Annotated in this window: 47 protein-coding genes and 1 pseudogene (1 of these 48 only partly in view); 24 read left to right on the forward strand and 24 right to left on the reverse strand. The window is 72.7% G+C overall.

From position 1 onward, the window contains the following. Both PV682_RS07840 and PV682_RS07845 read left to right on the forward strand, forming a co-directional pair. Positions 1-822 carry the 3' portion of an NCS1 family nucleobase:cation symporter-1 gene (locus PV682_RS07840; protein WP_319725437.1) on the forward strand. Its footprint begins 621 nt before the window's first position, so 822 of the gene's 1,443 nt are visible here — the last part of the coding sequence; its start codon lies off the left edge, out of view; it ends in the stop codon at positions 820-822. A 5-nt stretch (positions 823-827) separates the two neighbouring features. After that, complete coding sequence (locus PV682_RS07845) at positions 828-1,544, forward strand: aspartate/glutamate racemase family protein (protein WP_319725438.1); 717 nt, start codon at positions 828-830, stop codon at positions 1,542-1,544. Positions 1,545-1,609: 65 nt separating this feature from the next. Here PV682_RS07845 and PV682_RS07850 read toward each other — a convergent pair whose 3' ends face one another. Both PV682_RS07850 and PV682_RS07855 read right to left on the reverse strand, forming a co-directional pair. Beyond that, a complete protein-coding gene (locus tag PV682_RS07850; RefSeq protein WP_319725439.1) occupies positions 1,610-2,011 on the reverse strand; it encodes a RidA family protein in 402 nt (133 codons plus the stop codon). An 80-nt stretch (positions 2,012-2,091) separates the two neighbouring features. Next, positions 2,092-2,760: a hypothetical protein gene (locus tag PV682_RS07855; RefSeq protein ID WP_319725441.1), complete on the reverse strand. Its 669-nt coding sequence runs from the start codon at positions 2,758-2,760 to the stop codon at positions 2,092-2,094. A gap of 38 nt (positions 2,761-2,798) precedes the next feature. On the opposite strand from PV682_RS07855, the gene PV682_RS07860 reads away from it, so the two are divergent. The 3 genes from PV682_RS07860 to PV682_RS07870 all read left to right on the forward strand — a co-directional run bounded on the left by PV682_RS07860 (position 2,799) and on the right by PV682_RS07870 (position 7,745). Further along, on the forward strand, positions 2,799-4,694 hold the full coding sequence (locus PV682_RS07860; protein ID WP_319725443.1) for a tetratricopeptide repeat protein: 1,896 nt from the start codon (positions 2,799-2,801) through the stop codon (positions 4,692-4,694). Between the two features lie 65 nt (positions 4,695-4,759). Then, a complete protein-coding gene (locus PV682_RS07865) occupies positions 4,760-5,524 on the forward strand; it encodes a nucleotidyltransferase domain-containing protein (protein WP_319725444.1) in 765 nt (254 codons plus the stop codon). Positions 5,525-5,726: 202 nt separating this feature from the next. Next, the gene (locus PV682_RS07870) at positions 5,727-7,745 is read left to right on the forward strand and encodes an FUSC family protein (protein ID WP_319725446.1); all 2,019 of its coding nucleotides are present in this window, start codon (positions 5,727-5,729) and stop codon (positions 7,743-7,745) included. Positions 7,746-7,792: 47 nt separating this feature from the next. On the opposite strand, the gene PV682_RS07875 is transcribed toward PV682_RS07870, so the two are convergent. Beyond that, a complete protein-coding gene (locus PV682_RS07875) occupies positions 7,793-8,734 on the reverse strand; it encodes an endonuclease/exonuclease/phosphatase family protein (RefSeq protein WP_319725447.1) in 942 nt (313 codons plus the stop codon). 128 nt (positions 8,735-8,862) lie between these two features. Here PV682_RS07875 and PV682_RS07880 point away from each other — a divergent pair, with 128 nt between their 5' ends. The 3 genes from PV682_RS07880 (at position 8,863) to PV682_RS07890 (ending at position 11,255) form a co-directional block, all read left to right on the forward strand. Continuing rightward, positions 8,863-10,191 carry an amidohydrolase gene (locus PV682_RS07880; RefSeq protein ID WP_319725448.1) on the forward strand — a complete coding sequence of 443 codons (1,329 nt, stop codon included), beginning with the start codon at positions 8,863-8,865 and terminating at the stop codon, positions 10,189-10,191. Positions 10,192-10,289: 98 nt separating this feature from the next. After that, positions 10,290-10,931 (forward strand): DUF899 domain-containing protein, encoded by a 642-nt coding sequence (locus PV682_RS07885; protein ID WP_319725451.1) that lies wholly within the window; start codon positions 10,290-10,292, stop codon positions 10,929-10,931. A 150-nt stretch (positions 10,932-11,081) separates the two neighbouring features. Next, positions 11,082-11,255 (forward strand): hypothetical protein, encoded by a 174-nt coding sequence (locus PV682_RS07890; protein ID WP_319725453.1) that lies wholly within the window; start codon positions 11,082-11,084, stop codon positions 11,253-11,255. Here the strand turns inward: PV682_RS07890 and PV682_RS07895 are convergent. The 3 genes and pseudogenes from PV682_RS07895 to PV682_RS07905 all read right to left on the reverse strand — a co-directional run. After that, positions 11,240-13,111, reverse strand: a complete 1,872-nt coding sequence (locus PV682_RS07895) for an ABC transporter ATP-binding protein (RefSeq protein ID WP_319725615.1) — start codon at positions 13,109-13,111, stop codon at positions 11,240-11,242. The genes PV682_RS07890 and PV682_RS07895 overlap by 16 nt on opposite strands. Before the next feature lie 308 nt (positions 13,112-13,419). Further along, a complete protein-coding gene (locus PV682_RS07900) occupies positions 13,420-13,824 on the reverse strand; it encodes a hypothetical protein (protein ID WP_319725455.1) in 405 nt (134 codons plus the stop codon). 428 nt (positions 13,825-14,252) lie between these two features. Beyond that, positions 14,253-14,849 (reverse strand): annotated as a pseudogene (locus PV682_RS07905) (ATP-binding protein); the annotation flags it as partial. 294 nt (positions 14,850-15,143) lie between these two features. On the opposite strand from PV682_RS07905, the gene PV682_RS07910 reads away from it, so the two are divergent. Then, entirely contained in the window at positions 15,144-16,004 is an 861-nt protein-coding gene (locus PV682_RS07910) for a helix-turn-helix domain-containing protein (RefSeq protein WP_319725458.1), read from the forward strand. Next, entirely contained in the window at positions 16,005-16,265 is a 261-nt protein-coding gene (locus tag PV682_RS07915; RefSeq protein ID WP_010352518.1) for a DUF397 domain-containing protein, read from the forward strand. A gap of 131 nt (positions 16,266-16,396) precedes the next feature. On the opposite strand, the gene PV682_RS07920 is transcribed toward PV682_RS07915, so the two are convergent. Together PV682_RS07920 and pdxR are read right to left on the reverse strand one after the other, a co-directional pair. Continuing rightward, positions 16,397-17,101 (reverse strand): protein-tyrosine phosphatase family protein, encoded by a 705-nt coding sequence (locus PV682_RS07920; protein WP_319725463.1) that lies wholly within the window; start codon positions 17,099-17,101, stop codon positions 16,397-16,399. Between the two features lie 107 nt (positions 17,102-17,208). After that, entirely contained in the window at positions 17,209-18,630 is a 1,422-nt protein-coding gene (gene pdxR, locus PV682_RS07925; protein WP_319725465.1) for a MocR-like pyridoxine biosynthesis transcription factor PdxR, read from the reverse strand. Positions 18,631-18,676: 46 nt separating this feature from the next. Here pdxR and PV682_RS07930 point away from each other — a divergent pair, with 46 nt between their 5' ends. Further along, on the forward strand, positions 18,677-19,213 hold the full coding sequence (locus PV682_RS07930; RefSeq protein WP_319725467.1) for a carboxymuconolactone decarboxylase family protein: 537 nt from the start codon (positions 18,677-18,679) through the stop codon (positions 19,211-19,213). A gap of 661 nt (positions 19,214-19,874) precedes the next feature. Here PV682_RS07930 and PV682_RS07935 read toward each other — a convergent pair. Both PV682_RS07935 and PV682_RS07940 read right to left on the reverse strand, forming a co-directional pair. Continuing rightward, the gene (locus PV682_RS07935; RefSeq protein ID WP_319725469.1) at positions 19,875-21,362 is read right to left on the reverse strand and encodes a glutamate synthase subunit beta; all 1,488 of its coding nucleotides are present in this window, start codon (positions 21,360-21,362) and stop codon (positions 19,875-19,877) included. 156 nt (positions 21,363-21,518) lie between these two features. Next, on the reverse strand, positions 21,519-21,998 hold the full coding sequence (locus PV682_RS07940; RefSeq protein WP_319725617.1) for an anthrone oxygenase family protein: 480 nt from the start codon (positions 21,996-21,998) through the stop codon (positions 21,519-21,521). 220 nt (positions 21,999-22,218) lie between these two features. On the opposite strand from PV682_RS07940, the gene PV682_RS07945 reads away from it, so the two are divergent. From PV682_RS07945 to PV682_RS07955, 3 genes are all read left to right on the forward strand, one after another. Continuing rightward, positions 22,219-22,860, forward strand: a complete 642-nt coding sequence (locus tag PV682_RS07945; RefSeq protein WP_319725470.1) for a nucleoside/nucleotide kinase family protein — start codon at positions 22,219-22,221, stop codon at positions 22,858-22,860. An 86-nt stretch (positions 22,861-22,946) separates the two neighbouring features. Beyond that, positions 22,947-23,342, forward strand: a complete 396-nt coding sequence (locus tag PV682_RS07950; protein ID WP_319725473.1) for a PPOX class F420-dependent oxidoreductase — start codon at positions 22,947-22,949, stop codon at positions 23,340-23,342. A gap of 142 nt (positions 23,343-23,484) precedes the next feature. Beyond that, a complete protein-coding gene (locus tag PV682_RS07955; protein ID WP_319725475.1) occupies positions 23,485-23,904 on the forward strand; it encodes a CBS domain-containing protein in 420 nt (139 codons plus the stop codon). 134 nt (positions 23,905-24,038) lie between these two features. On the opposite strand, the gene PV682_RS07960 is transcribed toward PV682_RS07955, so the two are convergent. After that, positions 24,039-25,166 carry a magnesium and cobalt transport protein CorA gene (locus PV682_RS07960; RefSeq protein WP_109364521.1) on the reverse strand — a complete coding sequence of 376 codons (1,128 nt, stop codon included), beginning with the start codon at positions 25,164-25,166 and terminating at the stop codon, positions 24,039-24,041. A 222-nt stretch (positions 25,167-25,388) separates the two neighbouring features. Between PV682_RS07960 and PV682_RS07965 the strand changes: the two genes are divergently transcribed. Next, the gene (locus tag PV682_RS07965; protein ID WP_319725478.1) at positions 25,389-26,183 is read left to right on the forward strand and encodes a methyltransferase domain-containing protein; all 795 of its coding nucleotides are present in this window, start codon (positions 25,389-25,391) and stop codon (positions 26,181-26,183) included. Between the two features lie 278 nt (positions 26,184-26,461). Here PV682_RS07965 and PV682_RS07970 read toward each other — a convergent pair whose 3' ends face one another. Beyond that, on the reverse strand, positions 26,462-27,382 hold the full coding sequence (locus tag PV682_RS07970) for a carbohydrate kinase family protein (protein WP_319725480.1): 921 nt from the start codon (positions 27,380-27,382) through the stop codon (positions 26,462-26,464). A 272-nt stretch (positions 27,383-27,654) separates the two neighbouring features. Further along, on the reverse strand, positions 27,655-28,560 hold the full coding sequence (locus PV682_RS07975) for a pseudouridine-5'-phosphate glycosidase (protein WP_319725619.1): 906 nt from the start codon (positions 28,558-28,560) through the stop codon (positions 27,655-27,657). Positions 28,561-28,663: 103 nt separating this feature from the next. On the opposite strand from PV682_RS07975, the gene PV682_RS07980 reads away from it, so the two are divergent. Beyond that, on the forward strand, positions 28,664-29,092 hold the full coding sequence (locus tag PV682_RS07980; protein WP_193555235.1) for a VOC family protein: 429 nt from the start codon (positions 28,664-28,666) through the stop codon (positions 29,090-29,092). 37 nt (positions 29,093-29,129) lie between these two features. Here the strand turns inward: PV682_RS07980 and PV682_RS07985 are convergent, their stop codons facing one another. Both PV682_RS07985 and PV682_RS07990 read right to left on the reverse strand, forming a co-directional pair. Beyond that, positions 29,130-29,684, reverse strand: coding sequence for a methylated-DNA--[protein]-cysteine S-methyltransferase (locus PV682_RS07985; RefSeq protein ID WP_319725482.1), 555 nt, complete (start codon positions 29,682-29,684; stop codon positions 29,130-29,132). Between the two features lie 54 nt (positions 29,685-29,738). Next, positions 29,739-30,608 carry a glycerophosphodiester phosphodiesterase gene (locus PV682_RS07990; RefSeq protein ID WP_319725485.1) on the reverse strand — a complete coding sequence of 290 codons (870 nt, stop codon included), beginning with the start codon at positions 30,606-30,608 and terminating at the stop codon, positions 29,739-29,741. Positions 30,609-30,884: 276 nt separating this feature from the next. Between PV682_RS07990 and PV682_RS07995 the strand changes: the two genes are divergently transcribed. The 6 genes from PV682_RS07995 to PV682_RS08020 all read left to right on the forward strand — a co-directional run bounded on the left by PV682_RS07995 (position 30,885) and on the right by PV682_RS08020 (position 39,142). Further along, positions 30,885-31,745: an MHYT domain-containing protein gene (locus tag PV682_RS07995; protein WP_319725487.1), complete on the forward strand. Its 861-nt coding sequence runs from the start codon at positions 30,885-30,887 to the stop codon at positions 31,743-31,745. Between the two features lie 56 nt (positions 31,746-31,801). Continuing rightward, entirely contained in the window at positions 31,802-33,943 is a 2,142-nt protein-coding gene (uvrB, locus tag PV682_RS08000) for an excinuclease ABC subunit UvrB (protein ID WP_055720053.1), read from the forward strand. 154 nt (positions 33,944-34,097) lie between these two features. Continuing rightward, positions 34,098-34,676 (forward strand): TerD family protein, encoded by a 579-nt coding sequence (locus PV682_RS08005; RefSeq protein ID WP_010352498.1) that lies wholly within the window; start codon positions 34,098-34,100, stop codon positions 34,674-34,676. Positions 34,677-34,725: 49 nt separating this feature from the next. Then, positions 34,726-36,681 (forward strand): TerD family protein, encoded by a 1,956-nt coding sequence (locus PV682_RS08010; protein WP_319725491.1) that lies wholly within the window; start codon positions 34,726-34,728, stop codon positions 36,679-36,681. A 232-nt stretch (positions 36,682-36,913) separates the two neighbouring features. Then, positions 36,914-37,927, forward strand: a complete 1,014-nt coding sequence (locus PV682_RS08015; RefSeq protein ID WP_055722948.1) for a TerC family protein — start codon at positions 36,914-36,916, stop codon at positions 37,925-37,927. A gap of 114 nt (positions 37,928-38,041) precedes the next feature. Beyond that, on the forward strand, positions 38,042-39,142 hold the full coding sequence (locus PV682_RS08020) for a calcium:proton antiporter (RefSeq protein ID WP_319725494.1): 1,101 nt from the start codon (positions 38,042-38,044) through the stop codon (positions 39,140-39,142). Here PV682_RS08020 and PV682_RS08025 read toward each other — a convergent pair. Together PV682_RS08025 and PV682_RS08030 are read right to left on the reverse strand one after the other, a co-directional pair. Continuing rightward, positions 39,132-40,412: an MFS transporter gene (locus tag PV682_RS08025; protein ID WP_319725621.1), complete on the reverse strand. Its 1,281-nt coding sequence runs from the start codon at positions 40,410-40,412 to the stop codon at positions 39,132-39,134. The genes PV682_RS08020 and PV682_RS08025 overlap by 11 nt on opposite strands. A gap of 113 nt (positions 40,413-40,525) precedes the next feature. Then, entirely contained in the window at positions 40,526-41,572 is a 1,047-nt protein-coding gene (locus PV682_RS08030; RefSeq protein WP_319725496.1) for a S66 family peptidase, read from the reverse strand. A gap of 96 nt (positions 41,573-41,668) precedes the next feature. Between PV682_RS08030 and aroQ the strand changes: the two genes are divergently transcribed. After that, entirely contained in the window at positions 41,669-42,136 is a 468-nt protein-coding gene (gene aroQ / locus PV682_RS08035) for a type II 3-dehydroquinate dehydratase (RefSeq protein ID WP_319725497.1), read from the forward strand. A 59-nt stretch (positions 42,137-42,195) separates the two neighbouring features. Here the strand turns inward: aroQ and PV682_RS08040 are convergent, their stop codons facing one another. The 5 genes from PV682_RS08040 to PV682_RS08060 form a co-directional block, all read right to left on the reverse strand. Beyond that, on the reverse strand, positions 42,196-42,948 hold the full coding sequence (locus tag PV682_RS08040) for an amino acid ABC transporter ATP-binding protein (protein WP_275657936.1): 753 nt from the start codon (positions 42,946-42,948) through the stop codon (positions 42,196-42,198). Continuing rightward, a complete protein-coding gene (locus PV682_RS08045; RefSeq protein ID WP_319725502.1) occupies positions 42,945-43,820 on the reverse strand; it encodes an amino acid ABC transporter permease in 876 nt (291 codons plus the stop codon). Before PV682_RS08045 ends, PV682_RS08040 begins: the two co-directional genes overlap by 4 nt. After that, a complete protein-coding gene (locus tag PV682_RS08050) occupies positions 43,817-44,704 on the reverse strand; it encodes an ABC transporter substrate-binding protein (protein ID WP_319725504.1) in 888 nt (295 codons plus the stop codon). Before PV682_RS08050 ends, PV682_RS08045 begins: the two co-directional genes overlap by 4 nt. A gap of 327 nt (positions 44,705-45,031) precedes the next feature. Next, complete coding sequence (locus PV682_RS08055; protein ID WP_055720683.1) at positions 45,032-45,688, reverse strand: MBL fold metallo-hydrolase; 657 nt, start codon at positions 45,686-45,688, stop codon at positions 45,032-45,034. A gap of 9 nt (positions 45,689-45,697) precedes the next feature. Further along, positions 45,698-46,384 carry a maleylpyruvate isomerase family mycothiol-dependent enzyme gene (locus PV682_RS08060; protein ID WP_319725507.1) on the reverse strand — a complete coding sequence of 229 codons (687 nt, stop codon included), beginning with the start codon at positions 46,382-46,384 and terminating at the stop codon, positions 45,698-45,700. A gap of 223 nt (positions 46,385-46,607) precedes the next feature. Between PV682_RS08060 and uvrA the strand changes: the two genes are divergently transcribed. Next, positions 46,608-49,526 carry an excinuclease ABC subunit UvrA gene (gene uvrA, locus PV682_RS08065; RefSeq protein ID WP_319725509.1) on the forward strand — a complete coding sequence of 973 codons (2,919 nt, stop codon included), beginning with the start codon at positions 46,608-46,610 and terminating at the stop codon, positions 49,524-49,526. A 174-nt stretch (positions 49,527-49,700) separates the two neighbouring features. Here uvrA and PV682_RS08070 read toward each other — a convergent pair whose 3' ends face one another. Then, complete coding sequence (locus PV682_RS08070) at positions 49,701-50,612, reverse strand: carbohydrate kinase family protein (protein ID WP_319725511.1); 912 nt, start codon at positions 50,610-50,612, stop codon at positions 49,701-49,703. Then, positions 50,609-51,895: a LacI family DNA-binding transcriptional regulator gene (locus tag PV682_RS08075; protein WP_319725513.1), complete on the reverse strand. Its 1,287-nt coding sequence runs from the start codon at positions 51,893-51,895 to the stop codon at positions 50,609-50,611. Before PV682_RS08075 ends, PV682_RS08070 begins: the two co-directional genes overlap by 4 nt. Positions 51,896-52,334: the final 439 nt, after the last annotated feature.

Below are 52,334 nucleotides of genomic sequence, written 5' to 3' on the forward strand. Positions count from 1 at the left end.
GCCGGCTGGTCGATCTCCCTCACCACCACCCCGCACCCCGTCTCCGTCGGCGAGCAGTGGCGGCAGTGGTTCGGCGCGATCGGCCTGATCCTCGCGACCTACGGCACGCTGATGCTGAACTTCTGCGACTTCTCCCGCTTCGCGCCCGACTTCAAGACCGTGCGCCGCGGCAACTTCTGGGGCCTGCCGATCAACTCGACCGCCTTCGTGGTCGTCTCCGTGATCGTCACCGCCGGCTCCCTGGAGGTCTACGGCCAGGCCATCACCGACCCCGCCGAACTCGTCGCCAAGGTCGGCAACACCTGGGTCCTGGTCGTCGGCGCGCTCACCTTCGCCATCGCCACCATGGGCGTCAACATCGTCGCCAACTTCGTCTCCCCGGCGTACGACCTCGCCAACGTCTGGCCGCAGAAGATCACGTTCAAGGTCGGCGGCATGATCAGCACGGTCGCCGCGCTGCTCGTCACGCCGTGGAACCTCTTCTCCAACCCGACCGTCGTCAACTACTTCCTCGGCGGCCTCGGCGCGTTCCTCGGACCGCTGTTCGGCGTGATCATGGTCGACTACTACTGGGTCAAGCGCGGGCGCGTGAACGTCGACGAACTCTTCGACGCGACCCCCGGCTCCCGGTACTACTACCGCCACGGCGTCAACCCCAAGGCCCTGTGGGCGTTCCTGCCCTCCGCCGCCGTCGCCGCCGTCCTCGCGCTCGTCAAGACGTTCAGCGACGTCGCGCCGTACTCCTGGTTCATCGGCACGGCCCTCGCCGCCGGCCTCTACCTCGTGATCTGCCGTCGCGAGCGCGCGCAGCAGGAGGTCTGACGGACGTGCGGATCGTCGTCACCAACTGCAACACCACGCAGGAGATGACCGCCGAGATCGTACGGGGTGCCCGCGCCGCAGCGGCGCCGGGCACCCTCGTCACGGGTCTCACCCCCGCGTGGGGGCCCGCGTCGGCGGAGGGCTGGCTCGACAGCTACCTCTCCGCCGCGGCGGTCATCGACACCCTGCGCACGTACGACGGGCCCGCGTACGACGCCGTCGTCATGGCCGGGTTCGGGGAGCACGGCCGTGAGGGCGTCCGGGAACTCGTCGACGTACCCGTCGTCGACATCACGGAGGCGGCGGCGCACCTGGCCTGCCTGCTGGGACGTCGATACGGGGTCGTCACGACGCTGGAGCGCACGTGCGGGCAGATCGAGGACAGCCTGGAACTGGCGGGGGTGGCCCGCAACTGCGCGGCCGTCGTCTCCACGGGCCTCGGCGTCCTCGAACTCACCGACCCCGCGCGCACGGAGGCGGCCTTCGTCGGCGCCGCCGAGCAGGCCCTTTCCGCCGGCGCCGAGGTCCTCGTCCTCGGGTGCGCGGGGATGACGGGGCTTCAGCGGGCCGTCGCCGAGAAGCTGGGCGTGCCGGTGGTGGACGGGGTCGGCGCGGCGGTGAAGCTCGCCGAGTCCCTGGTGTCCCTGGGGCTGAACACGAGCCGGGCGGGGAGCTTCGAGAGGCCGCTGGACAAGAAGAGGGCCTGGGGGAGGGGAGGGTAGTCCGGGGGCGGGGGCGCGGTGCTTGTTGTGCGACGTACGGACGCGCGCCCCCTCGTACGCGCCCTCTACTCCGGCACCACCGCCGTCGCCGTGATCTCCACGAGCTGGCCCGGGTAGCCGAGGCTCGCGACGCCGAGGAGGGTCGAGGAGTGGGGGCCGGCGCTGAGGCCGGACGCCTCGACCACGGTCCACACCGCCGCCAGCACGGCCGGGTCGGGGCTCACGACGTACACGTCCGTGACGACGACGTGCGCCAAGTCGCTGCCGACCGACCGGAGTTGCTCCTCCAGGTTGGCGATCACCCGCTCGGCCTGCCGTACCGGGTCCCCCGGTCCCACGAGGTCGCCCGCCGCGTCGAGGGGCACCGAACCGGCGAGGAACGCGAGTTTCGTGCCGGCCTCGACGACCGAGGCGTGCGCGTAGGTGGGCGGGCGGAAGAGGCCGGGTGAGGTGACGCGGCGGATCATGGGAGCTCCTCGCTGGTGGACGACTGCCGATCATCCAGCCCGGCGCGCGCGACGGCACCCGGATTTTCCGGGGCGGGGGATCACGCGGCCCGCGTCAGCAGTGCGGGCCGCACGCCGGGCTCACGACTCCGGGCCGTCAGGATCCGCTCGAACCTGCGGGGGGGGGTGCCCCTGTCTGCCCCCAGCCCCGGGGATCGAGGGGCCGGGAGGTCGATCAGGTCGCTCACGTCGGCGACCTTCTGGAGGGTGCGGGCCAGGGAGGCGAGGGTGCGGCGGACCTCGGTGAGCTGGGTGCGCAGGGCCGGCGCGTGGTCCCAGGCGCGCTCCCAGGCGACCGGGTCGTGGCCCTCGGGGCGCCGGGACTCGTACGCGGCCAGGCGGGGGTGCCAGGAGGCCAGGAGGGGGCGCAGGACGCGGTTCAGGACGGTCACCGCGAGGACGCCGAAGCTGACGTGGCCGGGGGCCAGGGGCGGGGCGACGTCGGGGCCGTAGCGGCGCAGGATGTCGCGGGTGGTGCCGAAGAACGTGTAGAGCGAGGTCAACGCCTCCCGCAGGAAGCCCTCGTCGGGGTGCAGCTCCTCCACCGAGACCCGCGTCACCAGCTCCAGGTACAGCTCCCACGCCGCGCTGCGCTCCGCGTCGGCCGGCTGCCAGGTGCCGGAGATCTCGCCCACGAACGGTATCGACAGTGTCGCCGTGATCTGCGACGGTCCGCTCGGTCCCCGCCGCTTGCGCTGCCTGTGTCCCATGATCGCCTCCCCGGGTGCCCACAGTAGGGTAAGTCGCCGTGTGGGACGTCTTCCTCAGCTACAGCCGCGCGGACGTGGAATCGGTCCGTCCCCTCGCGCGTGCGCTGCGCGAGGAAGGGCTGCGGGTCTTCACCGACGAGACCGGGGTGGCCCCCTTCGAGGGGATCAGCGAAACGATCCGCCGCGAACTCGGCAGGTCCACGGCGCTGCTGGCGTACTACTCCACCGGCTATCCCGCGCGTGAGGCGTGCCAGTGGGAGCTGACCTGCGCCTATCTCGCCGGGCTCGCCGAAGGCGACCCCCGGCGCCGGGTCATGGTCGCCAACCCCGAGCCGGCCGCCGCCCACATCCAGCCCGTCGAACTGCGCGACGCGCGCCACGCGGACCCGGCGGATCCCGCGGGGCTCGTCGCCGACGTCGTGGCGCACCTGGCCCGTCTCGACGGTCCCATGCGGCTGCCGGAGCCCGCCGTACGGGGCCCCCACCCCGAGTTCCTCGGCCGCCTGACCGAGCTCTGGCAGGTCCACTCCGCGCTGCACGCGCACTCCGCGCCGCTCACCGCGGGACGGGCCTCGGCGCGGACCGTCCAGATCCGCGGGATGGCGGGCATCGGCAAGACCGCGCTCGCGCGCGAGTACGCGCTGCGCTTCGAGGCGGCCTACCCGGGAGGCGTCCACTGGCTGGACGGACGCTCGGACGACACCCCCGTACGGGACCCGGACCCCGGCGGGCCCTTCCTCCTGATCGTCGACGACGTCCCCCCGGGACGCCTCGCGGAGACGACCGCCCAGCACCCCTTGGGCCACACCCTCTTCACCCTCCGCGGCCACGCGTACGACGGACCGGGCGCCGTCCTCGACCTGGGGCCGCTCGACGCGCACCACGCGCGCGTGCTGCTCGGCGGCAGCCTCGACGGCTCCGGCGACCGCGACGACTCGGGCGACACGGACACCCTCGCCGAGGCGGTCGACGGCCACCCCCTCGCCCTCGCGCTTCTGGGACGCGCCGTGCGCGCGGGACACAGCCCGCGCGCCCTCTACGACCTCCTGCACACGCGCGGGAGATCACTCCTGGACACGCTGGCCGAACGGGACGTCACGACCGGTCTCGTCGCGGACGTGGCCGGGGACGAGGCCGCCGACGTCCTGCGGTGCGCCGCCGCCCTCCACCCGCTGCCGGTGACCGCGCGGGACGCGGCCGGCGTGCTGGCCGCCGTCGACCGGGTGCCGCGGGCGGTCGCCCGCAGACGCGCGGCGCAGGGCATCGCCGAACTGTCCGCACGCGGCCTGCTGGACCCGGAGAACGCTCCAGGAGGCGCTGCGGGAGCCTGGCGGCTCCATCCCGTCACTCTGCACGCCTGGCACCATCACGACCCCGCTCCGGCCCGTACAGAGGCCCTCCGGCATGCCGCCCTGCGCGCGCTGTGCGGCCACCGCGGCCCGGATACCCTGGGTCTTCCCGGCAGCCGGAGGGAGGTCCCCGTGACAGCACCCAGCGAGTCCGAGCGGATGGCCGCGTTCGACATCCAGGTCGAACTCGTCACCCGGATCGGCGTCCAGGAGCTCGCTCCCGGCGAGGGGAGCCTGCGCGAGGCCCTGAGCTCGCTCAAGTCGGTGATCGACTTCACCCGGGCGACCCTGCACACGTACAGCATCGGCCTCGCGCCGGGCACGGGCGCGCGGACCGTGCAGAGCCTGGCGTACAGCCTGGTCAACGACGTCATCCGGCCCTTCACCACCGCCTGGCACCCGCGCCTGACGGCCTACGAGGCGACCCGGCCCGCCTCCGTCAGCCCGCTCGACCACGAGGCCGGGTGGGCGCAGGGCGAGCCGATGCGCGCCGAACTCGCCGCCCTGCGCGGGCCGTTGCAGGAGATCGTGGAAGGGCTCGGCGGGATCTCCGGGGCGGGGTTCGGGCTGGCGGCGGCGGGCTGAACCCCAGGTCGCGGGCCGACGGAATCCGGTGGTGCCGGCAGGGCGGTGGTTCGTAGCCTGAGGTCATGTCCCAGCTCACCGACGCCCAGTTCCTCGACACCGTCGCCGATCGCCTCGCCGCGCTTCCCGGAGTGCGGGCCGTCGCACTCGGAGGCTCGCGCGCGCAGGGGGTGCAACGGGCCGACAGCGACTGGGATCTGGCGGTCTACTACCGGGGGGCCTTCGAACCGGAGGACCTGCGGGCGGTCGGGTGGCCGGGGGAGGTCGCCGAGATCGGCGGATGGGGCGGGGGAGTCTTCAACGGGGGCGCGTGGCTGAGCGTCGAGGGCCGGCGCGTCGACGTCCACTACCGGGACCTGGACGTCGTGGAACGGGAACTCGCCCGCGCGCGGGAGGGGCGGTACGACGTCGAGCCGCTGCTGTTCCACCTCGCGGGCATCCCCACGTACCTGGTCGTCGCCGAACTCGCGGTCAACCGCGTCCTGCGCGGGGACGCGCCCCGCCCCGACGGCTACCCCGAGAAGCTGCGCACAGCCGCGCGCACGCGCTGGTACGACGCCGCCCGCGCCACCCTCGCCTACGCGCACGCCGCGCACGCGCGCGACGGACGGTGGACCGAGGCGCTCGGGGCGATCGCCGTCGCCGCGACCCAGACGGGGCACGCCGTGCTCGCCGCGCGCGGGGAGTGGGTCACCAACGAGAAGCGGCTGCTGGAGCGCGCGGGGCTGCGGGACGTCGACGGCATCGTCGCGGGGGCGGGGGACGTCGGGGAGGCGATCGACCGCGCGGGCGCGCTGTTCGAGGAACGGGTCGGTGTTGTCCGCACGTGATCGGAACGGCGCCTCAGGGAGGCCGTTTCCGGGAATCGCCGTACCCGCGCGGGAGTTGCGTTCATAAAGAAACCGGCTGATCACACCCCGCGTCACCTCGACGAAACGCAACCGGCCCACCCGCTGCGTACCGTGGAGGGACAGCCCGAAGCCCCGGCCGACGTCGCCCGACGGCACCCGTCCCCGTCACGACAGGAGCCCCGTGTCCCCACGCGCCGGTGTCGCCCTCCCGCCCTGGCTCGCGCACGCACTGCGCGCGCAACGCGGCCCCGTCCCCTGGGCGGCGGTCGCGCGCGGGGCGCTCGCGGCGGGGCCGCTGCTGGCGCTCGCCGTGGCCACCGGACGCACCTCGCTCGGCGTCGTCGCCGCGATCGCCGCGATGCTCGCGGGGATCAACGACCGCCCGGGCAGCAGGCGTACGTCCGTGCAGCGGCTCGGGGCGCCCGCGCTGGCCGGCGCCGCGGGACTCCTCGGCGGCACCTACGCGGGCGCGCACGCGGGCCCCGTCCTCCTCACCCTCGCCCTGACCGCGCTCGGCCTCGTCGCCGGGGGCATGAGCGCCATCGGCCCCGTCGCGTCCGCGGCCGGCACCCAGGTCCTCGTCGCCTCCGCGATCGGCGCGGGCATGCCGGTCGACGAGGCGGGCTGGCAGCGCGCCCTCGCCTACCTCGCGGGCGCGGGCTGGCTCCTCCTGCTGCGCCTCGCCCTGCCCACGCCGGGCTCGCTGGCCGGGGACTTCCGCTTCGACGGCGAACGGGACGCCGTCGCGGGCGTGTACGACGCGATCGCCGCCCTCCTCGACGCCGCCGGCGGCCCCGACGCGGGCGCGCGCCGGGCCGCCCTCACCGCCGCCCTCGACCACGCGCAGGACGCCTTCGCCGGGCCCCGGCTGCGCCGCTACGCCAGCTCCTCCACGGAACGGCGGCTGCACGCGCAGTACGCCGCCGCGCTGCCCCTCGGGGAGGCGGCGACCGCGCTCGCCTGGGCCGGGGAACCCGTCTCCGAACGCGCCTCCGAAGGACCCCGGCGCCTGGCCGCCGCCGTCCGCGAGAACACGCCCACCGGGCCGCTGCCCGCGCCCTCCCGCTCCGCGCCCGCGCTGCGCGCCCTGGACGACGCGCTGCTGCACGCCGCCGAGGCGTTCGACCGGGGGCACAGCACCGCTCCGCACGCGCGCAGGCGTACGGCCGCCGACCTGCTGCGGGCCGCGTTCGGCCCGGGCGGGCGGGAGTACGGGATGCGGGTCGCCCTGTGCTTCGGCGCCAGCGCCGCCATCGCGCAGGCCCTGCACCACTCCCACTGGTACGGCGAGCACACGCACTGGTACTGGCTCCCCGCCACCGCCGTCTTCCTCGTCAAGCCCGACCTCGGACCACTCGTCTCGCGCGTCCTGAACCGGGCCGCCGGCACGGTCCTCGGGGCGCTCGTCTTCGCCGGGTTCGCCGCGTTCCTGCCCCGCCCCGAGGGACTCGTCGCCCTCGTCGCCGTCTGCGGTGCCCTCGTCCCCGTCGCCACCCGCCACTTCGCCGCGCAGACCGCCGTCGTCACCGTCCTCGTCCTCGCCCTCGTCATGGTCGGCGGCGAACCCCAGGCGTCCGCGGGCCGCATCGGCGAGACCCTCCTGGCCTGCGTCCTCGTCCTGGTCGTCGGCCACCTCCCGATGCCGGGCGAACGCGGGGGCCAGGTACGGGCCCGGCTCGCGCTGGCGACCGGGGCGGCGCAGGAGTACCTGGCGTACGTGCTGAGCGGGACCGGGGAGGAGCCCCGGACCCGGAAGCCCCAGAAGCGCGTGAGGCGCCCTGGAACGCACGAGAGGCCCCGAACCCCGCACGACCTGGCCGGGGTCCCGCACAGGGCCTCCCAAGCCCCCCTGAACGCCCCGGACGCGGCATCTCGGACACCCCCCGCCCCGACCGGCGACCGCGCCACCCGCTGGGCCCTCCGCCGCGAGGCCTACCGCACCCTCGCCGAAGCCCGCGCCGCCATCGCCCTCTCCGCCGCCGAACACCCGGCCCTCGCCCGCCACACCGCCGGCACCGACGAGATCGCCGCCCTCCTGGAACGCCTCGTCGACACGACGACGGCGTGCGCCGTGCAACTCGACGACACGGGGCATCTGGGCGCACGGCACCGGGAACTGCTCGACGAACTGCTGACAGCGCTGGACGCTCACAGGGTGCCGGGGGCGAGGGGGCGGATGAGGCTGCCGCGGGCGGTGTGAGGGGCGCCCGCGCGCGAGGCGGTCAGGGGGCGTTCCCCGTATGCGCCCTACCCCACCCGCACCCACACCGGCGCGTGGTCCGACCCCGCCGCGTCCCGTCGTTCCCTCGGGTCCTCGTTCACCGACGGCAGCCGCAGCACACCACCGGCCGACGGGATTCCGGTGTCGGCCTCGGTCACGCGGTGGACGAGCTGGTGGCTGAGGAGGATGTGGTCGATGAGTTCGCGGCGGCCGGAGTTGACGCGGGAGTACCGCCGGTCGGCGGGGATCAGGGGGGCCACGTCCCACAGGCGGGTCCGGTCGCCCTGGTCCGGCAGGTTGTAGCCGGGGGTGCCCACCTCCGATCCGGGCGGGCCCAGGAGGATCTGGGTCGTCGCGGCCTGGACCTCGTCGTTGAGGTCGCCCACCACGGCGACGTCCCGCGCGCGCCCGTCGTCGGCGAGGAGGTCGTCCGCGAGGGCGCGCAGGGCGACCGCCTCGGCGGCGCGGCGGTACAGCGCGTACGCGCCGTAGCGGGCCCGTTCACCCTCGTCGTGGGGGAAGAAACGGTTGCCCGGGTAGGTGAGGAGCTTGGACTTCAGGTGGGCCACCGCCAGGTGCAGCGTGCCGGTGCGGACCGCGAGGAGGCCGCGGCCCGGCGCGGAGACCGTCAGCCCGGAGTCGTCGACCTGGACGGGCCGCAGGCCGTGCGGGAACGCGTCGACGTCCGCGACGGCCACCAGGGGCGTCCTGCTGATGACGCCGACGCGGATGCCGCGCCCGTCGGGGTGCTCGGAGAGCGCCGTGTGCCAGGTGCCGCCGATCACGGCGAGCAGGTCGTCCAGGGCGTCGGGGTCGCCGACCTCCTGGACGCCGAGGACGTCGGGCGCCAGGGCGTCGACGGTCTCGGCGAGGGCCGCCAGCTTCGTGTCGTAGGAGGCTTTGTCCTTGGGCCCGAACGGGCCGCCGGGACGGTAGAGGTTCTCCAGGTTCCAGGTGCCGAGGAGCATGACGGGCTCCCTCCAGAGCGCGCTTCCAGGGCCCAAGGGTGCCTTCGGGGGAGGCCGCCGCGACAGGCGCCGGACAGGATGCCCGCCACGGCTCACGCAGGCCGAGGACCCCGTCGTACGGTGTCAGGATGACGCCTTCCGCGGACCTCGTCATCTCGGGCTGCACGGTTGTGGAACCCGGTCTCACGTTCCGTACGGACGCGACGGTCGTCGTCCGGGACGGCCGTATCGAGTCGATCGGCGACGACCCGCCCGGGGAGGCCGCACAGCGCATCGACGCGCGCGGGCAGGTCGCGCTCCCCGGGCTGATCAACTGCCATACGCACGCGCCGATGGTCGCCCTGCGCGGAATCGCGGAGGACCTGCCGACCGAGGAGTGGTTCAACGGCGTCGTCTGGCCGGTCGAGTCGAACCTCACCGCGCGGGACGTCGAACTCGGCGCGCGCCTGGCCTGCGCCGAGATGATCCGCGCGGGCGTCACCTGCTTCGCCGACCACTACTTCGCGATGGACGCGGTCGCCGCCGTCGTCGAGGAGACCGGCCTGCGCGCCCACCTCGGGCAGGCGTACTTCTCCTCCCAGGGCCCGAAGGGCCGCGAGGAGTCCCTGGAGTTCGCCCTGAGGTACCGCGAGGGGGCCGGCGGGCGGATCACCACCGCCCTGGCCCCGCACGCCCCGTACACCGTCACGGAAGCCGATCTCGCCGCCACCGCGGCCCTCGCGCAGGAGCACGGGCTCCCCGTCCACCTGCACGCCTCGGAGAACCGCGACCAGGCCGGGACGAGCCTCGCGCGCCACGGCGTCACCCCGATCGACGTCCTGGAGCGCACCGGCATCCTCGACACGGACGTCCTGATCGCGCACGGCACCGGCATCCTCGACCGCGACCTCGACGTCCTCGCCCGCGCGCGGGGACGTGTCTCCGTGGCGACCGCTCCGCGCGGGTACCTCAAGTTCGCCTGGCCGACGACCACCCCCGTGCGCGCGCTGCGCGAGATCGGCGTACCCGTCGGGCTCGCGACGGACGGCGCCGCCTCCAACAACTCCCTGGACGTGTGGGAGTCGATGGCCCTGACCGCGCTGGTGCAGAAGTCGACGACCGGCGACCCGCGCTGGCTGACGGCACGCCAGGCACTCGACCACGCGGGCCCGCAGAGCGCGCGGGCCCTCGGACTGGGCGACCGCATCGGCGCGCTCGCCCCCGGCATGCGCGCCGACCTCGTCCTCGTCGACCTCACCGGCCCGCACACCCAGCCCGTCCACGACCTCGCCGCGACCCTCGTGCACAGCGCCCGCGCGAGCGACGTCCGCACGACGATCGTCGACGGCCGCGTCCTCATGCGGGAGCGTCAGCTCCTCACCGTCGACGTGCGATCCGTCGTCACGGAGTTGACGGCCCGTCTGCCCGCCCTCACCGACCGCGCGCACGGGCGGCGTGTCCAGGAGTACGACACCTGAGCCGCGCTGTTCCGAAGTTTTTTCGCCCACGACGATGAGTTCCGCGCGGCCCTCCAGTCACCCCCTCCGACGGACCGTCGTACGTGAAGGGGTGGGCGATGTCGCTCCCGGAGATCGTCTCGCGCGAACAGTGGCGCGCGGCGCGCGAGGACCTGCTGGCGAAGGAGGAGGCGCTCGCCCGCGCGCGCGAGGCGCTCGGCGCGCAGCGGCGCCGGATGCCGATGGTCGAGGTCGAGGCGGAGTACGTCTTCGAGGGCGGCGACGGCAAGGCGACCCTCCTCGACCTCTTCCAGGGGCGCGCCCAGCTCGTCGTCCACCACTTCATGTTCGCGCCCGAGTGGGACACCGGCTGCCGGGGCTGCTCGGCCTTCCTCGACCAGGTCGGCCACCTCGCCCACCTCAAGGCGCGCGACACGGCGTTCGCGGTCGTCTCCAGAGCGCCGTACACGCGCGTCCTGCCGTTCAAGGCGCGGCTCGGCTGGACGGTGCCCTGGTACTCGTCGTACGACAGCGACTTCAACACCGACTTCGAGGCGACCCTCGCGCGCGCGGACGGCGAACTCGTCGAACGGCAGGGCCTGAGCTGCTTCCTGCGCGACGCGGACCGCGTCTTCCACACGTACTCCGCGTTCGGACGCGGACTCGACGGGCTCGGCACGGCGGCCGGGCTGCTCGACCTGACCGCGTGGGGACGGGGGCCCGAAACGGCCGTTCTCTATCACGACGAGTACGACTTCTGATCACTCTGCGTCATGGTCGTGCGGGTGGTGTGTCAGGTAGGTCTCAGTACTGTCATATGCCGAGTCCTCGGGCCCCTGTGGCGCGTTCACTCCAGTACGAGCGACGGCCGGAACGGACGGCCGTGCGGGAGACGCTTTCCGGAGGACGACATGGTGAACGGGCGGACCGTACTGGAACGGTTCCCCGCGGGCGGCCCGCGCGGGTCGTGGCCCGCGGAGGAGTTCGCGCGCGCGAGGCGCTCGGAAGGGCTGGCGGCGGAGGTCGTCATGGACCTCGCCGGCGACGCCTTCCTGGTGATCGTGCGGGGTCACTCCGGAGAGTGAGCGGGCAGCCGTACGGTGAACTGCTCGGCCTGGAGGGCGTACAGCTCCGCGTACACGCCCCCTGTCGCGAGCAGTTCGTCCGGGGTGCCCGACTCGACGAGCCGGCCCTGCTCCAGGACGTGCACCAGGTCGGCGTGGCGGACCGACGCCAGCCGGTGCGTGATCAGGACGACGGTCTGGCCGCTGTCGGCGAGCGCCCGGATCTTCTCGAACACCTCCAGCTCCGCGCGCGCGTCCAGCGCGGCCGTCGGCTCGTCCACGATCAGGATGCGCCCGCGCCGGTAGGCCGCCCGCGCGATGCCCAGCCGCTGCCACTGGCCGCCCGACAGCTCGTGACCGCCGCTGAACTGGCGCGCCAGCAGCGTGTCCAGACCGCGCGGAAGGTCCGCGACGACGTCCTGCGCGCCCGCCTGCGCGACGGACGAGGCGAGCCGCTCCTCGGTGAGCGGCGCGGCCGAGCGGCCGATCGCCACGTTCACCCTCGCCGTGAACGGCCAGCGCTTGAAGTCCTGCGCGACCATCGCGATCCGCTCCGCGAGCTGCCCGCGGTCCGCGCCCGCCGCGTCCACGTCGTCCCACATGACCCGCCCCGACTCCGGCCGGTACAGCCCCGCCAGCAGCTTCACCAGGGTCGTCTTGCCCGAGCCGTTCTCGCCGACCAGCGCGATGATCCGGCCCAGCGGCAGGGTGAGCGAGACGTCGTCCAGGGCCGGGCGGTGGTCCGGTGAGCCGTCGCCCGGGTAGCGGAACGTGACGTTCTCGAAGCGGATCTCCTCCGGGTCCTCCGGGAGGTCCGTCCCGCCCGCCGGGATCGCCCGCTCGGCCGCCTCGACGTACAGCCGTTGCAGGTCGCCCACGAACAGGGCCTCCTCGTGGAGCTGGTTCACCTCCAGGACCAGCGTGTTCAGGCTCGCCGAGCCGCTGCGGATCGCGATCACGGCCGTCCCCGCGACCGACAGGGCCATCGCGCCGCCCAGCAGCAGGCCGCCCAGGGTCGCGTACGTCGCGACCGTCGCCAGGCCCGTCCACGCCGCCGCGATCAGCCCCGTACGGGCCGTCAGGCGGGCCAGCCGCGCCTGTTCCGCCTCCGCGGTCTCCGACATCGACCGGAAGTGGCGCAGCAGGAACGGGCCGACGCCGTGCACACGGATCTCCGGGGCCGCCGCCGGTTCCGTCAGCAGGCTCGCGATCAGCTGTCCCGCGCGCGCGTGCTGCACCCACGTGTGGAACGACTCGTAGCGGCGCCTGGCGTTCGTCAGCGCGCTCCACGCGCTCGGGAGCGTCATCGTCAGCAGGAGCGGCAGCAGCACCGGGTGCAGGACCGTCAGGACGCCCGCCGCCGCGGCCAGCGAGATCACCGAGTTCACCACGCGCGTGCCGTAACCGATCATCCTGCGCGCGGACTGGGCGCCGTACTGGGCCGTGTCCAGGAGTTTGTGGAAGGCGTGGTCCTCTATCGCGGCGAGTTCGACGGCCGCGGCCCGCTCCAGGTACAGCTCGGTCGCCACGCGCTCGACCTTCGGTTCGAGGCGGCCCGTCGCGTACGTCGACGCCGCGCGCAGGAGCGCGCCGAGGAACAGCATCACGGCCATCACGATCAGCGCGGGCGCGGCGTCGCGGACCCTGGCCTCGATCGGGCCCTGGGCCATGAGGCGGCTCAGGACGCTGTTCACCGCGAGCAGGCTCACCGCCTGGGCGGCGCCCCGCGACAGCTCCGCCGCCACGACGATCTTCGCCGCGCGCGGGTCCGCCTGTCTCGCCAGCCTGAGGCTGACCGTCAGCAGTGAGGGGAGCCGGCTGAGCATCGAACGGAACCCCAGCTCCAGGAACGCGTCCCGGTGCTGGTTCCAGCCCATGTCGTAGCTCAGCGGGCCGCCGAACAGTAATCGTTCCGACTCGGACACCTCACGCCGGCCCTTCCCCTGCCCGCGCGGTCTGCGCACGCTCTGCCTCCCCCGGGTGGCGGTTCCGCATATGCACGAAGGGCCACTATGGCGTGCGGGGGCGGGGTGGGGGAGGGCGCGTGGAGGGGGGCACGCGTGCGCGGGCGTGCGCTGTGGGGTGGGTGGGAGGGCCGGGCGGTCTCTTGAGGCTGCGCCGGAACACGCAGCCTCAAGAGATCAACCGGCCCGCGTGCGCGCGAGGCGTCGGGGCACGCGGAGCGCTACGCGCTGATCGGGCGCGCCCACGTCGGTGTCGCCCCCGTCAGCCGGCACAGGGCCAGGTACAGCGGTATCGGCGGCGTGTACGGGACGGTCCCCGTCGGCCGGTTGATGAGGGTGAGGGTGTGCGGCGTGTCGGGAAGGACCGCCCCGGTCGCGTACTGCGCGGGCGCGGGCCACTCGACGGCGTAGTCGGAGTCCGCGGGGACGAGCCACCACCAGTGCGTGTCGTCGGCGTACACGCACCCCACGCGCGGGAGGCGCGGCATCAGGAGGGGGCCCAGGCGCGCGGGTACGGCGACGGCGTCGCAGCCCAGGGGGATCGTCATGCCGTCGGGTACGGGCAGGCGCGCGGGTGCGCCGGGCGTGTGCGTGAGATGGCGGCCGACTCGGACGAGCGTGTTCATGGTGAGCACCGGACCTTCGGCGGACGGGGCGCTCACGCCCTGCCCCGCTCCCGGCCACGCTCGCCTGCGCCGGGAACTCCCGGTTGCGACGTCGCGGTGGCCGAACCGGGGTGCGAGCGCCAGCTGGTGGAGTCGCCGTCAGGGCTCTGGGCGTGCTGCCTGCGGCTCGGATGCCCCGGAAGCTGAGGGGGCTCGGGGTGGGTGTGCGGCGGATGGTGCGGAAGCGGGGGCGTGGGACGCTGCGCCTGCGCGGGATGCGCGGAGCCGTGCTGCTGGACCTGCGCGGTGCGGGACGGCCGGGCCGGTGCCTCGGCGGCGTACCGCGAAGCCGCGCCCGGATCTGCCGCCGCCCGCTGTGTCACCACCCGCTGTGTCACCACCCGCTCGTCCAGGTTCCCGCCCGCACCCGTGGGAGCCGCATTGCCGCCCTCGCCGTCGTGGGGCGTGGGTTCGTCGGACGGGTTCGGCTTCGGGCGGGCGCCCCAGCCGAGGTCGTTGAGCGGGGCACTGGCGCCTCGGGGGAGCTCGGCCCACACCAGGAGGCCGGGGCCGTGCTCCTGGGCGCCCCAGGCGCGGCACAGGGCGTCGACGAGGAGGAGGCCGCGGCCGTGTTCCTCCTCGGGGAGCTGGGGGGACGGACGGGGCTCACCCGGCGCACATCCTTCGTCACGCACAGCGATGCGCAGCGTGTCCGCGCCGTCCTGGAGTTCGCACACGACGACCCCGCCGGCCGTGTGCACGATCGCGTTGGTGACCAGCTCGGTGATGACGAGGGCGGCCGAGTCGCACGTGTCCTCGCACACCGACCAGCCACTCAGCCGGGCCCGCACCAGGCGTCTCGCCTGGGCCGGGGAACCCGGATGTGCGGCCAGCTCGAACCGGAACCGGCGCTCGGCAGAGGTCTGGTCAGAACCTGCTCCCGACGCGGCACCGAGACCTGCGGGGCGGCCTGCGGCGGCGTCTGTTCCTAAAGGCGCGGACGGAATCACGCTTGCCACTATCGCCCCGCCGTGAACACTTGGCAAGTGTCACTCTGAAAATTGCAGAGTGCTGCGCGACGCGGTGGGACGCCGTGGCACACTGCTCGCAACAGCACGTAGAGCGGCGCCGATTGGGACCCCGGAGGGCCGTCGCCCACGCACGGACGTACATCGCCGTACGCGCGCGTGGCGGCCGTACAGAACTCCGCGAGGTCTCCGAACGGCGCCGCAGGGCTGTCGGGAATCTTTCCGGCCGGCAGTCCGCGTGGCCGCCGCACGGCCGCCGTGCGGGTCAGGAGAACAGTCGGGGACGTTCGTGGAGTTTCGTGGAGGTGGAGCGTGAGCGAGCCGCGGTCCGCGCCGACCGTGGGGCAGGTCGTCCTCGGCAGGCGCCTGCTGGACCTGCGGGAACGCGCAGGGCTCAAACGCGAGGAGGCCGCCAAGGTCCTGCGCGTCGCGCCCGCCACGATCCGCCGGATGGAGAACGCCGAGGTCGCGCTCAAGATCCCGTACCTGCAACTGCTCCTGAAGGCGTACGGCGTCGCGGGCGACGAGGCGGAGAGCTTCGTACGGCTCGCCGAGGACGCCAACCGGCCGGGCTGGTGGCAGCGGTACCACGACGTCCTGCCCGGCTGGTTCTCCATGCACGTCAGCCTGGAGGGCGCCGCCTCCCTGATCCGCCAGTACGAGCCGCACTTCGTCCCCGGACTGCTCCAGACCGAGGACTACGCGCGCGGGGTGCTCGTCTCGGGCGCGATCGCGCAGACCCGGCCGGAAGACATCGACCGTCTCGTCGCCCTGCGCATGCGCCGCCAGGATCTGCTCACTCGTCCCGACGCGCCCCGGATATGGGTCGTCATGGACGAGACGGTGCTGCGCCGCCCGGTCGGCGGCCCGGAGGTGATGCGTGCGCAGATCGACAGACTGCTCGACGCCGCGAAGCTGCCCAACGTGGTGCTCCAGGTCGCCCCGTTCGCCAACGGGCCGCACCCGGGCACGTACGGGCCCTTCGTGCTGTTCCGATTCGCCATGCCGGAGCTTCCGGACATGGTCTACAGCGAGTACCTGACCGGCGCGGTCTATCTCGACGCGCGTGAGGAGGTGGCGACACACCTCGAGGTCATGGACCGCATGGCGGCGCAGGCCGCTACGGCACATCGCACGAAGGAGATCCTCCGGGATCTCCGCAAGGAGCTGTAAATGAAGCGCATCTCGTCCTCTCCCGCCCCGCGGATCTACAACGGCATGCCCGCGCGGGAACTGGGCAACGAGGGCTGGCACAAGCCGTGGAGCGGCGGGAACGGGGGGAACTGCCTGGAGGCGATGAAGCTGGAGGACGGCCGGATCGCGCTGCGCCAGTCCACCGATCCGGACGGGCCCGCGCTGATCTACACCCCGGCCGAGATGACGGCGTTCATCGAGGGAGCGAAGGCGGGTGAGGCGGACTTCCTGCTCTCCTGAACGCCTTGTTCACGGGTCCGGATCATGTTCGGTGACTTCCTTTTTGTTTGCTTTTCGCACCTCTCTAAAATTGACTGCTCGACCCACATTGATCAGTTATGACCGGATCGACCGCCCTCTAGGCAGGTGACCTACAGCCACGACCACATGCGGCGCGGGGCGTCCACCAGACGACTCAGCGCGACCACCGGGAACGGCGGTTGCTCGGCCTCGTGCCGCTCCAGGCTCAGCCCGTAGTAGATCTGCTCGATCGACGGCGGCCCGACCGCGAGATTGCGCCGGACCGCCGCCGACGGGGACTCCTCGCCGGTCTGCACCAGATACGCCGCCGCCATCGTCCCCGTACGGCCCACCCCCGCGCCGCAGTGCACGAACACCCGCCCCGGCGCGTCCCGCACGACCGCGAGGAACCGCCGCACCTGCGCCTGCGTGGGCGTCTGCCCGTCCCGCACCGGCAGGCGTACGGCCGTGAGCCCCGCCTCGCCCGGTTCGGCGAGCTGCGCCGCGCTCAGGTCCTCCGCGCGCAGGTCCACGACCGTCGTGAACCCGAGCCGCCTCAGCTCGCCGTACCCGTCCGGCTTCGGCGCGGCGCCCCGCCACAGCCGGCCCTCGGTGTCCACCGGCTGGAAGTGATGAACCCCACGCAGGTCGTGCGTCCCCGGTGGCGTCGCGGTGTCCTCGCGCGCGAGGTACGACAGCCCGAGGATGCCCAGCGCGCCGGTCGCCCAGAGCGCGAGATACCCCACCGCCACGATCAGCGCGCCGCGCAGCACACGCCTGCGGATCCGCCGTGAGGACGAGGACGGGGAGGGGGAAGGTGCGACGACGACGGCCATGGGCAACCCGGGGGTGTCGGGGACGGGGACGCTTTCGCATGGTAACCCGATGGGGTGAAGAAGTGACGAGAGTGCACAAAACGGCAAGGGTGGGGGAAGGCGGCGCGCTACGGCGGCGGCAGCACCGCGCACAGCGCCCCCAGCGCCCCCTCGTACGCGTGCTCGGGCGGCGTGCCGTACCCCACCACGAGACCGTCGCCCAGCGACCCCTCCGCCGCCGGGTGCCGGAACCCCGCGAGGCCCTCCAGCGCGACCCCGCGCGCGGCTGCCGCCTCGACCGTCGCCCGCTCGGTGCAGTCCGGCAGCCGCAGCACCGCGTGGAGCCCCGCCGCGACCCCGCTGACCCGGATGTGCGGCGCCCGCTCGGCCAGCGCCCCCACGAGCCGGTCACGGCGCGCGCGGTACCGCTGCCGCATCCGGCGCACATGGCGGTCGTACGCCCCCGACGCGACGAAGTCGGCCAGCGCGAGCTGCTCCGGGACGCCCGACCATGCCTCGCGCTCGCCCTTCGCCTCGCGCACGGCGCCGACCAGGTGGTCCGGCAGCACCAGCCAGCCCAGCCGCAGGGCCGGCGACAGGCTCTTGCTGACCGAGCCGACGTACACGACCCGCCCCGGGTCGAGGCCCTGCACGGCGCCGACGGGACGGCGGTCGTAGCGGAACTCGCCGTCGTAGTCGTCCTCAAGGACGATCGCCCCGCGCGCGCGTGCCCAGTCGGCCACCGCCGCCCGGCGCTCCGGGTGCAGCGGGCCGCCGGTCGGGAACTGGTGGGCCGGGGTGAGCAGGACGGCCCGCTCCCGCCCCAGCAGGTCCACGCGCGCGCCGTGGTCGTCCAGGGGCAGCGGTACGGTCCGTACGCCCGCGTCCGCGAGCAGGTCGCGGTGGAAGGCCAGCCCGTACGACTCGACGCCCACCGGGCCGCGCAGCACCCCGCCCCCGCCCTGGCCGAACAGCAGCCGCAGCGCGTGCGCGAAGCCGGCGCAGACCACGATCCGGTCCGGCTCGGTGCGCACCCCGCGCGCGCGTGCCAGGAACTCCGTGAGCGCCTCCCGCAGCTCCCGCCGCCCCGCCGGGTCCCCCGGCCCGAACGCCTCGCTCGGCGCGGCCTGCAACGCCCGCCGGTAGGACGCCAGCCAGGCCGCGCGCGGGAACGACGAGGCGTCCGGCGTACCCGGCCGCAGGTCGTATCGCGGGCCACGCGCGCGTGGAGGGCCACTCACGGCCGGTTTCCCGGCGTGTCGCAGGGGCTCCGTACGGTCCGCCACGCGCGTGCCCGACCCCTGCCGCGCGGTCAGCCATCCCTCGGCGACGAGTTCGGCGTACGCGTCCGCCACCGTGTTGCGGGCCACCCCGAGGTCGGCGGCCAGCGAACGGTACGGCGGCAGCCGGGTCCCCGGCGCGAGCCGGCCACTGCGGACGGCGTCCCGCAGCGCACCGGCGACAGCGGCCCGGCGGCCACCCGGGCCCGACACGTCGAGATGCAGGTCGGAGCCGATGCGCCGGGCGGAATTGACCCATGAACTCGCCATGGAAATGCACCCTACAGAGGGGCTTTGCGGGGCCTAGATTCGAGGCATGACGACGCAGACGGTCACTGATATCGACACCGACACCACCGGCATCACCGCCGCCGGCATCGAGGCGGGTGTCGCCGCCGCCGAGGCCGCCCGCACCCGCCTGGACTTCGCCACCGCCTCCCGCAAGACCTACCGGGCCGTCGTGGCCCTCGGCATGGCCGCGCGCGAGGGGCTCGACCCCGCCCTCGTCGAACTCGTCCAGATCCGCGCCTCGCACCTCAACGGCTGCGCCTACTGCCTCCACATGCACACCAACGACGCCCGCAAGGCCGGCGAGCACGAGGACCGCCTCCACCTCGTCCCCCTCTGGCGCGAGGCCCGCCACTTCTACACCCCGAAGGAGCGCGCGGCCCTGGCCCTCACGGAGGCCCTGACCCTCCCTCAGGGCGGCGTCTCCGACGCCGTCTACACTGAGGCCGCCGCGCACTTCGACGACCACGAACTCGCCCAGCTGATCGGCCTGATCTGCACGATCAACACGTGGAACCGGGTGGCGCTGGCGACGGGGAAGGTGGCGGGGACGGACGAACGCTGAACGCTCCGCGGGAGGGGCGGGGGAGGAGCGGGGTCGGGGTCGGGGCCGGGTGGTGGCGAGGGGCCTGGGGCCGGCTTCCGCGCGGGCTCGCGGGCTCGCGGGCGGCTTGGGGCGCGCGGCGCCGGTCAGCGCGGTCGCCCAGCTTCCGCGCGGGCGCGCGGGCGGCCTCACTGCATGATCGCGTACCCGCCGACGACCTCCGGCTTCCGCGTGGGCGGCCTGCGGTGCGAGGCTCCGGCCTGCTTTCGGCGTGGTGCTCCGGCTGCCTTCCCTCGCGGATCCACCGCTCCGCGCTCCGATCGGCTTCGCGCGGGCGCGCTGCCCATCGTCGGCACTCGGCTCGGCCGTCCTGCGCTGGACTCGGCGGAACCGACGCGGGGAGCTTCGCCGCACGGGCCCGACGGCCGACTGCCGTACGGAGGCCCCGGCTTCCGGGCCTCCGTATGAAGCCTCCACCGGTCGGCAGCCCCACCGTCGGCGGCGTTCACCGATCTACGGCCCCCACCGTTCGACGGCCCTCCACCGGTTGACGACCCCACCGGTCGGCGGCGTTCACCGGTCTACGGCCCTCCACCGGTCTACGGCCCTCCACCGGTCTACGGCGCTCACCGGTCTACGGCGCCCACCAGTCCACGGCGCCCGCCGCGCACCCCCGCCGGTCTCACACGATCATCGGCCGGTCGTCCGGGCCGATCGGGGCCGGCAGGGTCGAACTGCCTGTCAGGTAGCGGTCGACGGCCGCTGCCGCCGCCCGGCCCTCCGCGATGGCCCAGACGATGAGCGACTGTCCGCGCGCGGCGTCGCCGGCGGCGAAGACGCCCGGGGTGTTCGTGGCGAAGTCGCGTCCGCGGGTGATCGTGCCGCGAGGTTCCAGGGACACGTTCAGCTGGTCGAGCAGGCCGTCCGAGAGGTCGGGGCCGGAGAAGCCCAGGGCGAGGAGGACCAGGTCGGCGGGGAGTGAGCGGGAGGTGCCGTCCAAGGGGGTGCGGTGTTCGTCGACCTCGACGAGGTGGAGGGCGTTCACGCGGCCCGCCTCGTCGCCGGTGAAGTGGAGGGTGGACGCCGCGAAGAGGCGCGCGTCGGCGTCGGCGGAGGGTGCCGTGCCGAGTTCGGCCGCCTCCTCGTGCGCCGCGGAGAGGCGGTAGATCCTCGGGTACGTCGGCCACGGGTCGGCGTCGGGGTCGCGCTCGGCGTCGGGACGGCCGTAGATGTCCAACTGCGTGACCGACACGGCTCCTTGCCGTACCGCCGTCCCCAGGCAGTCCGCACCCGTGTCACCTCCGCCCACGATCACCACGTGCCTGCCGGCGGCCGACAGCGGGGAGGCCTCCGCGTCCCCCTCGCACACCCGGTTGGCCGACGGCAGATACTCCATGGCCTGATGTACCCCTTCCAACTCCCGGCCCGGCACCGAAAGTTCCCGCCACGCCGAAGCACCCGTCGCGATCACCACCGCGTCGTGGCGCGCCCGCAGCCGGTCCGCCGGAACGTCCCGCCCGACGACCGTCGATGTCCGGAACTTCGTCCCTTCGGCCCGCATCTGATCGATACGGCGCTCCAGATGCCGCTTCTCCATCTTGAACTCGGGGATGCCGTACCGCATGAGTCCGCCGAGCCGGTCGTCCTTCTCGTACACGACGACCGTGTGCCCCGCCCGCGTCAACTGCTGCGCGGCGGCGAGCCCGGCGGGCCCGGAGCCGATCACCGCGACCGTCCGCCCGGAGAGCCGCTCGGGCGGCCGGGGCGGCACGAACCCCTCCTCCCAGGCGCGGTCGGCGATCGCGCACTCGACGTTCTTGATCGTCACGGCCGGCTGGTCGATCGCGAGCACGCACCCCGCCTCGCACGGCGCGGGACACAGCCGGCCGGTGAACTCGGGGAAGTTGTTGGTCGCGTGCAGCCGCTCGCTCGCCGCCCGCCAGTCCGCGCGCGACACCAGGTCGTTCCACTCCGGGATCAGATTCCCCAGCGGACACGCGTCGTGGCAGAACGGGATCCCGCAGTCCATGCACCGGCCCGCCTGCGCGCCCACGATGGGCAGCAGCGCGCCGGGCACGTACACCTCGTCCCAGTCCCGCACCCGCTCCGCGACGGGCCTGCGCGGCCAGTCCTGACGGGGGGTGCGCATGAATCCCTTGGGGTCCGCCATGGCTGATGTCCTCGGGGGAGTCCGCACGTCCGCATCCGCGGCGGGCGCCGGCACGTTCCGCGTGCCTGAGTCGTGCGACGGCACCTTTCCGCCACGATACGACGCCCCCGACGCTCACGCAGAGCGGAAAGCTCAGGCCAATGCCAGGGGGCGAGCTCAGGCCAACGCCAGGGCGTACGAGAGGGCCGCCGCACCCGAGGCGACCGTCCTGACGTGGTTCCACATCGTCCACTCGCGCACGTACGCGGGCCAGTACGCGATCCCCTCCGCCGACTCCGCGCCGAGCCCGAGGAGCCGCTCGTTGCGCGGCACGTTCGCCGTCACCGTCACCCCGAACGCGCCCACCAGATACAGCCCGCTGCCCAGCAGCAGCTCCACCCGGCCCTGCTCCGGCCACAGCACGAACGTCACCACCGCGACCACCGCGCACACCGCCGCGGCCCCCAGGAACAGCCCCATGAACACCGACGTCAGCGCCGCCCTGTTGATCGCGTTCATCGCGGCGATCCCCTGCTCCGCGGGCAACGCCCCCAGCCCCCGCATCACCAGCACGGAGAACGCCCCGAACACGCCCGCCATGACACCGGTCACCAGCACCCCGGCCACCGCCATCGCCACGTACGGCCCGTCCACCATGAACGTCAACCCCCTGTCGCCGCCGAGATCCTGCCCCACCCGCCCCGTCACCACAAGTGATGCCCGTCCGGCACCGACGACACGCGCCGCAACAGGCGGGGACGGGGGTGGGGCAGGCGCGCGCACGCGTACGGCCCACGTCATCGCGCCCGGTACGCGTCCGGGCGTGGAGCGGGGTCCGGCTCCCCGGTGTCTCGCCGGCCGTCGCCTCTGACGCATCATGACCACTGTGCGACTGGAAGCGATCACTTGGGACCGGCTCTCCGACCTCCTGGTGGAGCGGCTGTTCGATCTGAAACCGACAGATGGCGGCTCCTGGCCGCGCATCGCCTTCGACGGTGCGCCGGCGGCCCGGCCCGGGGACCTCGCGGCGCGGGTCGCGGAGGGGCTGCGGGCGCGCGGCCGGTCCTCCCGCGTCGTCGACACCCATGGCTTCCTGCGCCCCGCGTCGCTCCGCTTCGAGTACGGCCACCAGGACGTGGACGCCTACTACGACGGCTGGTTCGACACCCGCGCGCTGTGGCGCGAGGTCTTCGGCCCCCTCGAACCCGGCGGCACCGGCCGCGTCCTGCCCGACCTGTGGGACCCGGTGACCGACCGCGCGACCCGCAGCCCGTACGTCGAACTCCCGCCCGGCGGGCTCCTGCTGCTCCACGGCCCGCTCCTGCTGCGGCACTGGTTCCCCTTCGACCTCAGCGTCCATGTCCGCCTCTCCCCGGGCTCGCTGCGCCGCCGTACCCCGGAGGGCGAGCAGTGGACGCTGCCCGCGTTCGAGCGGTACGAGCGGGAGACCGACCCGGCGGCGAGCGCGGACGTCCTGGTGCGGGCCGACGATCCCCGGCACCCCGCGTGGAACGGCTGAGGGCGAGCGGACACTGAGGGCGAACAGGCGGGGGAGAGTCGGCCGCAGCACTGTTGTATGCGCGTGCATCTAACTAGGGTGTCGGTATGACGATCTTCTTCGACGACACCGTCCGCGCCCTCCTCGACGGCAAGAACTTCGCGTCCGTCGCGACCATCGGCCCCGACGGCGCCCCGCACAACTCGGTGGTCTGGATGAAACGCGAGGACGACACCGTCCTGCTGACCTCCCTGGACAACCGGCAGAAGGTGCGCAACCTGCGCCGCGACCCCCGCGTCAGCGTCACGGTCTTCGACCTCGCGAACCCCTACGCCTCGGTCGAGATCCGGGGCCGCGCCGAGATCCTCCCGGACCCCGAGAAGCGGCTCCCGCACGACCTCGCGCACAAGTACCTCGGCATCGACCCGCCCGCGGAGAAGGAGGACGAGGCCAGGGTGGTCATCCGGGTCGTCCCGGAGAAGGTCGTGGGGTTCTCGGCCTGAGGGTTCCTGACGGGGCGGGACTCCCGGCGTCGCCGGGGCCGCCTCGTGGACATGCGGCCCGCCCGATGCGCGGCAAGAATGTAGGGCGCCGGGACAGCGGCGCGTCCGCGCCGTGCCGGCCGTCCGGCCAGGGAGGTAGTCCATGACCACCGCCGGAGACATCATGCACCGGGGCGCCCAGTGGATCCCCATGCACGAGACCCTCGACCGCGCCGCCCAGCTGATGCGCGACCTCGACGTCGGGGCGCTGCCCATCAGCGACGCCGACGAACGGCTCTGCGGCATCCTCACGGACCGCGACATCGTCGTCGGCTGCGTCGCCATGGGGCACGACCCGGCCAAGGTGACCGCCGGTCAGATGGCCCAGGGCACGCCCCGCTGGATCGACGCCGGAGCCGACGTCGACGAGGTGCTCCGGGAGATGCAGGGGCACCGCATCCGCCGGCTTCCCGTGATCGAGAACAAGCGCCTCGTCGGCATGATCAGCGAGGCCGACCTCGCGCAGCACCTCACGGAGAGCCAGATCGCGTCGTGGGCGGAGAGCGTGTACGCCCGCGGGTGAACCGGCCCGCGCTTGTGGGGTGACCGGGCTGCTCCGCGGTTCCGGCGTGACCGGTTCGCTTTGTACCTCCGGCCCGACCCCGCTTCCGGCGCGACCGTACCGCGCTCGCTTCCGGCGTACCGGTCTGGTCTCCGTCAGAGCCAGCCGTTGCGCCGGAAGCCCCGGTACAGGGCCAGGCACGCCGTCGCTATCACCCCCAGCACCAGCGGATACCCGAACTTCCAGCGCAGCTCCGGCATGTGGTCGAAGTTCATGCCGTAGATCCCGCACACCATCGTCGGCACGGCGATCACCGCCGCCCACGCGGTGATCTTCCGCATGTCCTCGTTCTGCGCGACCGTCACCTGCGCCAGATGTGCCTGGAGGATCGAGTTCAGGAGTTCGTCGAAGGCGGCGATCTGCTCCGTGGCGCGCAGCAGATGGTCCGAGACGTCCCGGAAGTACGCCTGTATCTCCGGGTCGACCACCCGCACCGGACGGTCCGCGAGGTCCAGCAGCGGACGGCCCAGCGGCACCACCGCCCGCTTCAGCTCCAGCAGTTCACGCTTGAGCTGGTAGATCCGGCCCGGGTCGGCCCGCGCGCCGTCCTCCGCGAAGACGTCCGTCTCCACCTGGTCGATGTCGGCCTGCATCGCGTCCGTGACGTGGAGGTAGTCGTCCACCACGTGGTCCGCGATCGCGTGCAGCACCGCCGAGGGGCCCTTGGAGAGCTGCGCCGGGTCCGCCTCCAGCTCCTCGCGCAGCGGGCCCAGCGAGCCGTGCCGCCCGTGCCGGACCGTGACCACGAAGTCGGGGCCGACGAACACCATGATCTCGCCGGTGTTGACGACCTCGCTGGTCGCCGTCAACTGCTCGTGCTCCACGTAGCAGACCGTCTTGAAGACCGCGAACAGCGTCTCCCCGTACCGCTCCACCTTCGGGCGCTGGTGCGCCTCCACCGCGTCCTCGACCGCCAGCGGGTGCAGGTCGAAGAGCTCGGCGATGCCCGCGAACTCGGCGTTCGTCGGCTCGTGCAGCCCCAGCCAGACGAATCCGTGGCCCTGCTTGCGGACCCGCTCCACCGTCTCCACCAGATCGGCGCCGGAGGGCGCCCGGACACCCTCCTTGTAGGTCACGCAGTTCACCACGGAGGAACCCAGCGGCGAGCGCGCGTGATGGCTGAGATCGACCTTCATGCGCCGCCGCGCCAGCCGCGCCACCCGGCGCAGGCCCCCGACCCCGCCCAGGCCGGTGACCTTCCGCAGATTCCCCGCCATGGTCATGTGGATCTCCTCGCCGGCTCCCCGTACGCCGCGTTTCCCGCGCTTGGCTGGCCAGTGTGCCAGGTCGGGGCAAGGGTCGGGTAAGCCTGTGGAAAACTCTGATCCCGCTCTGTTCCCCCCTGTGGACAACTCTGTTCCCCCGGCTCGGGAAGCCATGCGGGGAGCGGATTTCCGGCCGCGTCGCCCGCATCCGGGAACCGGGGTAAATGGGATGATCCGATCATGACGCGAACCGACGGGTATCTCCTCGACAACCGGCGGGCCGAGGCGGGAGAGCGCTTCGACGCCTTCGCCACGCTCTTCGACCCCACCACCTTCCGCCACCTCGAAGCGCTCGGCATCGGACCCGGCTGGCGCTGCTGGGAGGTCGGCGCGGGCGGCACCTCCGTCGCCTCCTGGATCGCCAAGAAGGTCGGACCCACCGGCCGGGTCCTCGCCACTGACATCGACACCACCCACCTCGCGCGCGCCGCGCGCCCGCCCATCGAGGTCCGCGTCCACGACGTCGGCGCCGAGGAGCCGCCGGGGGAGGGGTTCGACCTCGTCCACGCCAGGCTCGTACTCGTCCATGTCCCGGACCGCGAACGGGCGTTGCGCTCCATGATCAAGGCCCTCCGCCCCGGCGGACGCCTGCTGATCGAGGACGCCGACCCCGCCCTCCAGCCCCTCCTGTGCCCCGACGAGCACGGCCCCGCACAGCAGCTCGCCAACCGGCTCCGCCACGCCTTCCGCACCCTCCTCGCCGAACGCGGCGCCGATCTCTCCTACGGCCGCCGCCTGCCCCGTCTCCTGCGTGAAGCGGGCCTCCACCGCGTCGAGGCCGACGCGTACTTCCCCGTCGCCTCCCCCGCCTGCGCCGCCCTCGAATCCGCGACGATCCGCCACCTCCGCACCGGCCTCGTCACCGCGGGCCTCGCGACGGACGAGGACATCGACCGCCACCTCGCGAACGTGGCGACCGGAGAGATGGACCTGGCGACGGCCCCGATGATCTCGGCGTGGGGGAGGAAGGGGTAGCGCGGGCGCGGGGGTGTTTTCGGGGAGGGGCGTGGCCAGGCGGGAGGGGAGCGGGCAGGGGCATCGGGCGGTACGCGGTGTGGCGGGGCGGTGTACCGAGCGAGGTTGCTGCGGGGGCGCTGATCCCTGATCGGCACGCGCGCGAGGGCCGTGGGGAGCGAGGCTGGCCTGCCGCCTGCCGCCTGCCGCCTGCCGCCTGCGTGGCGCGTGAGCGTGCTAGGGCGACGCGAACACCGGGACGCCCCCTCCGGTGCTCGCCCAGCTCGTCGTACCGCCCCTCACCCCCGCCCCGGCGGCCGAGCCCCCACCGCCTCCACCGCGCGTGCGCCTGCGCGGCACCCCTCCGTCGCGGCGGCCTCCAGGGAGGCGCCGGTCGTCAGGGTCGCGAGGAAGGCGCCGGTGAACGCGTCGCCCGCGCCGGTGGTGTCGCGGGGCTGCGCGGGGACCGCGGGTACGCGCGCGAGGAGGGAACCGGCGTGGGCGACCAGGGCGCCGCAGGGGCCGTCCTTGGCGATCACCAGGGGGATGCGGCGGCTGAGTTCGACCGCGGCGTCGGCCGTGTCCCGCAGGCCGGTCAGGAGGCACGCCTCGGCGCGGCTGGGGAGCAGCACGCCGATGCCGTCGACGAGTTCGAGGAACCGTTCGGTGCCCAGTTCCTTGAGGAAACCGGCCGACGCGGGATCGAGGCTCACCGGCACGCCACGCGCGCGGGCGGACGCGAGGACGGCGCGGACCAGCGCGCGCCCGTCGGCGGAGAACAGCAGGTACCCCGAGAGGTGCACGCGTACGACGCCGTCGAGCAGTCCGTCCGACCAGTCCCCGGGCGCCAGCCGCAACGCCGCGCCGCTGTCCGTGAGGAACGTCCGCTCGGCCGCCGCACCGGAGTCGACCAGACAGACGACCGTCCCGGTCGGGGCCTCCGGATCGACGACCAGGTGCGGACGCACCCCGCACCCCACGAGTTCCCGCTCGTGCCACGCCGCCTCCTCCACGCCGACCCGCCCCAGCAGGCGTACGTCCCCGCACCCCCAATGGGCCGCCCAGCACGCCACATTGGCTCCCGCCCCACCCGGCAGCCGCCGCACCACAGCCGCGGTATCGGTCCCCACGTCCAAGGGCCCCCGATACCGCGCGACCACATCGGTGACGACGTCCCCCACGACCAACAACCCCCCGAAACCACCCTCCACCCCGGTCACCGGGCCACCCGAGCCGCCCCCACCGAGCCTCCCCGGCCCCACCGCACCCGCTGCCGCACCGCCCCTGGAAGCCCGTCCGTGGGACACCTTGCCGCCGACGCCCTCGCCGGGAGGCTCGATGCCGTCGGCCGCCCCGCGCGCGGGAGTCCCCTCGTGAGCTGCGTCGCCCGCCGGACCATCCGCGCGGGCGCCCTTCCCGCCCCCGGCGGTACCCGCACGGCTCCCGCCCGTGCCCCCGGCACCCCCAGACGCCCCTCTCCCGCCCCGCCCCCTCAATCCCCCGCCCAAGCCGCGGCGATCCGCCCCGCGAGCCGCACATTGCCGCGTACGGCCGCGAGGTTGGCCTCCAGGGACGCCCCGTCGGTGTGGCGGACGAGGTAGTCGAGGAGGAAGGGCGTGACGGCCTGGCCGGTGATGTTCTCGGCCTCGCAGGCGTGCAGCGCGTCGGCCAGTACGCGCGCGTGGAGGGCCGGTTCCAGTTGCTGTTCCTCGGGGACGGGGTTGGCGACGATCAGGGCGGACTCCGGGCCGGCGAGGAGGTCCTGAGCCCGCATCACCTCGGCGACCTCACCGGGCGTACGGAGCGTCCACTCCACGGGGTGGCCGGAGTCGGACAGGTAGAACCCGGGGAAGCGGTCCGTGCCGTACCCGGCGACGGCCACGCCGAGCGTCTCCAGGCGTTGGAGCGTCGCGGGGACGTCCAGGATGGACTTGACGCCCGCGCACACGACGGTGATCCGCGTGCGCGCGAGGAGCCCGAGGTCGGCGGACTCGTCCTGCGTGAGGGTCCACTCCCGGTGCACCCCGCCGAGCCCACCGGTCGCGAACACCCGCACACCGGCCAGCGCGGCGAGCTGCGCGGTCGCGGAGACGGTCGTCGCCCCGCTCGCGCCGGACGCCACCGCGAGCGGCAGGTCGCGGTGGCCGAGCTTGCGGATGCCGTCACCGTCGGCGATGCGCTCCAGCTGCTTCTCGTCGAGCCCCACGCGCGGCTGCCCGTCCAGCACGGCGACGGTCGCCGGTACGGCGCCCTCCGCGCGGACGACGGCCTCCAGCTCGCGCGCCACCTGGAGGTTGCGCGGCCGGGGCAGCCCGTGCGCGATGATCGTCGACTCCAGTGCCACGACGGGCCTGCGCGCGGCGAGCGCCTCCCGTACCTCTTCCGACACCATCAGCACCACGGGCCCGCCTCCTGTCGGTCGCTCTCCCTTTCATCTCTGGCGACCGTTCTGGCCGGTCAAACTCTTGCGGCCTGTGGGAGACACCACCAGCCTGGGGTGCATGACGGACAACTCCGCACGTCTCGACCACGTCGTGCTCTGGGTACGCGACCCCGTCGCCTCCGCCGGCTTCTACGCGCGCGCGGTGGGCCTCGACCCCGTACGGCTCCCCGAGTTCACGGCGGGCGAGGTCCCGTTCCCCTCCGTACGGGTCAACGACGACACCCTGATCGACCTGATGCCCCTCACCCTGGCACCCGACATGCGCATGCTCCCCGACTCCGCGGCCGGCGCCGGCCACCCCGTCAACCACGTCTGCCTGGCCCTCCCGGAAGCCGCCTACGACGCTCTGCGCGCCCGCCTGGAGTCCCTCGACGTCCCGACCTCCCCCGTCGCCCACGGCTCCTTCGGGGCCCGCGGCAAGGCCCCGCGCAGCTTCTACTTCAGCGACCCCGACGGAAACGTCCTGGAGGCACGGCACTACGACTGACCGACGGCCCCCGACCGCACCCGCGCCGGAGCCCGCCTCAGAACAACGGCTCCGGCAACACCCCCTCCAGCGCCAGCAGCCGCCGCTTGGTCTCCAGACCGCCCCCGAACCCCCCGATCCCGCCGTCGCTCTCCACGACCCGGTGGCAGGGCACCACGACGGGCAGCGGGTTGGACCCCATCGCCGCCCCGACCGCCTGCGCGGCCTCCGGTCGGCCGACGCGCCGCGCGAGGTCGCCGTACCCGACGACCGCCCCGTACGGCACACCGGCGGCCAGCTCGCGCAGCACGCGCCGGTTGAAGCCGGAGATCAGCGACCAGTCCAGCGGCAGCGTGAACTCCCGGCGCCGCCCGGCGAAGTACTCCTCGACCTGGCGCACCGCCTCGGCCAGCACGGGCGAGCCGGGCGCCGCCTCGGGAACCGCCCCCAACCGGTCCCCGAGCCGCTCCAGCGCCCGCTCCCGCACTGCGTCCGTCGCGTGGAACACGACGTTGACCAGCCCCTGGCCGGTCGCCGCCAGCAGCAGCGGTCCGATCCCGCTGTCCACGACGGCCCACACGACCTGCTGCCCCTGCTCCCCGTCACCGCTCATGCCCCCACCGTACGGCCCGCCACCGACAAGGCCCCCCGGACCGGCCCCGGCCCCCTACGGCAGCGCGTCCCGCACGACGTCCGGCTTGTTCGTGATGATCCCGTCCACCCCGAACCCGGCGACCTTGCGCGCGTTGACGGCGTCGTCCACCGTCCACACGTACATCTGGAGCCGCCGGTGGTGCGGCCCCCGCAGCGCGTGCACGGCGGAGACGTACTCGCTCGTGACCGTCGTGTGCGAGGGATTGATCAGATCGGCGAACCGCGCGTAGGACGGCAGATCGGCCACCGCGGGCGTGCCGAGGAATCCGGTGCGGACGGCCGGCTTGAGGCTGTGCACCGTGCGGAGGCTCGCGGCGTCGAAGCTCTGGACGATCAGACGGCTGTTCAGATGCCAGGGATCGAGCCATCCCTCGTTGCCGAGCACCTTGATGATCTGCTGCTCGATACCGGGATAGAGCTGCGGATTCTTGATCTCCAGGAGGAGTTTCTGCCGGTGGGTGTCGAGGCGCTCCACGAACTGCTTCAACGTCGGCACCCGCTCACCCGCGAACGCGGGCCCGAACCAACTCCCCGCGTCGAGCTGGGCAATCTCCGCCGCGGTGAAGTCCTTCACTTTCCACGGCGCCCGGTCCGGGAAGATCTTGGCCGCATTGGTGGTGCGCCTGAGCGTGTCGTCGTGGATCACCACGAGTTCGCCGTCCTTTGTCCGCTGGACGTCGTTCTCGACCCAGGCGACCTCCATTTCGGCCGCTTTGTCGACGGCGGCCAGCGTGTTCTCGGGCGCCTGCGCGGAGGCGCCCCGGTGAGCCACCACGACGGGTGCGGGGCGGGCTGCCGCGCTCGCGTCCGGCGCCTGCGCCAGAAGGACCGCGGCGGTGCCCAGAAGAGCGGTGGAGGTAACGGCGGCTACGCGCGCGTGCATGACGACTCCTCGCTTCCTGTGATCACGTCGGGATTCACTGTGACAGCACAGGGGCGGCGGGGGAGGAGACCGCGGATGGCCACAGAATGAATGGAGACGGCCACACGCGCTCACCCCAGGGGCACAAGTGGGGCAAGGGCGTGTTTCTTTGCCGGAAAATCGTTCGACCATTCCGGTGGGGGTCATACTCTCTGCGTCAACCCTGACCGCTCGGCGGTCCTGGGAAGGGGCGCATTCCAGGGAAAATCAATCAACAGGGCGGAAGGGCAACCCCGCATGCAAGGCACGGTCGACGGATTCAGCTACGGACTCGTCACCCCGCTGGTGGCCTACTTCATGGCCTGCCTCGGCGGTGCCCTCGGTCTGCGCTGTACGACCAGAGCCCTGCTCGTCTCCCACTCCTGGCGCCCCGGCTGGCTCGCCCTCGGCTCGGCGGCGATCGGCTCCGGCATCTGGACGATGCACTTCGTCGCGATGATGGGATTCACCGTCCACGGCGCACCCATCCGGTACGACAAACCCCTCACGTACGCGAGCCTCGGCGTCGCGATCCTCATGGTCGGCATCGGGATCTTCATCGTCGGCTACAAGGGGGCCTCGGGAACCGCGCTGTTCACCGGAGGGACGATCACCGGCCTCGGCATCGCCTCCATGCACTACCTGGGCATGGCCGGAATGCGGCTCAACGGGCGCCTGGAGTACAACACGTTCACCGTCGCGGCCTCCGTCGCGATCGCCATGGGCGCCGCGACAGCCGCGCTGTGGGCCGCCGGACAGGTCCGGGGCTTCCTGTGGAGCATGGGCGCGAGCCTCGTGATGGGCCTCGCCGTCACCGGCATGCACTACACCGGCATGGCCGCCCTCAGCGTCCACGTGCACGCCGGTGACACCACCTCCGGCGACTCGCCCGCCTCCCTGCTCGCCCCGATGCTGATCGGCCCCCTCGCGTTCCTCGCGCTCGCGGCCGTCGTCGTCGTGTTCGACCCCCTGATGGTCATGGGCAGACCCGCCGTACCGCCCGTCGAGCACAAACCCGGCGTCCCCGCGCACCCGGCCGGCCACCACTCCGGCCGCCGCCCCCGGGTCCGCGCCCGCCGCACCGCCCGCCGCGAGGTCCACGAACCGCAGCGCCGCTGACACGGAAAACCCCTGATGGGGACGTGTTGTCAGTGGGGGGCCGTACGGTGGATGGCATGCGGCCCGTTTCCAGCATCGAACGTACGGTGGCGCCCTTCGAGGTCGTCAGCCCCTACCAGCCCAGCGGCGACCAGCCGGCGGCCATCGCCGAGCTGGCCCAGCGCATCGAGGCCGGTGAGAAGGACGTCGTCCTCCTCGGCGCGACCGGCACCGGCAAGTCCGCCACCACCGCGTGGATGATCGAGAAGCTCCAGCGCCCCACGCTCGTGATGGCGCCGAACAAGACCCTGGCCGCCCAGCTGGCGAACGAGTTCCGCGAGCTCCTGCCGAACAACGCGGTCGAATACTTCGTCTCGTACTACGACTACTACCAGCCCGAGGCGTACGTCCCGCAGTCGGACACCTACATCGAGAAGGACTCCTCGATCAACGAGGAGGTCGAGCGCCTGCGCCACTCCGCGACGAACTCGCTGCTCACCCGCAGGGACGTCGTCGTGGTCGCCTCCGTCTCGTGCATCTACGGCCTCGGCACGCCGCAGGAGTACGTGGACCGCATGGTCCCCCTGAAGGTCGGCGAGGAGATCGACCGCGACGACCTGCTGCGCCGCTTCGTCGACATCCAGTACACGCGCAACGACCTCGCCTTCACGCGCGGGACGTTCCGGGTGCGCGGCGACACCATCGAGATCTTCCCGGTCTACGAGGAACTCGCCGTCCGCATCGAGATGTTCGGCGACGAGATCGAGGCCCTCTCCACGCTCCACCCGCTCACCGGCGAGATCATCAGCGACGACCAGCAGCTGTACGTCTTCCCGGCCTCCCACTACGTCGCGGGCCCCGAGCGCCTGGAGCGCGCCGCCAACGACATCGAGAAGGAACTCGGCGAGCGCCTCGCCGAACTGGAGAAGCAGGGCAAGCTCCTGGAGGCCCAGCGCCTGCGCATGCGCACGACGTACGACCTGGAGATGCTCCGCCAGATCGGCTCCTGCTCCGGCGTCGAGAACTACTCGATGCACTTCGACGGCCGTGAACCGGGCTCCCCGCCCAACACCCTCCTGGACTACTTCCCGGACGACTTCCTGCTGGTCATCGACGAGTCGCACAACACGGTCCCGCAGATCGGCGCGATGTACGAGGGCGACGCCTCCCGCAAGCGCACCCTCGTCGACCACGGCTTCCGCCTCCCCTCGGCGCTCGACAACCGCCCCCTGAAGTGGGAGGAGTTCCAGGAGCGCATCGGGCAGACGGTCTACCTGTCGGCGACCCCCGGCAAGTACGAACTCTCGCGCGCGGACGGCACCGTCGAGCAGATCATCCGTCCCACCGGCCTCATCGACCCCGAGGTCGTCGTCAAGCCCACCGAGGGCCAGATCGACGACCTGGTGCACGAGATCCGCGGCCGGGTCGAGAAGGACGAACGCGTCCTGGTCACCACCCTCACCAAGAAGATGGCCGAGGACCTCACCGACTACTTCCTCGAACTCGGCATCCAGGTCCGCTACCTGCACAGCGACGTCGACACGCTGCGCCGCATCGAGCTCCTGCGCGAACTGCGCGCCGGCGAGTTCGACGTCCTGGTCGGCATCAACCTCCTGCGCGAGGGCCTCGACCTGCCCGAGGTCTCCCTGGTCGCGATCCTCGACGCCGACAAGGAGGGCTTCCTGCGCTCCGGCACCTCCCTGATCCAGACCATCGGCCGCGCCGCGCGCAACGTCTCCGGACAGGTCCACATGTACGCCGACCGGATCACCCCCGCGATGGAGCGCGCCATCGAGGAGACCAACCGGCGCCGCGAGAAGCAGGTCGCCTACAACACGGCGAACGGCATCGACCCCCAGCCGCTGCGCAAGAAGATCAACGACATCGTCGCCCAGATCGCGCGCGAGGAGGTCGACACCGAACAGCTCCTCGGCAGCGGCTACCGCGCCAAGAAGGACGGCCGCGGCACCAAGGCGCCCGTGCCGTCGCTCGGCGAGAAGGCCCGCGCCAAGTCCGCCAAGGCGGCCAGGGGCAAGGCCAAGGACACCGTCCCGACGGACACGCCGGCCGCCGACCTCGCCGACCAGATCGAGGCGATGACCGAGCGGATGCGCGCCGCCGCCGCCGACCTCCAGTTCGAGGTCGCCGCCCGCCTCAGGGACGAGGTCTCCGAGATGAAGAAGGAACTGCGCCAGATGAAGGAGGCGGGCCTGGCATGACCCGCGTATCCGGGAGCGCCGCGCCGTACGCCCTGTGTTGCAGGACCGACACAAAACGCGCTCCCGGGTACGGCACTGTCAGTGGCCTTGCGTAGGGTTCTGGGCATCCGCGGAGCCCGCGGGAACAGGGGAAGTTCGAGAGGGGAATCGGCTCGTGACCGTCAACATGACCAAGGGTCAGGCAATCAGTCTTCAGAAGAACGACGGAGGCAGCCTGAGCGCGGTGCGGATGGGTCTCGGCTGGCAGGCGGCCCCCCGGCGCGGCCTGTTCGGTTCCCGCACCCGCGAGATCGACCTCGACGCCTCCGCGGTCCTCTTCGCGGACCAGCAGCCGGTCGACGTCGTGTTCTTCCGCCACCTGGTGAGCGACGACGGCTCCGTGCGCCACACCGGCGACAACCTGGTAGGCGGCGTCGGCCAGGGCGGGGACGACGAGGCGATCCTCGTCGACCTCTCGCGCGTGCCGGTCCACATCGACCAGATCGTCTTCACCGTCAACTCGTTCACGGGCCAGACCTTCCAGGAGGTGCAGAACGCGTTCTGCCGCCTCGTCGACGAGACCAACGGCCAGGAGCTGGCGCGCTACACCCTCGCGGGCGGCGGCAACTACACGGCCCAGATCATGGCCAAGGTGCACCGCGTGGGCCAGGGCTGGTCGATGACCGCCATCGGCACCCCGGCCAACGGCCGCACCTTCCAGGACCTCATGCCGGCCATCCAGCCGGTCCTCTGAGGGCCGCGGCACCACAACCACACAGCACGACACAGGGGGACGACAGGCGATGACGGCCGAGCTGACACGGGGGCAGAACCATCCGCTCTCCCAGGTCCGCCTGGTGATCAGGGTCTCGGCCGCGGCCCCGGTCGTGGCCGGGGTGACGCTGGGCGACGACCAGGGGCGCGTCCCCGGCCCCGAGTGGGTCGCCCACCCCGGCGCGCCCGCCCTGCCCGGCCTGGAGGTCCCCCGGCAGGCCGCCCGCGAGCACCGCATCACCGTCGACCTGGACGCCGTACCGCAGCGCGCGCACCGCGTGCACGTGCTGCTCGCGCTGCCGGCCGGCGCCGGGGCCGTCCGCTTCGGCGCCTCCGCGGCCCCGTTCGTCGCGGTCGCGGGCGAGGGCGGCACCGACCTCGCGACGTTCACCCTCACCGGCCTCGACGCCGAGTCGGCCGTCGTCGCCGTCGAGCTGTACCGCCGCCAGGGCGCCTGGAAGGTCCGCGCCGTCGGCCAGGGCTACGCGGGCGGCCTCGCCGAACTCCTCACCGACCAGGGCCTGCCCCAGGCCCACCAGGTCGCCGCCACCATCCAGCAGGCCACCGCCCCCACCCCGGCCCCGCCGATCCCGGCCCCCCTCACCCCGGACCAGAACCCGACACCGTACGACTCCCAGGCGCCCGCAGCCGCGTCCGGCACCGGCCGCCCGGCGGCGCCCGCCGGCCCGTACGGCAGCCCCTACGACGAAGCCCCCGCCGCGCCCCCGCAGGGCGCCGGCCTCTACGGCGCGCAGTCCGCGCAGGACGGCGGCGTCGACTACACCCACCCCCGCCGCCGTACGACCCCGCCGCCGCCCCCGCCGGCCGCGTCCCCGGTCTCGCCCGGGCAGCCCGCGCGGCCCGTCGCGGGGGACGCGACCGGGTGGTCGATGGAGGAGCGGCTCTACAACCAGGTGTGGGGCATGTTCGAGGACTACGCGCGCACGACGGCCGCCTACCGCAGCGCCGTCGACTTCGCGGACGCGCGCATGGAGCGTGAGCTGGACGAGGCGCTCGCGGACCCGCGCGCGCGGATGGGCGGGCAGGCCGACGCCGCGCGGGAGGCGGCGCGCGCGAAGCACACGCAGCTGATGGACCAGGCGCGCGAGGTGCTCGACCGCGACCTGGCGCAACTCGTCGCCGAGTCCGAGGTCGTCGAACCCGCGCTCCCGCCGCCCTACGCGGGCTGGGACAACCCGGTCTGGCACGCCTACCGGGTTCCCGAGGAACCCCCCATGGCCCTGCGCCTGGGCGACCTGCGGCTGCCGGAGAGCGAGCGGCTGCGCATCCCGATGCTGGTCAGGCTGCCGCTGGAGCGGGGGCTGTGGATCGACAGCGGGGCGGTCGGCGCGGCGGACGGCGCGGTCGTCGACGCGTACGACGTACGGCGGCTCGCGATGGACACGGCCGTCGCGCACGTGGCCCGGCTGCTCGCGGCGCACCCGGCGGGCGCGTTCGCGGTGCACGTCGTGGACGCGGCCGGTTCGGCGGCGTCGTCCCTGGCCCCGCTGGCCGGAGCGGGCGTGCTGGCCGGGCCGCCGGCCGTGGGCGCCGCCGGGGTCGCGGATGTCCTCGGGCGGCTCACGCAGCGCGTCGACCTGGTGCAGATGGCGGTGCGCGGCGGTGCCCCGGACGCGCTGCCGCCGGACTTCGACACCGCGCACCAGCTCCTCGTCGTGAACGACTTCCCGCACGGCTTCGACGACCGCGCGGTGACGCAGCTGCGCTACCTCGCGGACGAGGGCCCGGCCGTCGGCGTGCACCTGATGATGGTCGCCGACCGGGAGGACGCGTCCGCGTACGGCCCGCTGCTCGACCCGCTGTGGCGGTCCCTGCTGCGGCTGACGCCGGTGCCGGACGACTACCTCGCCGACCCGTGGGTGGGGCACGCGTGGACGTACGAACCGGCGCTCGTGCCGCCCGGCAGCGGGGTGCTCCAGCAGGTGCTCGCGCAGGTCGCGGCAGCTCGCACCAAGCCCTGGTAAAGCGCCCTGACCTGCGTTTTTGATCTTTCTTTTGCCAATCGCTTTACCGTTCCTTGGTGATTGAGGTACTGTTTTCCGTACGGAGGGGAGTACTCCCTGACAACTGCGGCGTACCCGTCAATACGGATCAGGCCAGATCCCGGGGCGTCGGCCCACACGTGGGTGGAAGAGACCTCCGGCAGCGCGACGCGACGCTGAGTATCTGCCGTTACGTACTGCCGGAGGCGCAGCAGTGGATGTTTCCTTGACCCTGTGGGTCCTGACGATCGTGGGCCTCAGTGCCCTCATCGCGGTCGACTTCTTCATCGGCCGCAAACCGCACGACGTGTCCATCAAGGAGGCGGGGATCTGGACGGTCGTCTGGATCGCCCTCGCCGGGCTCTTCGGTCTCGGGCTCGCGATATTCGGCGGCGGTGAGCCCTCGGGCGAGTTCTTCGCCGGGTTCATCACCGAGAAGTCGCTGAGCGTCGACAACCTCTTCGTCTTCATCCTGATCATGGCGAAGTTCTCGGTGCCCACGCAGTACCAGCAGCGGGTCCTGCTCATCGGCGTGCTCATCGCCCTGGTCCTGCGGGCGATCTTCATCGCCGCCGGAGCCGCGATCATCGCCAACTTCTCCTGGGTCTTCTACATCTTCGGCGCCTTCCTCATCTGGACCGCCTGGAAGCTCATCCAGGAGGCGCGTGCCGACGAGGAGGACGAGGAGTTCGAGGAGAACAAGCTCCTCAAGGCCGCCGAGAAGCGCTTCGGCGTCGCCGACCGCTACCACGGCACGAAGCTGTGGATCCAGGAGAACGGCAAGCGGGTCATGACCCCGATGCTGGTCGTCATCCTTGCGATCGGCACCACGGACGTCCTGTTCGCGCTCGACTCGATCCCCGCGATCTTCGGCCTCACCCAGGACCCGTACATCGTCTTCACCGCCAACGCGTTCGCCCTCATGGGCCTGCGCCAGCTGTACTTCCTCCTCGGCGGGCTGCTGCGCAAACTGGTCCACCTCAGCTACGGCCTCTCCGTCATCCTCGGCTTCATCGGCGTCAAGCTGGTCCTGCACGCGCTGCACGAGTCGGGGCTGCACGTCCCGCAGATCAGCATCCCGGTCTCCCTGGGCGTCATCTGCTCGGTCCTGGTCGTCACGACCATCACGAGCCTGAGGGCCTCCAAGAAGCAGGCGGAGGCCGAGGCGGCGCAGGACGGCACCGGGTCCGGCACCGAGTCCTCGCCGAAGGACAGCATCAGCAGCTGATCCCCGTACCGCCCCGAGTGGTGCTCCGGCCGTGCGCCGGGGCATCACTCGTCTGCGCCGGACCCCCTTGGAGCTCCACATGCACCCCCGCACCCCGTCTGCGACGATCGCCGCATGATCACTGGGCTTCGGGCGCTCACCGCCCGCTGGACGACGGCGATCCCGGTACTGGCGGTCGTCCTCCTGGTGTTCACGTGGGGCCGCGACCTGCCCGGCGCGGTCGTCGCGCTGGTCACCCTGGTCCTCGCCGGGGCCGTCCTCGCGGCCGTCCACCACGCCGAGGTCATCGCCCACCGGGTCGGCGAACCCTTCGGCTCGCTGGTCCTCGCGGTCGCCGTCACGATCATCGAGGTCGCCCTGATCGTCACCCTGATGGCGGACGGCGGCGACAAGAGCTCCACGCTCGCGCGGGACACCGTCTTCGCCGCCGTGATGATCACCTGCAACGGCATCCTCGGCCTGTGCCTGCTCGTCGCCTCGCTGCGGCACGGCACGGCGGTCTTCAACCCGGAGGGCACCGGCGCCGCGCTCGCGACCGTCGCGACGCTGGCCGTGCTCAGCCTGGTCCTGCCGACGTTCACGACCAGCAAGCCGGGACCGGAGTTCTCCACGGTCCAGCTCACGTTCGCCGCGCTGTCGTCCCTCGTCCTGTACGGCCTGTTCGTGGCGACCCAGACCGTACGGCACCGCGACTACTTCCTGCCGGTCACCCACGACGGCGACGTCCTGGACGCCGACGACCACGCCGACCTGCCGAGCGTCCGGACGGCGTACGTCAGCCTCGGCCTCCTCGGCTTCGCCCTGATCGGCGTGGTCGGCCTCGCCAAAGGCGTCTCCCCGACGATCGAGTCGGGCGTCGAGTCGGCCGGACTGCACCACGCGGTCGTCGGCGTCGTCATCGCCCTGCTGGTCCTGCTCCCCGAGACCATCGCCGCCCTGCGGGCCGCCCGCCGCGACCGCGTCCAGACCAGCCTCAACCTCGCCCTCGGCTCCGCCATGGCCAGCATCGGCCTGACGATCCCGGCCGTCGCCCTTGCCTCCGTCTGGCTCTCCGGCCCGCTCGTCCTCGGCCTCGGCTCGACCCACATGGTCCTGCTCGCCCTGACCGTCGTCGTCGGCTCCCTGACGGTGGTGCCGGGGCGGGCCACGCCGCTGCAAGGGGGCGTGCACCTCGTGCTGTTCGCCGCGTACCTGGAGCTGGCGGTCAACCCGTGACGCGGTCCACCGCGGGCCCTCGCACGACCGCCACCGGCCGCGTCTCCGGCAGCAGCGCGAAGCAGCCCAGGCTCACCAGCGCCACCGCCGTCAGGTACGCCGCCACTGCCCACGGCATCCGGCCGGAGCCCTCGGCCAGCGCCGTCGCGACGACCGGGGTGAGCGCGCCCCCGATGACCCCGCCGAGGTTGTAGCCGACCGCCGCACCCGTACAACGGACACGCGGTTCGTAGAGTTCCGGCAGATACGCGCCGATCGCGGCGAACATCAGGGTGAACGCGAGCAGCGCCCCCAGGATCCCGAGGAACATCGGCAGCGGCTCACCGGTCGCCAGGAGCGCGACCGCCGGGAACATCCACAGCGCCGTCAGCACGCACCCGGTCATGCACACCGGCCGTCGCCCGAACCGGTCCCCCAGATGAGCCGCGAACGGGGTGAGCACCCCCTGCACGACGACGGCGGCCATGACGCACGTCAGCATGACGGTACGGCTCACACCGAGCCGTTCCGTCGCGTGCGCGAGCGACCAGGTCGTCACCGCGTAGAAGACCGCGTACCCGGCGGCCAGCGCTCCGGCCGTCAGCAGGAGGAGCCGCCAGTGGCGGACGAACACCTCGACGAGCGGCACGCGCGCGTGGTCGTCGATCTCCAGGAAGCGCGGGCTCTCCGCGAGGGACGACCGCAGCCACAGCCCCGCGACCGCGAGGACCCCGGCGGCCCAGAACGGCACCCGCCACCCCCAGGACGCGAACTGCGCCTGCGAGAGCCCCGCCGACAGCCCCAGCATCACCCCGTTGGCGAGCACGAACCCCACGGCACCTCCCACGGGCGGAAAGCTCGACCACAGAGCCCGCCGCCCGGGCGGCGCGTGTTCCGCCGTCAGCAGCACCGCTCCACCCCACTCGCCGCCGAGCCCCAGCCCCTGGAGGAACCGCAGCACGAGCAGCAGTACCGGCGCGGCCACCCCGATCGAGGCGTACGACGGGACGCAGCCGACCGCGACGGTCGACGCACCCGTCAGGAGCAGCGACACCACCAGCACCGGACGCCGTCCGTGACGGTCGCCGACATGCCCGAACAGCACCGCCCCCAGGGGACGCGCGACGAACCCGACCGCGAACGTCCCGAAGGCCGCCAGCGCGCCCGCGAGGGGCGAGAACGTCGGGAAGAACAGGGGCCCCAGGACGAGCGCCGCCGCCGTCCCGTAGACGGAGAAGTCGTAGAACTCGATCGCCGTCCCCGCGAGGGAGGCGGCGGCGAGCCGGGGCATGGAGGGTGATGCCGGTGCTGTCACCGCGCGTACAGGCTGCATACCGCGTCAACCAGCCGTGACCACCGTGAGTCACGGCGGCGCACGGAGCATCGGGGGCGCGCCCCGGCGGCTCAGTAGTGCACGACGACGCGCCGCGCGGGACCGTCGACCCGTACGACACCGCCGTAGGGGACGACGACCTGAGGGTTCGTGTGGCCGAGGTCGACGTCGAAGACGGCCATCGTGTCCGGGGCGTACGTCTTCAGCGCCCGCTCGACCGCCGCTCGCTGGTCGGCGGCGTACTGTGCGCTCGCCTGAGGGCCGTTCGGCCGCTCGAAGGACCAGGTCTTCGCCCGGCCCATGAGAAGCGCCGGGAAACGCCTCAGGAGGCCGCGCTCGCCCATGCTGCGCAGGACGCCGAAGACCTCCGAAGCGCTCGGGAGATCCTCGGACGTCTCCAGGAACAGCACGCCGCCGTCGTACACCGAAGGGTCCGCGGCGATCTCACGGTCGGCCATCAGGAGCCAGGCCAGGATCTCCACGTTGCCGCCCCAGCTGCGGCCCTCCACCACGCGGTCGGCGTTCAGCCAGGTCCAGCCGGTGCCGGGGCGGGTCTCGGGCGCGCGCGTGAAGGTCTCCGGGTCGGCCCAGTCGCCCTCGACGTCGCTCCAGCGCGCGGCGGGGCGCAGTTCGTAGGGGCCCGAGGTGAACAGGGCCGCGCGCAGGGAGTCGGCACTCTCGCCGTCCATGGCGAGCGGGCGGCCGAACTGCACCATGACGCTTCCGCCGTGGTAGCCCACGATCCCGGTGCTGTACAGGTAGGCCAGCAGGTTGGTGTTGTCGCTGTACCCGAAGAACGGCTTCGGGTGCGCGCGGATCAGCTCGCGGTCCAGGAAGGGCAGGACGGTGATCTGGTCGTCGCCGCCGATCGACGCGATCACCGCCTTGATCTCCGGGTCCGCGAAGGCGGCGTGCAGATCGGCGGCGCGCTCGCGCGGGGTGGCGCCCGTCCGCCGGGTCGTCGGGTACTCGACCGGGACGAGGCCGAACTCCTCGCGCAGGCGCGCGAGTCCGAGATCGAAGGGGCGTGGGAACAGGCCCGGCAGCCCGGCGGAGGGGGAGACGACGGCGACACGGTCACCGGGGGACGGCTTGGGCGGATACGCGGGAGCTGCCATGACCGCACGGTACGGGCCTCACCCGAACGGCGCACCGTGATAAACCGGGGGTGAGCGGCGGCTCCGCCGGACCGCCCCGACCGGACCGGAGGAACCGTGCCCCGCACCCTGGCCAACGCCCCGATCATGATCCTCAACGGCCCCAACCTGAACCTCCTGGGGCAGCGCCAGCCGGAGATCTACGGGTCCGACACGCTCGCGGACGTCGAGGCCCTGTGCGCCAAGGCGGCGGCCGTGCACGGCGGCACGGTCGACCTCCGGCAGTCCAACCACGAGGGCGAACTCGTCGACTGGATCCACGAGGCACGGCTCAACCACTGCGGGATCGTCATCAACCCCGGCGCCTACTCGCACACCTCCGTCGCGATCCTCGACGCCCTCAACACCTGCGACGGGCTGCCGGTCATCGAGGTCCACATCTCCAACATCCACCAGCGCGAGGCGTTCCGGCACCACTCGTACGTGTCCCTGCGCGCGGACGGGGTGATCGCGGGGTGCGGGGTGCAGGGGTACGTGTTCGGGGTGGAGCGGGTCGCGGCGCTGGCGGGGTCGGCGCGGGCGTGAACAGGCTGTGCGGGTAAGCGGGTAAGGAGCGCCGCCCATGGCTGACGCCCCTTACCGGGCTACAGGCGGCCGGCCTCCACGATCCGCCGCAGGAACCGCTGGGTGCGCTCCTGTCGCGGCGCGCCGAAGATCTCCTCGGCGCTGCCGCGCTCCAGCACGACCCCGCCGTCCAGGAAGCAGACCTGGTCGGCGACTTCGCGCGCGAAGCCCATCTCGTGGGTGGCCAGCACCATCGTCATCCCGTCGCCCTTCAGGTCGCGGACGACGTTCAGGACCTCGCCGACCAGCTCCGGGTCGAGCGCGGCGGTGATCTCGTCGAGGAGCAGCAGCCGGGGCCGCACCGCGAGGGCCCGCACGATCGCCACACGCTGCTGCTGGCCGCCGCTGAGCCTGTCGGGGTACGCGGATGCCTTGCCGGCCAGTCCGAGGCGCTCCAGGAGCTCCCTGGCCCGTTCCTCGGCCTCCTCCCGGGGCACGCCGTGGACGCGGCGCGGGGCGAGCGTGATGTTCTCCAGCACCGTCATGTGCGGGAACAGGTTGTACGACTGGAAGACCACGCCGATCCGGCGCCGCACCGCGTCCTGGTCCACGCGCGGGTCGGTGATCTCCTCGCCGTCCAGCCAGATCGCGCCGTCGTCGATGTCCTCCAGCAGGTTCGCGCACCGCAGCAGCGTCGACTTGCCCGAACCGGAGGCGCCGATCAGCGCGGTCACGGTGTGCGGGGCGACCTCCAGATCGACGTCCCTGAGGACGACGGACCCGCCGAACGTCTTGCGCACGGACTCCATCCGCAGCACCGGCGCGCCGCTCATGCCGTACCTCCCTGGGACCGCTGACGGTCCATCCGCGCCGTCACCCAGTCCGTGAACCGGGTCATCGGGATCGTCAGCGCCACGAACAGCAGCCCCGCGACGATGTACGGCGTGTAGTTCAGGCTCCGCCCGACGATGATGTCCGCCGCGCGTACCGCGTCGATCGCGCCGCCGATCGACACCAGGCCGGTGTCCTTCTGGAGGGACACCAGGTCGTTGAGCAGCGGCGGCACCTGACGGCGCACCGCCTGCGGCAGCACCACGTGGCGCAGCGCCTGCCGGTTCGACAGCCCCAGCGAGCGGGCCGCCGCACGCTGCGAGGGGTGCACGGACTCGATGCCCGCGCGGAACACCTCCGCCACGTACGCCGAGTACGTCAGCGTCAGCGCCGTACCGCCCAGCAGCACCGGATCGACCGTCACCCCCTGGAGGCGCAGCGCGGGCACGCCCAGGACGACGATCATCAGGTTGATGATCAGCGGCAGGCCCCGGAAGAAGTCCGTGTAGGCGGCGGCCAGCACCCGCAGCGGGAAGAACACCGGGCCGCGCAGCGTGCGCGCGATGGCGATCAGCATGCCGAGCACCAGGACGGCCGCCCCGCAGACCACCAGCAGCCGCAGGTTCAGCCACAGCCCTTCGAGGACCTTGGGCAGCGCCTCGCGCGCGTAGTGCGCGTCGAAGAAGGTCTCCTTGGTGCGCTGCCAGCCCGGCGCGTTGACGACGACCAGATAGAGCACCGTGCCGACGACGAGCGTCGACAGCGCGGCGATGGCCGTCGCCCTGCGCGCACGCGCGCGCCGGTAGCGCTCGCGCTCCAGACGGCGCTCCGACGGGGTGTACGCGTGCTCCTCCTCGGTCTTGGTGACCGTCACTTGAGCACCGGGGCGTCGACCGCGTCGGACAGCCACTGCTGCTCCAGCTTCGCGAGCGTGCCGTCCTTGCGCAGGGCGTCCACGGCGGCCGTCACACAGGGCGTGAGCGCGCTGCCCTTGTCGAGGACCAGCCCGAACTGCTCGGGAGTGCCGCTCCGGTGCTCGAACTGGCCGACGATCGTGGCGTCGGTGATCTCGGCGCCGGTGATGTAGAACGCGGTCGGCAGGTCCACGACGATCGCGTCGACCTGCTTGTTCTGGAGCGCGGCCTTGGCCTGGTCGTTCTCGGCGTACGCGGCGGCCTCCTGGCCCGGCTTCACCACGTCCTGGATGTACTCCAGGCTCGTCGTGCCGACCTGGGCGCCCAGCTTGAGGCCCTTCAGGTCGGCGAGGCTCTTCGCCTGCGCTGCCTTGGTGCCCTTCAGCGCGATCACGGCCTGGCGGACGTCGTAGTAGCCGGACGAGAAGTCGACGGCCTTCCTGCGCTCGGCGCTGACCGACACCTGGTTGATGTCGAAGTCGAAGGTCTTCACGCCGGGCGCGAACGCCTTGTTGAACGGCACGGTCTGCCAGACGACGGCGCTCTTGCCGTACCCCAGCCGCTGTGCCACCGCGTAGGCGACGGCCGACTCGAAGCCCTGGCCGTTGGACGGCTTGTCGTCCTTGAACCACGGTTCGTACGCGGGCGTGTCGGTGCCGACGGTCAGCTTGCCGGACGCCGTGGTCGTCAGGGCGCCCTTCGCGCACGCGGCGCCGGACGACGAACCGGAGGGCGTCGCACCCGCCTTGGCGTCCGGCTGGGGAGCACAGCCCACGGCGGTGGCGAGGAGGGCGACGACGGCGGCCGTGAGAGCACGGCGCTGGACACGGGGGACGAGGCGCATGGCCGGAGAGTGGCAGCGAAAGCGCCGGTTTGTCCAGTTCACGACAGTGGGTGTCCGCATAGTGGGAACGTCTGTTGCGCTCACGTGAACGGGGCGGCGCCAGAGGTGCCTGGGCCGCCGGCCAAGGGCGGGGAATACGAAAGACCGGCGGCCCGTGCCGAGCGGGAGCCGTCTTCCCGCGCGGGGCACGTGGACCAGTGGACCGCACGCACCCGCGCGCGGGGAGCGCGTGCGGCGGCCCGGCGCGGGTGCGCGATTCACACGGGGCGCGGAGACGGGGCTTCTACGGGGTGGGCTTCTACGGGGTGCGTCTCTACGGGGTGGGTCTCACCACCCGCGCGCGTGCCACTCCGGGAGCTGCGGACGCTCGGCGCCCAGGGTCGTGTCGTCGCCGTGGCCCGGGTAGACCCACGTCTCGTCCGGGAGGACGTCGAAGAGCTTCGTCTCCACGTCGTGGATGAGGCTCGCGAACGCCTCCGGATCCTTGCGGGTGTTGCCCACCCCGCCGGGGAACAGGCAGTCGCCGGTGAATACGTGCGGATGGCCGTGCGGGTCGTCGTAGACCAGCGCGATCGACCCCGGCGTGTGCCCCACCAGGTGACGCGCGGTCAGCTCCACGCGGCCCACCCGGATCACGTCACCGTCGTCGACCGGGACGTCCGTCGGCACCGGGATGCCCTCCGCGTCCGCGCGCCCCGCGTACGTGCGCGCGCCGGTGGCCGCCACGACCTCCGCGAGCGCCTGCCAGTGGTCGCCGTGCTGGTGGGTCGTGACGACGGAGGCGATGCCGTCGTCACCGACCGTCCCGAGCAGGGTGTGCGCGTCGTTCGCCGCGTCGATCAGCAGCTGCTCGTCCGTGGCCCGGCAGCGCAGCAGGTAGGCGTTGTTGTTCATCGGGCCGACCGCGATCTTGGTGATCATCAGGTCCTTCAGCTCGTGCACGTCCGCCGGGCCACCGACCGTCACCTGTCCGCTGTACGTCATGACCGCAGCCTATAGCGGGGGCAGCGTCGGCAGGAGGCCGCCGTCGGCGACCGGCGCGGACTCGCCGGAGCGCCCCGCGAGCCAGCCCAGCAGCTCCGCCCCGGCCCCGGAGACGGTCACCTCGGGGACGTCCGCCGCCCGGCCCGTGCGCCACACGCGCGTGCCGTCCGTCAGCCGGGTCGGCGGAACCGCGTCGAGACCGGCGTACCGGTCCGCGAGGAAGCCGATCTCCCGCGCGGTGAAGTCCTCCGGGAGGTCCTTCAGGCCGTACCCGATGCCCAGGTCCACGTGGTGCAGCTCGACCTCGGCCCAGCGGCGGAAGGGGATACGGGAGGCGCTGTCCTCGATGTTGTTGCGCAGGACCACCGTCCGCGACCAGTCGGCCGGGGCGGCGCCCGCGGCCAGGAAGCGGGCGTTGCTCGCGCGCAGGTCGGCGAGGTGGACCTCCAGCGCGCGCGGGGCGTCCCGCTCGATGTCCGCGTCCCGGACCTCGGCGGTCGCGTACATCGGACGGCCGCCCAGGACGTTCACCAGAGCGTCGGCGTTGCGGGCGAGGTGGGCGAGGACGTGGCCGCGGCTCCAGCCGGGCAACCGTGACGGTTCGGCGACCGACGCGTTGTCCAGCCCGGCGACCGCGCTCAGCAGCCGCTCCGTCGCTTCCCGTACAGAGTCCAGGTCACGCACGTGATCAGTCATGGGGCCGACCCTAGCCCCGTCACTCCATCGGGTGAAGGAGTCTTGAAGCGACCGTGAATCGAATGTACGTGCGATACGGTGGCTTGCAGGCGTCGGGCATGCTGGATGGCAGGGGATTGTTCGCAACCCGTGAATCCGACCGGCGTTGTCAGTGGCTCCCCCTAGTCTGGGAAAGACGGGGGCCCCGCCCCTGTCACTTCTCTCAAGAAAGGTGCGGACCGGCGTGGCCGACCGTCTCATCGTCCGTGGCGCGCGCGAGCACAATCTGAGGAACGTCTCGCTCGACCTGCCCCGTGACTCGCTCATCGTCTTCACGGGCCTGTCCGGTTCGGGCAAGTCCTCCCTCGCCTTCGACACGATCTTCGCGGAGGGTCAGCGGCGCTACGTGGAGTCCCTCTCCTCGTACGCCCGCCAGTTCCTCGGCCAGATGGACAAGCCCGACGTCGACTTCATCGAGGGCCTCTCCCCGGCCGTCTCGATCGACCAGAAGTCGACCTCGCGCAACCCCCGCTCCACGGTCGGCACGATCACCGAGGTCTACGACTACCTGCGGCTGCTCTTCGCCCGCATCGGCAAACCGCACTGCCCCCAGTGCCGGCGCCCGATCTCGCGCCAGTCGCCGCAGGCCATCGTCGACAAGGTCCTGGAGCTCCCCGAGGGCAGCCGCTTCCAGGTCCTCTCGCCGCTCGTGCGCGAGCGCAAGGGCGAGTTCGTCGACCTCTTCGCCGACCTCCAGACCAAGGGCTACGCCCGCGCGCGCGTCGACGGCGAGACGATCCAGCTCTCCGAGCCGCCCGTCCTGAAGAAGCAGGAGAAGCACACGATCGAGGTGGTCATCGACCGCCTCACCGTGAAGGACAGCGCCAAGCGCCGCCTCACCGACTCCGTCGAGACCGCGCTCGGCCTCTCCGGCGGCATGGTCGTCCTCGACTTCGTCGACCTCCCGGCCGACGACCCCGAGCGCGAGCGCATGTACTCCGAGCACCTGTACTGCCCGTACGACGACCTCTCCTTCGAGGAGCTGGAGCCGCGCTCCTTCTCCTTCAACTCACCCTTCGGCGCCTGCCCGGAGTGCAGCGGCATCGGCACACGCATGGAGGTCGACGCCGAACTGATCGTCCCCGACGAGGACAAGTCGCTCGACGAGGGCGCCATCCACCCCTGGTCCCACGGCCACACGAAGGACTACTTCGGCCGCCTGGTCGGCGCCCTCGCCGACGCCCTGGGCTTCCGCACCGACATCCCCTTCGCCGGGCTCCCGCAGCGCGCCAAGAAGGCCCTGCTGTACGGGCACAAGACCCAGATCGAGGTCCGCTACCGCAACCGCTACGGCCGCGAGCGGGTCTACACGACGCCCTTCGAGGGCGCCGTGCCGTTCGTGAAGCGCCGGCACAGCGAGTCCGAGAGCGACGCCAGCCGCGAGCGCTTCGAGGGCTACATGCGCGAGGTGCCCTGCCCGGCCTGCGAGGGCACCCGGCTCAAGCCGATCGTCCTCGCGGTCACGGTCATGGGGAAGTCCATCGCCGAGGTCTCCGGGATGTCCATCAGCGACTGCGCGGACTTCCTGGGCGAGCTGAGGCTCAACGCGCGCGACAAGAAGATCGCCGAGCGCGTCCTGAAGGAGGTCAACGAGCGGCTGCGGTTCCTGGTCGACGTCGGCCTCGACTACCTCTCGCTGAACCGCGCCGCCGGCACGCTCTCCGGCGGCGAGGCCCAGCGCATCCGCCTCGCCACCCAGATCGGCTCCGGCCTCGTCGGCGTCCTGTACGTCCTCGACGAGCCGTCCATCGGCCTGCACCAGCGCGACAACCACCGGCTCATCGAGACGCTGGTGCGGCTGCGCGACATGGGCAACACCCTCATCGTCGTCGAGCACGACGAGGACACCATCAAGGTCGCCGACTGGATCGTCGACATCGGCCCCGGCGCCGGTGAGCACGGCGGCAAGGTCGTCCACAGCGGCTCCTACAAGGAACTGCTCGACAACACCGAGTCGCAGACCGGGCAGTACCTCTCCGGCCGCAAGTCCATCCCGCTGCCGGACGTCCGCCGCCCGCGCGACCCCGCCCGGCAGCTCACGGTGCACGGCGCCCGCGAGAACAACCTCAAGGACATCGACGTCTCCTTCCCGCTCGGCGTCTTCACCGCCGTCACGGGCGTCTCGGGCTCCGGCAAGTCCACGCTGGTCAACGACATCCTGTACACGCACCTGGCGCGCGAGCTGAACGGCGCGAGAAGCGTCCCCGGCCGGCACACGCGCGTGGACGGCGACGACCTCGTCGACAAGGTCGTCCACGTCGACCAGTCGCCCATCGGCCGCACCCCGCGCTCCAACCCGGCCACCTACACCGGCGTCTTCGACCACATCCGCAAGCTGTTCGCCGAGACCAGCGAGGCGAAGGTCCGCGGCTACCTGCCCGGCCGCTTCTCCTTCAACGTCAAGGGCGGTCGCTGCGAGAACTGCGCGGGCGACGGCACAATCAAGATCGAGATGAACTTCCTCCCGGACGTCTACGTCCCGTGCGAGGTCTGCCACGGCGCCCGCTACAACCGGGAGACCCTGGAGGTCCACTACAAGGGCAAGTCCATCGCCGAGGTCCTGAACATGCCGATCGAGGAGGCCACGGCCTTCTTCGAGGCGGTCCCCTCGATCGCCCGGCACCTCGGCACCCTCAAGGACGTCGGCCTCGGCTACGTCCGCCTCGGCCAGTCCGCCACCACGCTCTCCGGCGGCGAGGCCCAGCGCGTCAAGCTCGCCAGCGAACTCCAGCGCCGCTCCACCGGGCGGACCGTCTACGTCCTGGACGAGCCGACCACCGGTCTGCACTTCGAGGACATCAGCAAGCTCCTGAAGGTCCTCTCCGGCCTGGTCGACAAGGGCAACTCGGTCATCGTCATCGAGCACAACCTCGACGTCATCAAGACCGCGGACTGGGTCGTCGACATGGGTCCCGAGGGCGGCGCGGGCGGCGGTGTCGTCGTCGCCGAGGGAACCCCGGAGCAGGTCGCGGGGGTGCCGGCCAGCCACACCGGCAAGTTCTTGAGGGAGATCCTGGACCCGGCGAGGATCAGCGATGCTGCCGGGCCGGCGAAGCCCCCCGCCAAGAAGACGAGCGGCCGGAAGAAGCCAGGGGCGAAGTGATAGAGGCAGGTGGCTGAGGCCGGATACCCCCGCTGCGGCGGGGAGCTCAGCACACCTGCCGTGTGATGAACGATAAGAAGATCCACAGGTCACGGCGCCCCACGGGAACTCCCGTGGGGCGCCGTCCGTTTCACGGTCAGACAGGCGAACCTTGACAACGCCACAGCGTGCGAGTCAGAAGTCCTCCAGTTCGGAGGCGTACGGCGGTTCCGCCCCCGCCCGGGAGCAGGTCAGTGCCGCGGCGCGCGCGGCGAAGCTCAGGAGCCGGTGCCAGGCCTCGTCATCCAGTCCCCCCATCGCCTCCGCCGAGAGCGCCCCCATCTCCGACAGGCCGTGCAGGAGCGCCGCGTTCACGGTGTCCCCGGCGCCGATGGTGTCCACCACCTCCACCTCGTCGCCGGGCACCGGATACACCTTCCCGCCCGGAAGGAACAGGGACAGCCCGGCCGAGCCGTGCGTGACGACGACGGCGCCGGGACCGGCGGCCAGCAGGTCGAGCGGGGTGATGGCCAGCCAGCGCATGTCGTCCTCGGACAGCTTGAGGAGGCTGACGTGGGGCAGCCAGCTCCGGAAGCGGGCGCGGTAGGCGTCCGGGTCGGAGATCAGGCCGGGGCGGATGTTCGGGTCCAGCAGGGTGAACAGGCCCTTGGCGGAGGCGTCGCGCATCAGCCGCTCGTAGGCGCTCGCCCCCGGTTCCAGGACGAGCGAGCAGGTGCCGAAGGCCACCGCCTGTGTCCCCGGGGGCAGGTCGGCGGGCGCGGTGAAGAGGCGGTCGGCGGTGCCGTCGACGTAGAAGGAGTAGGCGGCGGCCCCGTTCTCGTCCAGGGTCGCGGCGGCCAGCGTGGTCGGCTCCGGGCCGCGCTGCACAGGGGAGACGTCCACGCCCGAGGAGCGCAGCCCTTCCAACAGGGCGTCCCCGAAGGCGTCGGTGGAGGTCCGGGAGAGGAACGCGGTGGGGGAGCCGAGGCGGCCGAGGGCCACCGCCGTGTTGTACGGCCCGCCGCCCAGCGCCGGCTGGAGTCGGGCGAGGGCGCCCTCGCCGAGCGGGACCAGGTCGATCAGGGCTTCTCCGGTGACGACGATCACGAGTCGGTTCCTCTCTGGCGGTGCGTGGACCGCTCGCTGCCGAGGGGCTGTTCGGGACAGCCGCACGAGGTGCGGTGGACGAAGACGGAAGGGAGGCGGACGGTGCGGGTCGGACGGGCCGGCTCGGCGAGGCGGTCCAGGAGCAGACGGACGGCACGGGCCCCGATCTCCCGGCCGGGCTGGGCGACGGCGGTGAGACGGGGAGAGAGGAGGTCGGCCCAGGGGAAGTCGTCGAAACAGCACAGGGCGAGATCGCCGGGCACGGTGAGGCCGCGGGCCCGCAGGGCGGTCAGGGCACCGAGGGTGATGGCGTCGTTGCCGGTGACGAGGGCGGTGGGCGGGTCGGGGAGGGCGAGCAGAGCGGCGGTGGCCTGCTCGGGGGAGGGGGAGGCGGGGTGCTTCAGGGGGCCTAGGGCTGAGGGGGCGGCGGTGAGAGGGGCGGCGGGAGGGAGGGTGTTCGGGGCGGAGGAGTCGGCGGGAGAGAGGTCCTCCGGGGCGCAGGAGCCGGCGTGGGGGAGGGCGTCCGGGAGGGCTGAACCGGCGTGTGGGATGGCCGAGTCGGTGTGGGGGAGGTGGGCTGCGGGGGCCGGGAAGGCCGGAGTGCTGCGGGGGGCGGGTGTGTGGGCGACCAGGTGGGGGTCGAAGGGGAGGCCGGCTGCCGTGAGGGCCTGGCGGTAGCCGGTGACGCGTTCCGCGGTGGTGCTGAGGCCGGGGTGCCCGGCGATCAGGGCGATGCGGCGGTGGCCGAGGGACGCGAGGTGGGTGACGAGGCCGGCGGTCGGCTCGGTGTTGTCCGCGCAGACCTGGTCGAAGAGGGGGCCGGCACCGGGCGGGGTGTCGAGGACGCGGTCGAGGAGGACCGTGGGGACGCGGTGGCGGGTGAGGTAGGAGACGAGACCGCTCGGTTCGGCGGACGGGGCGACGACGAGGCCGTCGACCCGGCGCTCGTGCAGGAGCTGGACGACGGTGCGCTCGTGGGCGGGGTCGTCGTGCGGGTCGGCGATCAGGAGGCTGTAGCCGTGCTCCAGGGCCGCGGTCTCCACGCCCTGGAGGATCTGGGTGAAGTACGGGTTGGTGAGCGTCGACACCGCGAGGCCGATGGAGCGGGTGCGGGAGGTGACGAGGGAGCGGGCCAGGGTGTTCGGCGTGTAGCCGAGGGCTTCGACCGCGTCGAGGACGGCCCGGCGGGTGTGCGGGAGGACCGGGCGGGTGCCGTTGAGGACGTGCGAGACGGTGGCGACGGAGACACCGGCGTGCCGGGCGACGTCGGCCATGGTTGCCATGGTGGGTTCCCCTCGGCGGGCGGCGGGCGGCGGGCAGGCAGGGCGGGTGTCGGTACGGCGGGGAAGGTATCTCAAATCCCCGGGGACGTAAACGCTTGCGTAAGCGCTTACGTCCGGAGGGAACGACTCGGGCCGGACCGGTTGGGGCCGACCGGACCGGTTGGGGGTGGCAGCGGGAGCGGGTGAGGGCCGGCAGCGGGCCTGGCCGGGTCGGGCAGGGGCGAGCCAGGTCGCGTCAGGCCGGACCGGGTCGAGCCGGGCTGGGCCGGATTAGGCCGGGTCGGGCCGGCCAGGTCGGCGGGCAGGGCGTGCGAGGCGGGCGGGGCAGGTCTGGTTGGGTAGCCGCAAGCCGCAAGCCGCAAGCCGCAAGCCGCAAGCCGCAAGCCGCAAGCCGCAAGCCGCAAGCCGCAAGCCGCAAGCCGCAAGCCGCAAGCCGCAA

Origin of the sequence: Streptomyces niveiscabiei (genome assembly GCF_033794345.1) — a bacterium.
GTDB classification, from domain to species: Bacteria; Actinomycetota; Actinomycetes; order Streptomycetales; family Streptomycetaceae; genus Streptomyces; species Streptomyces niveiscabiei.

Bases quoted from the DNA above. Each gene is read 5' to 3' on its own strand.
- PV682_RS07850 (WP_319725439.1), bottom strand. From the start codon at position 2,011: ATGATCCGCCGCGTCACCTCACCCGGCCTCTTCCGCCCGCCCACCTAC.
- PV682_RS07855 (WP_319725441.1), bottom strand. From the start codon at position 2,760: ATGGGACACAGGCAGCGCAAGCGGCGGGGACCGAGCGGACCGTCGCAG.
- PV682_RS07865 (WP_319725444.1), top strand. From the start codon at position 4,760: ATGTCCCAGCTCACCGACGCCCAGTTCCTCGACACCGTCGCCGATCGC.
- PV682_RS07875 (WP_319725447.1), bottom strand. From the start codon at position 8,734: ATGCTCCTCGGCACCTGGAACCTGGAGAACCTCTACCGTCCCGGCGGC.
- PV682_RS07880 (WP_319725448.1), top strand. From the start codon at position 8,863: ATGACGCCTTCCGCGGACCTCGTCATCTCGGGCTGCACGGTTGTGGAA.
- PV682_RS07885 (WP_319725451.1), top strand. From the start codon at position 10,290: ATGTCGCTCCCGGAGATCGTCTCGCGCGAACAGTGGCGCGCGGCGCGC.
- PV682_RS07890 (WP_319725453.1), top strand. From the start codon at position 11,082: ATGGTGAACGGGCGGACCGTACTGGAACGGTTCCCCGCGGGCGGCCCG.
- PV682_RS07895 (WP_319725615.1), bottom strand. From the start codon at position 13,111: ATGGGCTGGAACCAGCACCGGGACGCGTTCCTGGAGCTGGGGTTCCGT.
- PV682_RS07900 (WP_319725455.1), bottom strand. From the start codon at position 13,824: ATGAACACGCTCGTCCGAGTCGGCCGCCATCTCACGCACACGCCCGGC.
- PV682_RS07915 (WP_010352518.1), top strand. From the start codon at position 16,005: ATGAAGCGCATCTCGTCCTCTCCCGCCCCGCGGATCTACAACGGCATG.
- PV682_RS07920 (WP_319725463.1), bottom strand. From the start codon at position 17,101: ATGGCCGTCGTCGTCGCACCTTCCCCCTCCCCGTCCTCGTCCTCACGG.
- pdxR (WP_319725465.1), bottom strand. From the start codon at position 18,630: ATGGCGAGTTCATGGGTCAATTCCGCCCGGCGCATCGGCTCCGACCTG.
- PV682_RS07930 (WP_319725467.1), top strand. From the start codon at position 18,677: ATGACGACGCAGACGGTCACTGATATCGACACCGACACCACCGGCATC.
- PV682_RS07935 (WP_319725469.1), bottom strand. From the start codon at position 21,362: ATGGCGGACCCCAAGGGATTCATGCGCACCCCCCGTCAGGACTGGCCG.
- PV682_RS07940 (WP_319725617.1), bottom strand. From the start codon at position 21,998: ATGGTGGACGGGCCGTACGTGGCGATGGCGGTGGCCGGGGTGCTGGTG.
- PV682_RS07945 (WP_319725470.1), top strand. From the start codon at position 22,219: ATGACCACTGTGCGACTGGAAGCGATCACTTGGGACCGGCTCTCCGAC.
- PV682_RS07950 (WP_319725473.1), top strand. From the start codon at position 22,947: ATGACGATCTTCTTCGACGACACCGTCCGCGCCCTCCTCGACGGCAAG.
- PV682_RS07955 (WP_319725475.1), top strand. From the start codon at position 23,485: ATGACCACCGCCGGAGACATCATGCACCGGGGCGCCCAGTGGATCCCC.
- PV682_RS07960 (WP_109364521.1), bottom strand. From the start codon at position 25,166: ATGACCATGGCGGGGAATCTGCGGAAGGTCACCGGCCTGGGCGGGGTC.
- PV682_RS07965 (WP_319725478.1), top strand. From the start codon at position 25,389: ATGACGCGAACCGACGGGTATCTCCTCGACAACCGGCGGGCCGAGGCG.
- PV682_RS07980 (WP_193555235.1), top strand. From the start codon at position 28,664: ATGACGGACAACTCCGCACGTCTCGACCACGTCGTGCTCTGGGTACGC.
- PV682_RS07985 (WP_319725482.1), bottom strand. From the start codon at position 29,684: ATGAGCGGTGACGGGGAGCAGGGGCAGCAGGTCGTGTGGGCCGTCGTG.
- PV682_RS07990 (WP_319725485.1), bottom strand. From the start codon at position 30,608: ATGCACGCGCGCGTAGCCGCCGTTACCTCCACCGCTCTTCTGGGCACC.
- PV682_RS07995 (WP_319725487.1), top strand. From the start codon at position 30,885: ATGCAAGGCACGGTCGACGGATTCAGCTACGGACTCGTCACCCCGCTG.
- uvrB (WP_055720053.1), top strand. From the start codon at position 31,802: ATGCGGCCCGTTTCCAGCATCGAACGTACGGTGGCGCCCTTCGAGGTC.
- PV682_RS08010 (WP_319725491.1), top strand. From the start codon at position 34,726: ATGACGGCCGAGCTGACACGGGGGCAGAACCATCCGCTCTCCCAGGTC.
- PV682_RS08020 (WP_319725494.1), top strand. From the start codon at position 38,042: ATGATCACTGGGCTTCGGGCGCTCACCGCCCGCTGGACGACGGCGATC.
- PV682_RS08025 (WP_319725621.1), bottom strand. From the start codon at position 40,412: ATGCCCCGGCTCGCCGCCGCCTCCCTCGCGGGGACGGCGATCGAGTTC.
- PV682_RS08030 (WP_319725496.1), bottom strand. From the start codon at position 41,572: ATGGCAGCTCCCGCGTATCCGCCCAAGCCGTCCCCCGGTGACCGTGTC.
- PV682_RS08040 (WP_275657936.1), bottom strand. From the start codon at position 42,948: ATGAGCGGCGCGCCGGTGCTGCGGATGGAGTCCGTGCGCAAGACGTTC.
- PV682_RS08050 (WP_319725504.1), bottom strand. From the start codon at position 44,704: ATGCGCCTCGTCCCCCGTGTCCAGCGCCGTGCTCTCACGGCCGCCGTC.
- PV682_RS08055 (WP_055720683.1), bottom strand. From the start codon at position 45,688: ATGACGTACAGCGGACAGGTGACGGTCGGTGGCCCGGCGGACGTGCAC.
- PV682_RS08060 (WP_319725507.1), bottom strand. From the start codon at position 46,384: ATGACTGATCACGTGCGTGACCTGGACTCTGTACGGGAAGCGACGGAG.
- PV682_RS08075 (WP_319725513.1), bottom strand. From the start codon at position 51,895: ATGGCAACCATGGCCGACGTCGCCCGGCACGCCGGTGTCTCCGTCGCC.